General features: G+C 61.4%; 48 protein-coding genes and 1 pseudogene (1 of these 49 only partly in view). 17 read left to right on the plus strand and 32 right to left on the minus strand.

The features are described 5' to 3' along the window. Together AC0L16_RS23560 and AC0L16_RS23565 are read right to left on the minus strand one after the other, a co-directional pair. A pseudogene (locus AC0L16_RS23560) lies at positions 1–1,358 on the minus strand (OmpA family protein); the annotation flags it as partial. A gap of 7 nt (positions 1,359–1,365) precedes the next feature. Next, positions 1,366–2,031, minus strand: a complete 666-nt coding sequence (locus tag AC0L16_RS23565; RefSeq protein ID WP_473623571.1) for a hypothetical protein — start codon at positions 2,029–2,031, stop codon at positions 1,366–1,368. A 914-nt stretch (positions 2,032–2,945) separates the two neighbouring features. On the opposite strand from AC0L16_RS23565, the gene AC0L16_RS23570 reads away from it, so the two are divergent. Then, positions 2,946–5,912 (plus strand): glycosyltransferase, encoded by a 2,967-nt coding sequence (locus AC0L16_RS23570; RefSeq protein ID WP_473623573.1) that lies wholly within the window; start codon positions 2,946–2,948, stop codon positions 5,910–5,912. 50 nt (positions 5,913–5,962) lie between these two features. Here the strand turns inward: AC0L16_RS23570 and AC0L16_RS23575 are convergent, their stop codons facing one another. The 5 genes from AC0L16_RS23575 to AC0L16_RS23595 all read right to left on the minus strand — a co-directional run bounded on the left by AC0L16_RS23575 (position 5,963) and on the right by AC0L16_RS23595 (position 13,262). Continuing rightward, positions 5,963–6,643, minus strand: coding sequence for a peroxiredoxin-like family protein (locus AC0L16_RS23575; protein WP_473623637.1), 681 nt, complete (start codon positions 6,641–6,643; stop codon positions 5,963–5,965). 18 nt (positions 6,644–6,661) lie between these two features. Continuing rightward, positions 6,662–9,961: an ATP-binding protein gene (locus AC0L16_RS23580; RefSeq protein WP_473623574.1), complete on the minus strand. Its 3,300-nt coding sequence runs from the start codon at positions 9,959–9,961 to the stop codon at positions 6,662–6,664. Between the two features lie 290 nt (positions 9,962–10,251). Next, positions 10,252–11,637 carry a hypothetical protein gene (locus AC0L16_RS23585; RefSeq protein ID WP_473623575.1) on the minus strand — a complete coding sequence of 462 codons (1,386 nt, stop codon included), beginning with the start codon at positions 11,635–11,637 and terminating at the stop codon, positions 10,252–10,254. A 201-nt stretch (positions 11,638–11,838) separates the two neighbouring features. Then, positions 11,839–12,363, minus strand: coding sequence for a GNAT family N-acetyltransferase (locus AC0L16_RS23590; protein ID WP_077380438.1), 525 nt, complete (start codon positions 12,361–12,363; stop codon positions 11,839–11,841). A 74-nt stretch (positions 12,364–12,437) separates the two neighbouring features. Further along, the gene (locus tag AC0L16_RS23595; protein WP_473623577.1) at positions 12,438–13,262 is read right to left on the minus strand and encodes a hypothetical protein; all 825 of its coding nucleotides are present in this window, start codon (positions 13,260–13,262) and stop codon (positions 12,438–12,440) included. Positions 13,263–13,452: 190 nt separating this feature from the next. Here AC0L16_RS23595 and AC0L16_RS23600 point away from each other — a divergent pair, with 190 nt between their 5' ends. Continuing rightward, on the plus strand, positions 13,453–14,868 hold the full coding sequence (locus AC0L16_RS23600; RefSeq protein ID WP_473623578.1) for a DUF5939 domain-containing protein: 1,416 nt from the start codon (positions 13,453–13,455) through the stop codon (positions 14,866–14,868). Between the two features lie 37 nt (positions 14,869–14,905). Here the strand turns inward: AC0L16_RS23600 and AC0L16_RS23605 are convergent, their stop codons facing one another. From AC0L16_RS23605 to AC0L16_RS23640, 8 genes are all read right to left on the minus strand, one after another. After that, positions 14,906–15,385: a class I SAM-dependent methyltransferase gene (locus AC0L16_RS23605; protein WP_473623638.1), complete on the minus strand. Its 480-nt coding sequence runs from the start codon at positions 15,383–15,385 to the stop codon at positions 14,906–14,908. A 209-nt stretch (positions 15,386–15,594) separates the two neighbouring features. Further along, entirely contained in the window at positions 15,595–16,776 is a 1,182-nt protein-coding gene (locus AC0L16_RS23610) for an ABC transporter permease (protein WP_473623579.1), read from the minus strand. Then, positions 16,773–17,771 carry an ABC transporter permease gene (locus AC0L16_RS23615; protein ID WP_077380266.1) on the minus strand — a complete coding sequence of 333 codons (999 nt, stop codon included), beginning with the start codon at positions 17,769–17,771 and terminating at the stop codon, positions 16,773–16,775. Before AC0L16_RS23615 ends, AC0L16_RS23610 begins: the two co-directional genes overlap by 4 nt. A 2-nt stretch (positions 17,772–17,773) precedes the next feature. Next, positions 17,774–19,672, minus strand: a complete 1,899-nt coding sequence (locus tag AC0L16_RS23620) for an ABC transporter substrate-binding protein (protein ID WP_473623580.1) — start codon at positions 19,670–19,672, stop codon at positions 17,774–17,776. Continuing rightward, positions 19,669–21,564, minus strand: coding sequence for an ABC transporter ATP-binding protein (locus AC0L16_RS23625; protein ID WP_473623581.1), 1,896 nt, complete (start codon positions 21,562–21,564; stop codon positions 19,669–19,671). The genes AC0L16_RS23620 and AC0L16_RS23625 overlap by 4 nt, the downstream gene beginning before the upstream one ends. Before the next feature lie 163 nt (positions 21,565–21,727). Beyond that, positions 21,728–23,068 (minus strand): adenylate/guanylate cyclase domain-containing protein, encoded by a 1,341-nt coding sequence (locus AC0L16_RS23630; RefSeq protein WP_473623582.1) that lies wholly within the window; start codon positions 23,066–23,068, stop codon positions 21,728–21,730. 206 nt (positions 23,069–23,274) lie between these two features. Then, positions 23,275–24,618, minus strand: coding sequence for a nucleotide sugar dehydrogenase (locus tag AC0L16_RS23635; protein ID WP_473623640.1), 1,344 nt, complete (start codon positions 24,616–24,618; stop codon positions 23,275–23,277). 110 nt (positions 24,619–24,728) lie between these two features. Next, positions 24,729–25,907 (minus strand): DUF3095 domain-containing protein, encoded by a 1,179-nt coding sequence (locus AC0L16_RS23640; protein ID WP_473623584.1) that lies wholly within the window; start codon positions 25,905–25,907, stop codon positions 24,729–24,731. A gap of 74 nt (positions 25,908–25,981) precedes the next feature. On the opposite strand from AC0L16_RS23640, the gene AC0L16_RS23645 reads away from it, so the two are divergent. Together AC0L16_RS23645 and AC0L16_RS23650 are read left to right on the plus strand one after the other, a co-directional pair. Further along, entirely contained in the window at positions 25,982–27,070 is a 1,089-nt protein-coding gene (locus AC0L16_RS23645) for a glycosyltransferase family 4 protein (protein WP_473623585.1), read from the plus strand. Further along, on the plus strand, positions 27,067–27,831 hold the full coding sequence (locus tag AC0L16_RS23650; protein WP_473623586.1) for a polysaccharide deacetylase family protein: 765 nt from the start codon (positions 27,067–27,069) through the stop codon (positions 27,829–27,831). The genes AC0L16_RS23645 and AC0L16_RS23650 overlap by 4 nt, the downstream gene beginning before the upstream one ends. A 1-nt stretch (position 27,832) precedes the next feature. Here AC0L16_RS23650 and AC0L16_RS23655 read toward each other — a convergent pair whose 3' ends face one another. The 4 genes from AC0L16_RS23655 to AC0L16_RS23670 all read right to left on the minus strand — a co-directional run bounded on the left by AC0L16_RS23655 (position 27,833) and on the right by AC0L16_RS23670 (position 32,565). Further along, the gene (locus AC0L16_RS23655; RefSeq protein ID WP_473623588.1) at positions 27,833–28,687 is read right to left on the minus strand and encodes an MBL fold metallo-hydrolase; all 855 of its coding nucleotides are present in this window, start codon (positions 28,685–28,687) and stop codon (positions 27,833–27,835) included. Between the two features lie 133 nt (positions 28,688–28,820). After that, the gene (locus AC0L16_RS23660; protein ID WP_473623589.1) at positions 28,821–29,270 is read right to left on the minus strand and encodes a cyclic nucleotide-binding domain-containing protein; all 450 of its coding nucleotides are present in this window, start codon (positions 29,268–29,270) and stop codon (positions 28,821–28,823) included. Positions 29,271–29,572: 302 nt separating this feature from the next. Continuing rightward, positions 29,573–32,287 (minus strand): ABC transporter transmembrane domain-containing protein, encoded by a 2,715-nt coding sequence (locus tag AC0L16_RS23665; protein ID WP_473623591.1) that lies wholly within the window; start codon positions 32,285–32,287, stop codon positions 29,573–29,575. Positions 32,288–32,304: 17 nt separating this feature from the next. Beyond that, the gene (locus AC0L16_RS23670; RefSeq protein WP_473623592.1) at positions 32,305–32,565 is read right to left on the minus strand and encodes a hypothetical protein; all 261 of its coding nucleotides are present in this window, start codon (positions 32,563–32,565) and stop codon (positions 32,305–32,307) included. 187 nt (positions 32,566–32,752) lie between these two features. Between AC0L16_RS23670 and AC0L16_RS23675 the strand changes: the two genes are divergently transcribed. Continuing rightward, positions 32,753–33,424 (plus strand): methyltransferase domain-containing protein, encoded by a 672-nt coding sequence (locus AC0L16_RS23675; RefSeq protein ID WP_473623641.1) that lies wholly within the window; start codon positions 32,753–32,755, stop codon positions 33,422–33,424. Positions 33,425–33,509: 85 nt separating this feature from the next. On the opposite strand, the gene AC0L16_RS23680 is transcribed toward AC0L16_RS23675, so the two are convergent. The 7 genes from AC0L16_RS23680 to AC0L16_RS23710 form a co-directional block, all read right to left on the minus strand. Then, entirely contained in the window at positions 33,510–34,706 is a 1,197-nt protein-coding gene (locus tag AC0L16_RS23680) for a glycosyltransferase family protein (RefSeq protein ID WP_473623593.1), read from the minus strand. Beyond that, positions 34,703–35,947 carry a glycosyltransferase gene (locus AC0L16_RS23685; protein WP_473623594.1) on the minus strand — a complete coding sequence of 415 codons (1,245 nt, stop codon included), beginning with the start codon at positions 35,945–35,947 and terminating at the stop codon, positions 34,703–34,705. The genes AC0L16_RS23680 and AC0L16_RS23685 overlap by 4 nt, the downstream gene beginning before the upstream one ends. 1 nt (position 35,948) lies before the next feature. Then, a complete protein-coding gene (locus AC0L16_RS23690) occupies positions 35,949–37,163 on the minus strand; it encodes a glycosyltransferase family protein (protein ID WP_473623595.1) in 1,215 nt (404 codons plus the stop codon). A gap of 153 nt (positions 37,164–37,316) precedes the next feature. After that, on the minus strand, positions 37,317–37,622 hold the full coding sequence (locus AC0L16_RS23695; protein WP_473623596.1) for a hypothetical protein: 306 nt from the start codon (positions 37,620–37,622) through the stop codon (positions 37,317–37,319). Between the two features lie 270 nt (positions 37,623–37,892). After that, positions 37,893–38,564, minus strand: coding sequence for a 4-carboxy-4-hydroxy-2-oxoadipate aldolase/oxaloacetate decarboxylase (locus AC0L16_RS23700; RefSeq protein ID WP_473623597.1), 672 nt, complete (start codon positions 38,562–38,564; stop codon positions 37,893–37,895). 67 nt (positions 38,565–38,631) lie between these two features. Then, entirely contained in the window at positions 38,632–39,654 is a 1,023-nt protein-coding gene (locus AC0L16_RS23705; RefSeq protein WP_473623598.1) for an amidohydrolase family protein, read from the minus strand. A 99-nt stretch (positions 39,655–39,753) separates the two neighbouring features. Continuing rightward, positions 39,754–40,863 carry an alcohol dehydrogenase catalytic domain-containing protein gene (locus AC0L16_RS23710; RefSeq protein ID WP_473623599.1) on the minus strand — a complete coding sequence of 370 codons (1,110 nt, stop codon included), beginning with the start codon at positions 40,861–40,863 and terminating at the stop codon, positions 39,754–39,756. A 274-nt stretch (positions 40,864–41,137) separates the two neighbouring features. On the opposite strand from AC0L16_RS23710, the gene AC0L16_RS23715 reads away from it, so the two are divergent. Both AC0L16_RS23715 and AC0L16_RS23720 read left to right on the plus strand, forming a co-directional pair. Then, positions 41,138–41,494 carry a DoxX family protein gene (locus AC0L16_RS23715; RefSeq protein ID WP_240547091.1) on the plus strand — a complete coding sequence of 119 codons (357 nt, stop codon included), beginning with the start codon at positions 41,138–41,140 and terminating at the stop codon, positions 41,492–41,494. 57 nt (positions 41,495–41,551) lie between these two features. Then, positions 41,552–42,169: a TetR/AcrR family transcriptional regulator gene (locus AC0L16_RS23720; protein ID WP_167366449.1), complete on the plus strand. Its 618-nt coding sequence runs from the start codon at positions 41,552–41,554 to the stop codon at positions 42,167–42,169. Positions 42,170–42,241: 72 nt separating this feature from the next. Here AC0L16_RS23720 and AC0L16_RS23725 read toward each other — a convergent pair whose 3' ends face one another. From AC0L16_RS23725 to AC0L16_RS23745, 5 genes are all read right to left on the minus strand, one after another. After that, positions 42,242–43,813 carry a bifunctional 3-(3-hydroxy-phenyl)propionate/3-hydroxycinnamic acid hydroxylase gene (locus tag AC0L16_RS23725; protein WP_473623601.1) on the minus strand — a complete coding sequence of 524 codons (1,572 nt, stop codon included), beginning with the start codon at positions 43,811–43,813 and terminating at the stop codon, positions 42,242–42,244. 50 nt (positions 43,814–43,863) lie between these two features. Continuing rightward, entirely contained in the window at positions 43,864–44,901 is a 1,038-nt protein-coding gene (locus tag AC0L16_RS23730) for an Ldh family oxidoreductase (protein ID WP_473623603.1), read from the minus strand. A 32-nt stretch (positions 44,902–44,933) separates the two neighbouring features. Beyond that, entirely contained in the window at positions 44,934–45,815 is an 882-nt protein-coding gene (locus AC0L16_RS23735; RefSeq protein ID WP_473623604.1) for an alpha/beta hydrolase, read from the minus strand. A gap of 79 nt (positions 45,816–45,894) precedes the next feature. Next, positions 45,895–46,794 carry a VOC family protein gene (locus AC0L16_RS23740; protein WP_473623606.1) on the minus strand — a complete coding sequence of 300 codons (900 nt, stop codon included), beginning with the start codon at positions 46,792–46,794 and terminating at the stop codon, positions 45,895–45,897. Between the two features lie 45 nt (positions 46,795–46,839). Beyond that, positions 46,840–47,559 carry a fumarylacetoacetate hydrolase family protein gene (locus AC0L16_RS23745; protein WP_473623608.1) on the minus strand — a complete coding sequence of 240 codons (720 nt, stop codon included), beginning with the start codon at positions 47,557–47,559 and terminating at the stop codon, positions 46,840–46,842. 278 nt (positions 47,560–47,837) lie between these two features. Between AC0L16_RS23745 and AC0L16_RS23750 the strand changes: the two genes are divergently transcribed. Next, complete coding sequence (locus AC0L16_RS23750; RefSeq protein WP_473623609.1) at positions 47,838–48,959, plus strand: alcohol dehydrogenase catalytic domain-containing protein; 1,122 nt, start codon at positions 47,838–47,840, stop codon at positions 48,957–48,959. A gap of 61 nt (positions 48,960–49,020) precedes the next feature. Beyond that, positions 49,021–49,563 (plus strand): cupin domain-containing protein, encoded by a 543-nt coding sequence (locus AC0L16_RS23755; RefSeq protein ID WP_473623610.1) that lies wholly within the window; start codon positions 49,021–49,023, stop codon positions 49,561–49,563. A 92-nt stretch (positions 49,564–49,655) separates the two neighbouring features. Here AC0L16_RS23755 and AC0L16_RS23760 read toward each other — a convergent pair whose 3' ends face one another. Continuing rightward, the gene (locus tag AC0L16_RS23760; protein WP_473623612.1) at positions 49,656–50,612 is read right to left on the minus strand and encodes a LysR family transcriptional regulator; all 957 of its coding nucleotides are present in this window, start codon (positions 50,610–50,612) and stop codon (positions 49,656–49,658) included. Between the two features lie 101 nt (positions 50,613–50,713). On the opposite strand from AC0L16_RS23760, the gene AC0L16_RS23765 reads away from it, so the two are divergent. The 8 genes from AC0L16_RS23765 to AC0L16_RS23800 all read left to right on the plus strand — a co-directional run. Then, on the plus strand, positions 50,714–51,895 hold the full coding sequence (locus tag AC0L16_RS23765; protein WP_473623613.1) for a cytochrome P450: 1,182 nt from the start codon (positions 50,714–50,716) through the stop codon (positions 51,893–51,895). A gap of 10 nt (positions 51,896–51,905) precedes the next feature. Further along, complete coding sequence (locus tag AC0L16_RS23770; protein ID WP_473623614.1) at positions 51,906–52,223, plus strand: 2Fe-2S iron-sulfur cluster-binding protein; 318 nt, start codon at positions 51,906–51,908, stop codon at positions 52,221–52,223. A gap of 15 nt (positions 52,224–52,238) precedes the next feature. Beyond that, positions 52,239–53,498 (plus strand): NAD(P)/FAD-dependent oxidoreductase, encoded by a 1,260-nt coding sequence (locus AC0L16_RS23775; protein WP_473623615.1) that lies wholly within the window; start codon positions 52,239–52,241, stop codon positions 53,496–53,498. A 325-nt stretch (positions 53,499–53,823) separates the two neighbouring features. Next, positions 53,824–55,032 carry an amino acid ABC transporter substrate-binding protein gene (locus AC0L16_RS23780; protein WP_473623616.1) on the plus strand — a complete coding sequence of 403 codons (1,209 nt, stop codon included), beginning with the start codon at positions 53,824–53,826 and terminating at the stop codon, positions 55,030–55,032. A gap of 61 nt (positions 55,033–55,093) precedes the next feature. Then, positions 55,094–55,960 (plus strand): branched-chain amino acid ABC transporter permease, encoded by an 867-nt coding sequence (locus AC0L16_RS23785; RefSeq protein ID WP_473623618.1) that lies wholly within the window; start codon positions 55,094–55,096, stop codon positions 55,958–55,960. Beyond that, positions 55,960–56,928 carry a branched-chain amino acid ABC transporter permease gene (locus AC0L16_RS23790; RefSeq protein WP_473623619.1) on the plus strand — a complete coding sequence of 323 codons (969 nt, stop codon included), beginning with the start codon at positions 55,960–55,962 and terminating at the stop codon, positions 56,926–56,928. Before AC0L16_RS23785 ends, AC0L16_RS23790 begins: the two co-directional genes overlap by 1 nt. Beyond that, complete coding sequence (locus tag AC0L16_RS23795; RefSeq protein WP_473527229.1) at positions 56,925–57,659, plus strand: ABC transporter ATP-binding protein; 735 nt, start codon at positions 56,925–56,927, stop codon at positions 57,657–57,659. The genes AC0L16_RS23790 and AC0L16_RS23795 overlap by 4 nt, the downstream gene beginning before the upstream one ends. Beyond that, positions 57,652–57,671, plus strand: partial view of an ABC transporter ATP-binding protein gene (locus AC0L16_RS23800; RefSeq protein ID WP_473623620.1) — the 5' end (the start) only. It continues 709 nt past the right edge of the window; the window shows 20 of its 729 coding nt (coding positions 1–20); its start codon is at positions 57,652–57,654; its stop codon lies beyond the right edge, outside the window. The genes AC0L16_RS23795 and AC0L16_RS23800 overlap by 8 nt, the downstream gene beginning before the upstream one ends.

The following is a 57,671-nucleotide window of genomic DNA, read 5'->3' on the forward strand; positions in this document are numbered from 1 at the left end:
GCCTCACCCTCGGCAACGATGCGATCCTCGACGATCGAAAGCCGAACCGATTTCGGCGGAGCCAGCGACGCCGTCAGCCGCTTCAGCACGAACTCCGGATCAAGGCTCTGATAGAATTGCCACTGCGAATGAACGCGGGCAGGATCGATCAGCGTTCCGGACAGCAAAGCCTGCGGGTCGGCGGCAAGCGGGTCTCTCAGGCCGGCAATATAGAATTGGCCATCGCGCACCTTTTGTTCGGCAACGATGATGCCCGGCTGGGTCCCCAGCCGCGACACATAGGCCTGCCAGCGTTGCCCGGATTGCCAGGAAAGAAAGAACCAACCGCCCGCCGGAATCAAAACCAGCAGGACTGCAGCCACCACCAGCCACGGAAATCCCTGGTTTGAGTCCTCCTGCTTCAGTTCAACGCAGGAATGCAACTGCGTCTCTATGCCGGCCACCTGCGAACTGTCGCCGTCAAACTGCTCTAAAGCCTGTGAGTATTCATCATGGATGCGAAACAACACATCGCGAACGATTTCATGTAATTCCTCTGGCGGATTTCCCCGGATCACCGCGACCAAGGTCGCAAACGGTCCAACTTCCGACCAGAGACGAAGCTCCCCGAAACGGATAGTGTCCAGGCCGCTTTGTTCTTTCTCGTTAAATGAGTCTTTCACAAAATCTTGAATTGCACTAAGCATCGAAGAAATGAGTTGAGGGTCTTCGCTCGTTGCGTTATCGGCAGTTACATGCGCTATCAAAAGCCCGGAATTGCGGTTGATGAGAAAGACATGCTCTACACGATAGACAAGAGAATGCTTAAGAACAACTTCTGAGAAGCTTGCACCCGTTCTCCAAGCTTCAAATCTCCACTTTAGCCCATGCCAGGTAAATATATGTCTTAAAGTTTCATTCAGCGACTGAAAGGTCTGATCGATCTTTTCCCCGATCGACTTGCGAATTGCCGGCAGAAACACCGGGTATAATATATCCGTTAGCGTACGCGGGCTCTTCTGGATGGACCGTTGCACGGCCCTCTCGACAGCTGGCGCCAGGGCCTCTCCGAGTTGCGCATAAGGCGCACGTGCGGCTGCACTGGGGAGAACACCCCCAACTGCAGACGCAAGCTGCTCAGGTTCGTCGAGCAGGTGCGTAACTCGTGAAAGCTCCGAAATCTCGCGGCCCACCAGCAACTGGCGCAGCGTTGCCATGCGAGGATCGGCGGTTGGAACTCCGTCGAAACGCGCACGATAGTCCGGATCAACGTTCCGGGCAATTTCGACCAAAAGACTAGCCAGAGCCTCGCGATCAATCTCTGTATCGTTCGAAGCTGCTTTTTGAGCAAGGCTGATTGGGTCGACGGTCGACGTCAAGTTCCGATCAACTCACTTTCCAGCTACGTTCCGAGTTGCTCTTGCTGCCGACGGGATCCTGATTTAGACATTTTGCAACCTCGACAAACAGGCCAGCCAAAAGATTTCGGTCGGTCTTGACGTTGCTGAGATCGGAAAACATTTTCTCCATTACCATCTGAATGGTTTCATTCTTTTGCTTGATTTCCTCACGCAGCAATTGATCGCTTCGATTTATCCGGTCCGCAACTTCGCGCTCTAGCTCGCTCAATTGATCCGACAACGCGCGCACCTGCTTTTCAAGCGCCTGATTTTGCTCGCGAAGATTCCGGTCAATCTCCTTGTCGGCCTCGGCTCGTGCATCTTTTTCGTTCCGCAATTGCGCCGCAAGCGATTCGACCTGCTTCTTTGCATTTGACTCGTACATTTCAAGATTGCGCTTGGCCTCGGATTCGACATCCTTGAAGCGCTGCAAGAACCGTTCTTCAAGCTTGGAAAAACGGCGGTCATAGTCCTGCATCTGGTTGCCGAACAGCAGATCACGTATCTTGTCGACACCTACAGCATCGCCGGGGCCTCCGCTCTCGCGAGCCTGGGCCGCCATGAAGGCCAGCCCGTTTCCGTCTGCATTACCTATCAGATTTACGTCCGCTTTATTTGCTGGAGAAGCGCTATTCGAAGATTCCTTGGCCATCCTTGTGCCCCTTCTTTTGAACAACTGCCACAGTGCGAAACTCAGAAACGGATAAGAATGTCAGCAAAATACCCGGCTCGCAAGCCGGAATCTTCTTGACTTAAGCCAATTCGTGCGTCCCTTTTACATCTCTTGGACTAGCAGCAAATAAACGAGTTCCGACTGGTGTAGCTTTCGCATCTCTTATTATAGAGGCCATAATCGGCTAGTCTAATCAACCATTGGATGAAATCTACTATCGAAATGAGCAATACAATATCAGGCTATAGCTACTGGAGCTCAATTAAGTAGCGCGGACTCATTAGAAATATCTAAATTAGATGACATGGCGGTACACATACTGCCTCGCATCCGGCTGTATACTGCGACGATCAGCTTCGGATGCGGGTCCAACGGTAGAAGGAAGGTGTTCTTTCGCACGGAGAATGGCTGTTCGAGAGTGCACCTCGGTATCGAGGCATTTCGGTCGATAGCAGGGGAGCAGTAGTCCCGATAACTGCAGTCATTCACATCAAAGCTTCAGTGGCTTGCTTTATTGCGCCCCGATTGCAAAGGACGTCAGTTTGCCATAGCTATTTCACTCGTACGGCGCCAGGGACCGCAGCTTGTGGTCATGGCGCCGATTCCGGGGATCGACATGAGTATGCGGCGTGCTTGCTTTGACGTGCATCTGCGACAGCTGGCGCCCAAGCTCGGCGGCACGGATGCGAATGCGGCGCCAGGCTTCCAGCATCGGTACCACGACAGGAGCAAGTTCCCTTTGCAGCCCAATAGTGGCGTCGCGGCGGCTCGGAAGAATTCGCAGAACACTGTTTGGACGCAGCGTCCCTGAGGACCGTTTCCTTTGCCAGGAAATCGCCGGCTTTGTTTCGGGGCTCTTGTTCTACCTTCGAACCAGGCGCGGGTAAGACGGCGTGGCGCATAATCCCTTGGTTTCAATCGTGGTTCCTGCGCACAACGCGGAGGTAACGCTGGCGCGCGCACTCGATTGCCTTCTCGATCAGGAAATAACGGACTGGGAGGTGATCATCGTCGACGACGCCTCGACAGACGCCACCGCCGCGATTGTCGCCGGTTATGTGGAGCGCGATGCCCGGTTTCGGACGTTGAGCTCTTGCGCGTATAGCGCCGCCGGCGCGCGCAACAGCGGGATTTCGACAGCGCGCGGACGCTGGCTCATGTTCCTGGATGCGGACGATTGGGTGGACGCCGGCTTCCTTGCGAAAATGCTGGCCGCGCTGAAAACCGCGCTCGATGCAGTCGCCGCCTATTGCGGTTCCCGGCGCGTCATGCCCGATGGCGAACTCACCCCGTCGAGCATCCCGACGGAGGTTGCGATCCAGCCCTTCGAAACATTCGCCCGCCGGTGTGCCATCCGCACTCACGCGCTGCTCGTCGACCGGGAGACAATTGTCGAGTTGGGCGGTTTCGATGTGTCGCTGCGCACCTGCGAGGACTGGGATCTGTGGCAGCGCCTCGCACGTCTAGGCAAAAATTGGGTGATGGTCGACGAGCCGCTCGCTTTTTATTGTATCAGCCCCAACGCGCTCTCCCGCAATTCGACGCAGATGCTGGCAGATGCGAAAATCGTGATCGCCCGCGGCTTTTCTCCTGATCCCAGGGTCAAACAGCCGGCATCGGCTCATGCCAATGGAGCGATCGAGGCGAACGGCGGCACCGCCGCCGAGGCACTCGCGTGGTTCGCGTTGTGGAACGCCGCGTCGGATTGCGGCAGCGGCTTGCGCTCGATCGCTCCGCAGTCCCTGCGCGCGCTCCCGGCAGGACGTAAGTGGGCGCGTGACATCGCCAAAGTGGCCTTCGATGGCCTTATGGTAGGAAGCCTAACGGTGCCAGCGCAATTGGCTGCCAGGTGGGGCAGGTTCGGCGGCTCCCTCACCGAGTTGATCACCGAACTTGGCAAGGTCTGGGACGATCCCGTCGCGGGTCGCCGCGTCCAGTATCACCTTGAGCAAATGCTTCTCGCCGTCGACGATCTTGCCGCGCCGCGCAGGCTGGCGCGGACGCTTGGAATTCGCGTCGATATTCGAAATCCGACCCCGATCGAGCTTCCGGAAGGAATCGATCAAATTTATGCCTATCTGATGATGGATGGCCAGATCGAGGCTGTCGTGCAGTTCGGCGTACTCGGGAAAGTGACAAGGCGCCATTGGATTGAGTTGATCCTGAATGTCGTGCCCCCTGAGCGGCTTGTAGACAGTGCGGCAAGGTTTGCGGGACGATCACCGGTACCGCAACATGCCGCCGGCGCCGACACGTCAAACACGCTCGCAGCCGAGGCATTGTCAGCCACAGCCGAACGCGGGCCTGATCCGGACAGCCACTTTGGCAAACTCGCGCAATTGGCCGCGCAAGCGCGGGAGCTGGTTCGGTCGAGCGCCGAACCTGCGGAGCCTCCTGCGGCGCCGCGCCGCGCACGGCCCAGGCACGACAAGGATCGCACGTCGTTCTGGAATGGCTATTTCGCGACCGAGGATCCCTGGAACTACGGTTCGCGCTATGAGCAGGAAAAATATGAGCGGCAGCTCGAAATCCTGCCTGCCGGTCCCATCGGACGGGCGCTTGAGCTGGCCTGCGCGGAGGGCCACTTCACGCGGCAGCTGGCGCCGCGTGTGGGCCATTTGACCGCAACTGACATCTCCGCCATAGCCGTCGAGCGAGCAGGCGCGCGATGCAGCGATCAGCCGAATGTTGAGTTCGGCGTACTGGATTTCGCTGCGGACACGCTGCCGGGTGAGATGGATCTGATCTTCTGTTCGGAAGTGCTCTATTATCTGAATGATCTCGCCGAGTTGCGGCGCATCGCCAAAAAATTCGCTGAGGCGTTGGCGCCCGGCGGCAGATTCATCAGCGCACACGCATTTGTGCTGCGTGACAATGTCGAAAGAACGGGCTTCGACTGGAACACATTCGGTGCACAAGCGATCTCGGAGACGCTGGCAGCGACCGAAGGCCTCGTGCTTGAGCAATCGATCCAGACCGAGCTCTACCGCATAGACCGCTTCCGCCGCCTGTCGCCGGACGATGTGGCGACGGAACCGGTGATCGATCATGTGCCAATCCGCGCGCCTATCGAAATCGGGGTCGCGCGAAATATCATCTGGGGCGGGGCGCGGGCCCTGCGCCGCGACGTTGCGCGTAGCGAGCGGCGCCAGCGTCTCCCTGTCCTCATGTATCACAGCGTCTCCGATGAAGGTCCGGCCGCGCTCGCCCGTTTTCGGCTCACGCCCGCCGCATTCCACAGCCAGATGGCATGGCTGCGCGCCAATGGCTTTCACGCGGTCATGTCCGAGCAGCTGGAATGGTCCATCGCCAACCGTCAAGCTTTCGCTGGTCGCCCAGTGCTCATCACCTTCGACGACGGCTTCCAGAACTTTGCCGACCATGCCTGGCCGATCTTGCGCGCGAACGACCTGACCGCGGAAGTGTTCCTGGTGACGGACCTGGTGGGTGAAAGTGCACTGTGGGACGCCGACAGCGGTCCGCCGACGCAGCTTATGGACGCCGGGACGGTGCGACGCCTGGCCGCCGAAGGTGCGTTCTTCGGAAGCCATCTGGCGACGCATCGCGCGATCGATGGTCTGTCGAGCTCTGACTTGGCCGCCGAGCTCCTGCGCTCTCGTATGTTCATCGAACGGTGGACCGGTCGGCCAACCACGGCGTTCGCGGCACCCTTCTCTGTCACTGACCGACGGCTTGGCCGGCTGGCCAGGGAGTGCGGCTATCGGATCGGCTTCGGCGGCAGACACGGGCCGGCGGACCTCGATTGCAATCCCATCGACCTTCCGCGCATCGAGATTCGCGGGGATCGCTCACTCGATGACTTTGTTGCCAGGGTCGAGGCCGTGCTCGAAGAGCGGTGAACTTGTCAGTGTCATTTCAGGTGTCCTGCCCGTTTACCTCGTTCGCAAGTCTATTGGGCGACTTGGGACACGGCTGACATCAGCTCCTGCGGGCTTGGCGCCCCAAACATGTATTGCCCATCCTCTGGAACCTCCGTGAAGCTCCAGCGGACGATCCCCTGCCGGTCCAGCAGGAACTGACCGACCAGTTGTCCGTGTCCTGTTGCCATCATCTGCTCGTCGGCTTCGGTCAGTTCGTAATGGTCCTTCTTGTTGAGGATTTCGGTGGCCGCAATAGGATCCATAGGACCGGGCAACTCGCCTGGTATGTCGACCCGCATATCCTTTACCGCTGCCATCGAGACCTTGTACGGCCAGTTCGTCTCGTTTTGGGTGAATTCGAGATTGGGCAGTCCAAAAGCACGATGTGAAACGCGTTCAGGGTCGGAAGCCGCAAGCAGATTCGGCATAGGGTGGTAGCGGAAATAGAGACGCGCCCGTTCGATCGGCGTGTTGACCACCGTCAGACTCTCCACGCCCTTTTCGCGCAGCTCCGGATCGAGCCGCGCCTGGGCGGCGATATAGCGCCGGCAAAACGCACAATGCAGACCTCGAAACAGGCCGACCAGCACCGGTTTTTGTCCGCGAAAATCGTCAAGCGCGATCTTGCCTTCCTGGGTAATGGCGTCGAGTACCAAGTTCGGCGCACGGTCGCCCGGTTGAAGCGGTACCAAGTCACTACGCGCGGACATTTCCAACCTCCAACCCGGCTAGTCGAGAAAAGGCAGCACCACAAGCGCTTCCGGGTCGAGCCCGTGCTGGACGCATATACCCTGCGCCAGGGAAAAATAGCGTTCGGCCTCGGCAAGATTGTCGAGGTCGAGATTAAGCGTTGCGAGACCATCATAGCACGGAAACAGCAGTTGGGGTTCGCCCGTTTCGCGGGCCACGTCCAGTGCTTCGTGGAACAAGCCAACCGCCAGTTCCGGATGGCCGTGGCACTGGTGGATCTGCCCAAGCACGATCAGCGGCACCGGCAGGTGCTCGCGCTGGTCGAGCGCCCGGTCGATCTCGATGGCCTTCTCGGCAGCAGGCACGCCCTCCGTTGGACAGCGATCCGTGAAAGTACAACAAGCGACCGCCAGATTGGCGAGGAGGCGCGCCTGGAAACCCAAATCACCAATATGGCGCGCCACTTCGAGACCGCGCCGACAGACTTCCATCGCCTGTGCCGGATCGATGGTCGTGTAAAGCACGCCGAGATTGGTGTAGCCGCGGCAGGCCGCGCCCAGTAGACCGGCGGCTTCGGCCAATTCGATGCTACGCTCAACCTGACGCACGGCTTCACGGTTTCGCCCAAGGCGAGCCAGCGCAACAGCCTTGGTATTAAGTGCCTCGGCGGTCACAAGAGTGGCATCACGCCCTACCTCGGAAACATGCTCAATTGTCAGAGTGCGTACGCAATCCAGCGCCGCGTCTGCCCATTTTGCCGCGAGAGCGTGATCTCCGCTACGGAACGCCTGTCGGCCACGTTCTTGCCAGAGATGCGCCTGCTCGATCGGGGCATCCGCCCCATCGAGGAGAGCTGCCGCTTCAGCATAGCGGGATTCTGCGTTGTCCCGCTTGCCGACGTCCCAGAGCAGCCGACCGATCTTACGCAAAACGCGCGCCGACGCGACACGATTGGCTGACTCGCGGTATGCCTGCAACACCGTCTCGTAGTGGTGGTGCGCGACCTCGCGGCGGCCTGCCGGGCCGCTCAAATCGGCAATGCGCTCTGCAATTGCCAGATTGAGCGGTGTTTGTCCGATCGCGCCCAACGCAGTCAGTGCTCGCTCGTAGAAACGAAGGGCGTCGTCGTTGGCGTATATCATGCGAGCGCGATCGCCCGCCGCCTGCAGGTAATGCGCGCCCCTCTCCCGCTCGGCGCTCTGTGCGAAATGATGACCGAGCACGGTCAAATCCTCGAGCCGTTCCGGCTTGTCGGCGCACAGTTGCTCAAAGGCTGCACCGACCCGCCCGTGGATGTCGGTCCGGCGTTGCAGGAGCAGATTCTGGTAGATCACGTCCTGCAGCAATGTCTGCGTAAAGCGGTAGCTTTGCGACGAGACCGAGCCTGATCCGGCGACTTCCTCGATGATTTCCGCATCGCAAAGCAGTTCGCAGCCGGCTTCTAGCCGGCCGGGGTCAGCTGTCACGGCTTTCAGAAGTGTGGCATCGAAGCGCGGGCCGATTACCGCGGCTTCCTGGGCCAACCGGCGCACCTCTTGGGGCAACCGGTCGACGCGAGCAAGCAACATTGCCTGGATAGTAGCGGGAATGCCGGTTGCGATTTCGCCTGCCACAGTCCGCCATCGCTGGCCCTCGCGCATCAGTACACCGCGATCGATAAGGCCGCGAACGATCTCCTCGACAAAAAGGGGGTTGCCGCCCGCGCGCTCGAGGATCTGGTCGAGAAGCCCTCCTGCGGAGTTTACCCAGCTCTCACCGAAAAGCGCCGCCAGCAGGCTGCGTCCGTCATCACTGTTGAGCGGCGAAAGCCTGAGCGCTGTGTGACTGACCCGACTTGAGTCGAGCTGGTCGTTGTCCGGCGCCGGACGATGCGTGACCAGCAACATCAACCGCGTGCGTTCCAGCCTGTCCATCACGAAACGTAGTGCCTCGAGCGACACGGCGTCGGCCCAGTGCAGGTCTTCGACGACAATCAACAGCGGCGACAACGCAAGCCGCCGTTCGATGATTGTGCGGAGTGCGTAGAGAATTTGCCGCCGCAGCTGCTCGGGCTCGACATGCTGCAAGGTGGCATCGGGGTCACTAAGGCCGAGCACATGGTAGAGCAAAGGAATCAGCCGCTTCGCCTCCTCGCCCTGCAGGCCGAGATCGGTAAGCAAGCCTGCGAGCTTCCTCCGCATTTCGTCCCCATTGTCGTTTTGCATCATCCCGGCAGCGCTGCGCACCACTGCGCCCAAGGCGCCAAATGATTGTTCGCCCAGCGGTGAGCACGTGGCGAGCCGCACGGCGACGTTGCGAAAACGATCCTCGTCGCCGACGCGGGCGACGAACTCCTTCACCAGCCGCGACTTCCCGATACCGGCTTCTCCGACGAGGCGGACAAGTTGGGCCGAGCCGCTGCACGCCTGGTCAAGGCTCGCCATCATTCTATTGAGCTCCGCACCACGACCTATTATCGGCGCACTGAGGCCGAGCGCCTCGAGCCCACGCGCTGCACGCGGCGTAGCAAGCGGTGCATCCAGTCGATGGACGAGCACACTGCCAGCCTTGCCGCGAAACACGACATCACCCAGCGACTCGTAAGAGAAGGCATGCCGGGTCAGCCGGTGAGTGAGTTCGCCTACCAGCACCTCACCCGGTGCGGCCAGCGATTGCAGGCGTTGCGCCGTATTCACTGTGTCGCCGGTCACCGAATAAGACTTGGCGGTGCCGATTCCCAATCCGCCAGTAACGACCGGACCAGTGTTTATGCCGATGTGGAGTAACAGAGCCGAGCCGGAGTGGGGGGTGCTTTCGCCGAGCCGCGCCGTCCGGGCGATCATGTCGAGAGCGGCGCGAAGCGCACGTTCCGGATCGTCCTCATGCGCAACCGGCGCACCGAACAAAGCGAGCAGTGCATCGCCGATGAATTTGTCGACGAAACCACCAAAGTTTCGCACGGCCGCCGTCAATTCCTTGAACAGTTCGTTCTGCAGCGCTTGCATGACCTCGGGGTCGAGCTGCTCGCTGAGTGTCGTGAAGCCGCAAAGGTCGGCGAACAGGACCGTTACCGTCCGGCGATCGGCGTCAGAGACGGGATACAGCCCATCTTCGCTTTCGATGTTCGGAAGCAGCGACGGAGTTCGAGAAGGCTGCACAATGGTCCGGCTTGGCGTCGGAGCAGGCCGTTCGACGGCTTTTGCGGGCGCACCGACGCTTGCCCCACATTTCGGACAGAACTCGAAATCAGGTGCGCAGCGGTAGCCGCAACTGGCGCATGGCACGGGCTGGCGCCTGCCACACCTCGGACAGAAAGCGTAACCGCCCTCAACCTCGAAACCGCAGCCCGAGCAGTCCATCGAACAAGACCTCACTAGGGGCCGTGACGGCGTGATCTCGCTACGCACTTCACGGCCAAGGTATTCACAAGAATGAACCGATAGCCGTCGACCAGCAAGCGGCAGCGCAAATGGACATCAAGCGATCAGTGTGGGTCCGGTGGCAGGGCGCTGCCGATCGAGGTGGAAGCCGTCGTCGAAATCCCGAAAGGCATCAGCGTCAAGGAAGCGGCCGGATCAGACGCCAGAGGCTCACCGACAGATCGCCGTCGCTTGCGGTTGCGCACCAGAAAATCAACCTGAAGCAGGGCTTAGCTCGCCTTGATCTCAGCCTGGCCGATCTTGCGCCATCGGGCGTTTTCGCGAACCAGTTTCAGGTCGTCGGTCGTCTCGGCAAGTGTCCGCAAACGGTATTGCCGGAGCAGGTCCGGGAAGAGCGCCCCTTCCGGCAGACCGGCAAGCTGCTCGCGGACCGAGCTCTTTTCATCAATGACCCGCATGCCCCAGGCATTTTCCCGAACCTGCAACTCCGCAGCCAGATCGCGCTCTTCCGGCGCGTTTTCGTCGAGCGCAGCCAGCAGGATCGAGTGGAAAAGCGCTACATATCCAATCTGTCTCAGGCCGCCCACAACCCGTACGCGCGGCAATATGGCAAGAACGAGGAACACCAGGAACGCGTTCGGCAGCAACACGCCGTCCAGCAGCGCCTGCCTGAGATGCGGCCGCTCGAACGGGATAGAAAGGCCATGCGGCCTGTCGGGCTCGATCAGGTGCCCGTTCTCGAGGACGAGCTTGCGCACGCGCTCCTCGCGGATGCCCCAGAAATAGGCCGTGGCATTGGGCAGGAAACGGCCAAACGGGCTCGATGCGGCCTCTTGCAAGGCACGTTCGAGACGCTGGCGTCTTGCGGGCTCGATGAGCAGCCTGGAAAGAAGGCTGCCATCATATTCCAGATGCCGCGCCATGGCAGCCGCGGCGAGCCGGTCATCGATGAAAACCGGCAGGGCCATGCCGGAACGATCCCAATCGGCGACCAGATCTTCGTTGAGGGCTGTCAGCGCATCGGCGGCGGTTCCAAACACCTTGTCCTGACTGGCAAGCAGCATGCCCAGCCAGCGGCTGGCATCCGTTTCGTCGCCCACCGCTTCGAGCGCGCGCTTGTTGAGGGTGACAGGACCGGCCGCGCAGGCGCTTTTTTTGCACAGTTTGCGGCGACCTATGCCAAACAGGTTGACCTTGTCGTCACCGACATCGAGCCATCCCGGCCCCTCCCGGCCAATTGTCTCCATGGTCATCGTCGTCCCCATGAAAGCGAAGAAGGCCGACAGCCCGTTTTCGACCGCGCCGAGCCAGGCAAGCAGGAGGGCATCGAAGGTGATCCGGTCCATCAGAAGCAGGCAGTGCAGGCCGGACTGAATCACCGGTCTGTGCTCGAACTCGTCGAGGGCCTTGCCGATCTCTTCAGGCTGCATGATCGCACCAAGGCGCTGATGCAGGACTTCGCGCAGGATCGAGCGGGCAGCGATCGCCGGGCCCGATGCAGGCCTTGCCACCGGCCGCCACAGATAGCGGGCGTAATCGGAAACCGGCGCGTTCCAGTTCTGCTCGATGTCACGCACGACTTCCGGGCAGAGCAGCGACAGCACAGCCAGAATTTCGACTGGAGGCGTAGGGGTTGGGTCAAAAACGGCGGTCATTGGTCCCGTCTAGCCGCTTGCGGTGCAAACGCCAAGGGAGGCCAGACTTGCTGGATGCGGCCGGCCCAGCTCGTCAACTCGATCAAATGGTGTGAGACGCAATTGACCGTATCCTATGGAGTTCTCCATTAGCAATCACCTGTCGCCGACTCGGCACGAGTTGTCAGATTGGCTAAACAGCCAAGGGCCAAACAGCGGATCTTAGAACCGCAGCCGGGCCATGCTCAGGAGGTCGTGGTACTGCCCGTCAGTAAAACCAGCCTTCACATGCCGGCCTTCGACCTCGAAGCCGTGACTTGTGTAGAGACGGATGGCCGGCTCGTTGTCGGCATAGACGGTCAATTCGACGCGCTTCAGGGCGCGCCAGTTGTCGGCCACGTCAAGCAGCGCGCCAAGTATGGCAGAGCCGATGCCCTTGCCAACAAAGGCATCGTCAAGGCCGATATTGATCTCGCCGATATGCGAACGGCGCGGCGAACCCTGCACGACCAGGCTGCCATGGCCGACGACCCTGCCGTCCAACTCGGCAACGATCCAAGTGGTTTCCTGGCCGGACTTGGCGATGCGCCGCTCCACCTGCTCCACCATCTCGAAGGGCATCCTGAGCGTGCCCGAGCGGAAGCCCGGCATGTTGAAGATAGCGCAAAGCGCCTCCGCATCGCTTGGCCGGACGGACCGGAGCTGCGGCTGGATTTTCTCGGAGGATGGCGAGGTCGTGCTGGTCATGGCGTTCCCGGCGAAGGCTATCGGCCCGGCACGATGCACCGGACGTCACCTGAAAATCCAGCCGTCTCTGCAGCCTATGACGCCGATTGCGAGCTAAAATACCGAGAGGCGGCGTAGAGTTTGAAGACGCCGCTGATGCCGATCCAGCCTAAAAGGGCGAGCCAGCACAATGTCCCGGTCGCTGTCCAGTCGATCCGGTGCACCGCAGCGTCGGTGATAACGAGGCCAAGGATGGCAAGCAGGCCAACCAGAAACTGCGCCAAGCCGAGCACCAGCAGTTCCTCGCGCGGCGCGCTTCTCCAGACGAGATATATACCGCCCGCACCGGCCAGGAAGATGGCGCTGTAGACCTGAGCGTGGAAGGCATCGATCGGCCATGGCCAGATGCTGCCGAATGTCAGGGGAAACAGCAACAGGCCGACGCCATAGAGCCCAAGGATCGCCAATTCCACCGGCATGTAGCCGCGCCATACGGGGTTTAAGGTCACGCCTTTTGCAGAAGGACGGGCCCTGGCCCGCCACAGGAACAGCCCGGATACCGCGACCGAAGCGAGATAGACCAAAAACCAGAGCCAGGGCGCTTTGCGCTCGAAGTTGAAATAGCCGAGATTGATGAACGAAGCCGCCGACACGATGACGGTGAAGATGAAGGCCATGACGAGCACGAGCCGGCCGGGCGACCAGCGATTCCAGACCAGCAGCGCCGCCATCACGACCATTTCGGCGGTATAGAAGCCGCCGAGGAAGCGGGCATTGAACGGCGTGACGGCCCAAGGCCAGCGCGGCTTGACCAGCACAGGCGCGAAAAACAGGCCGGCGCCGACGATCAGGACGATGATGACCACCACAGAAAAAAAGCGCAGGGCCGCAGGAAATGGCGGGTTGTTGGATGTCGGCATGGGAGAAAGTCCCAAAGATGAATGCCCCATTGCCCATCATAGTGCCGCTAGCGGCCGGTGAAAATCCGCCGAATGGAAATTGAACTGTCACCAGGCCTATCTATTCGAATGGCCGTACGATGCGTTTCGAAGTAAGATGGAGCACTCGGACCAAAGACGCCTCCAGGGCGCATTTTCCGGAGCCTGCACGATGAACGAAGCTCAGGACCTGTTCTCGCTTCTGCGGCAATCGACCGATGTCGATCCGCAGGCAATCGACGCGATCAGGCGAACCATCGCGGAGGGCAAGGACCGCGAACTCTGCCGCATCAATGCGCCAGCCTTCGCCAGCAAGCATGGCCTCGACGAGGAACGCGCCATAAGCGCCTTTCTCCATGCGGCACGGGTGGGCATCTTCGACATTTCCTGGAATGTTCTATGCCCCGGCTGTGGCGGCGTGCTCGACACCAACGCCACGCTGAAAACCCTGCAGAAGGACGAATACACCTGCGCGCTGTGCTCCGAGGGCTATTCGCCGACCCTTGACGAGATGGTCGAGGTGACATTCACCGTCAGTCCCCGCGTGCGCAGGATTGCCGCCCACAATCCACACGAACTGCCGTTGGTGGAATATTTCCGCCAGATCTACTGGGCGTCCGGCGTCGATCTGCCGGAAGAGGATTTCGCGAAAAAGATAGAAGCGTTCTCGCTGGAGGATATCGAGCTTGCCCCCGGTGAAAAGGCGGTTCTGCCCATCCAGCTTCCGTCTGAATTCGTCATCGTGTTCGAGCCGGTCACCCATTCAGCGCAGTTCATCGACGGGAAGGGCGAACCAACAAAAGAGCGCCGAAGCCTCTCTTTGGTCTTCGACCGCGACCATGTCCAGAACCAGACTCTGGAGATGCAACCCGGCCCGTTGCGCATTTCGCTGGAGAACAGGACCGACACCCGCGTGCTGCCGACGGTCTTCATCGCTGGCCAGGAATTGCATGATCTCCTGGGTAAACGCCGGCCCTTCCTGACCGCCAAGCGCCTGCTCACCAACCAGACGTTCCGGGATCTCTATCGTACGGATACGCTCGACATCGACCAGCGCCTGAAAATCACCAGCCTGACCTTCCTGTTCACCGACCTGCGCGGATCGACCGAGCTTTACGAGCGGGTGGGCGACCTTTCAGCCTTCGATCTCGTGCGCGTGCATTTCCAGGTTCTGCACGAGATCGTCGCGGCGGAGGCAGGCGCGGTGGTCAAGACGATCGGTGATGCGGTGATGGCGACCTTCGCGACGCCTGATCGTGCGATCGCTGCGGCCCTCAGGATGCGCGATGCCATGCGTGAGCTCAACGACAAGAGCGGGCGCGAGGATCTGCTGCTCAAGATCGGAGTCCATGCCGGCCCCTGCATCGCCGTGTCCATGAACGAGCGGCAGGACTATTTCGGCCAGACGGTCAACATTGCTTCGCGAGTCCAGAACCTTGCCAACGCACAGGCGATCTTCGCCACTCGTGCGGTGGTCGACGACAATCTCACCGCCGATCTGTTGCACAGGAACGCGCTGACGCCCGTGCCCCACGAGGTCTCGCTGCGCGGCATAGAGCGGGAGATAGCCGTCTATACGATCCCCTGAAGATTTGGCCCCTGAAAATTGGGGTCGTCTCGGCCCCTCACACGCGCCTGCAGACAAAATAACGATCGGCGGGCACCGAAGGCGGTGGCTGGAGGTGTTGCAACAGCGGGTGATCGAGCGGCGTACCGCTGACCGCGATGCCGCCGACGCGAAGCAGGCTCGCGATCAGATCGGGAAGCCAGGTAGAGGTCACTGCATCGCGATCGTCATAGCCGGTGCCGATGTCGGCATGAACGAGAGCCGCGTCGATGCCAATGAACCTCTTCGCCGTCTCGCGTATTTCGCCAAGCACGAAGTCTTCAGCGTCGGGAATTGAGCTGGCGTGTGCGCTAAGTTCGCGGTCGAACACCACGATCCGGCGTCCGGGCAGGCGCTCGCGCAGATGGTGGAACGTCCGGCCATTGCCGAGACCGAGTTCGAGCACCAGCCCTTCCATCTTCGCCACCTCGGGGCAAACTTGATCGAGAATGTCCCGCTGTGCGGTCATCCTGCTGATGAAATTCTCAAGGCGAGTCATATGCGTTTGTGTGTCCTGAAACCAGCTCAAGAGATCGGCAATGCCCGCGACCAGAACGGTCACGGGTGAACCTGAGGGCGACGTGTTAAACCCGATCGCGTTTCGGCACATATAGAGGCGAACGATGAACGCTGCAATAACCGAACAGGCCGTCGACAAGGATCACACCGGTTGGAGTCGGCGGCCCGGCGCGCGGCGGAATAGCGAGCTCACTTGTAGGGGTCTGCTGCGTCCCGCAGGCCGTCGCCGAGGAAGTTGAACGCCAGGATGACGAGAATGACGGGAAGCATCGGCAAAAGCAGCCATGGATAGAACGCGATGACGCTGACGCTGCGCGCCTCGGTGAGCAGGATGCCCCAGCTGGTTATCGGCGCCCTCAGGCCGAGCCCGAGGAAGCTTAGAGCCGTCTCGCCCAGAATCATGCCGGGTATGGAGATCGTGGCCGTCGCGATCAGATGCGACATGAAGCCGGGAATGAGATGCCGCCCGATGATGCGGCTGCTTCTGGCGCCCATCAATTGCGCGGCCAGAACGTAGTCCTCCTCGCGCAAGGCTAGAAGCTTGGAACGCACGGCCCGCGCCAGTCCGGTCCAGTCGAGCAGCCCGAGGATGACGGTGATGCCGAAATAGATCAGGATCGGACTCCAGGTTATCGGCATGATCGCCGCCAGAGCCAGCCACAGCGGAATGCTGGGGATCGATTGCAGAACTTCGATTATCCGTTGAACGATCAGGTCGAAAATACCGCCGTGATAGCCGGCCAGTCCGCCGATCACAATGCCGAGCAGGAAGCTGAAACTGATGCCGACGAGGCCAATCGTCAGTGAAATGCGTGCGCCATAGATGATGCGCGAGAGCACGTCGCGCCCCAGCCTGTCAGTGCCGGCCAGAAAGAGCTGGCCGTTTTCGGCAGGGCAGACAAAATGCCTGTCACCTTCGATCAGACCCCAGAACAGATAACTGTCGCCCTTGCAAAAGAAATGGATCCGCTGAACATCATCCTGATTCTCGATGTAGTTCCGCTTGAGCGTTTCCATATCCAGCGTCATCTGGCGGCCATAGACGAACGGCCCGACGAACTGGCCGTTGTGGAACAGGTGCACCCGCTGCGGCGGCGAATAGATGTAGTCCATGTTGCGCGTGTGCAGATTGTAGGGCGCCAGGAACTCGCAGATCAGTATCCCGAAATAAAGCGCTGCCAGGAATATGCCGGATATAACGGCAAGCCGGTGCTCCCGGAATTTCCACCACATCAGCCGCAACTGGGACGCCTGAAAGACCTTCGACTGCTCCGGCGTCATCGCCTCGACCGACTGCAGGTCAAAGGGCGCGCTGGAAACGTAGTGTTGCAGCGGAGCACCCGGAGCGGGTAGCGGCGAATGCGTGCTCATTTGGTGCTGCCACCCTGCAAACGAATTCGTGGATCAAGCAGCGCCAGCGCCAGGTCGGAAATCAGGACACCGATGACCGTCAGGAAGGCGAGGAACATGAGGAACGACCCTGCCAGATACATGTCCTGGCTTTGCAGCGCCTTGATCAGCATCGGCCCGGTCGTTTCCAAAGACAGGACGATCGCCGTGATTTCGGCGCCGGAGATGATGGCCGGCAGGATAGAGCCGATGTCGGAAATGAAGAAATTGAGCGCCATGCGCAGCGGATATTTGACCAGCGCCTTGAACGGATGAAGGCCTTTGGCGCGCGCGGTCACGACATATTGCTTGTGTAGCTCGTCGAGAAGATTGGCGCGCAGCCTCCGGATCATGCTTGCCGTGCCCCCGGTGCCGATGATCAAGACCGGAATCCAGAGATGGGCGAGGATCGACTTCGCCTTGGCCCAGCTCATAGGCTCGCCGAGATATTGCTGGTCCATGAGATGGCCGATGGATGTGCCGAACCAGATGTTGGCGAAATACATCAGGATCAGCGCCAGCATGAAGTTTGGAATGGCAAGGCCGAGAAGGCCGAAGAGAGTCAGGCCGTAGTCGCCCCAGCTGTATTGATGCGTGGCGGAGTACATGCCGATCGGAAAGGCGATGAGCCAGGTGAAGATGATCGTGACGAAGGAAACCAGCACGGTCAGCCACATTCGGTCCCCGACGACGTCGCGAACCGGCAGCTCATATTCGAAGGAATAGCCGAAATCGCCGTGCAGCATCCCGCCGACCCAGTAGAAGTAGCGAATGATCGGTGGCTGGTCGAAACCATAGTCCTTGCGCATCATCTCGATGCGATCGGAATCCACCGCTTCGCCCTGAGCCCGAAGCTCGGCAACATAGCTGTCGAAATAGTCGCCTGGTGGAAGTTCGATGATCGTGAACACCAGTGCCGATATGACCAGCAGCGTTGGAACCATCACGGCGATGCGCCAGACAAAATATCGAAGCACGCTCAGGACTCTCCAAGCCAGAATGTATCCGGCATGTAGACACCGAAATAGGCGGTCGGGTCGTAGCCGTAGAGCGCCTTGTCAGGCAGATTGCGCAGCCGCGAGGACGCCAGAACCGGCTGATGGGTTCCGTTCACGGTGCCGATCGAAAACACCTGATCGGTGTAGATCGACAGCATTGAATTCCAGATTTCGGCGCGCTCCGTGGCTTCGGTCGATGCGTTCCAGCGCTTGAGCAAAGCCATCAGCTCGACCACAGGCGGAAGATCGGGCGCCTCACCGACCTTGCCATGAGACAAGTAGTAAGCACCCCAGAGCGGCCATTGCAGCTGGTCGTCGATGGTGGGGGCCAGCTGGTACGGGTTCATGTCGGCGGTCGGCACGCCATTGTCGATGCCCGACCACATCGACATGATGATCTGGCCGCCAAGCGCGCGGCTGCGGAAGATATCGCGCTGCGAAGTCCGGATGAACAGGGCGATCCCGATCTTGCGCCAGTGATCGGTGATGAGTTCGAGCGCGTCGGTTTCGAGCGTGCTTTCGCCGGCCGTTTCCACTATGATCTGCGCAGGGCGTCCATCGGGAAGTATCCGCAGGCCGTCATCGTCACGCGTCTGAAGCCCGACCTCGTCGAGCAGGGCATTGGCCTGGTCCGGATCATGGGCGATCCAGGCTTTCGCGAATTCCGGCCGGTAGAGCGGGCTCTCCGGCAGGACCGTATCGGCACTTTCCTGCGCCAGTCCGTAGAACACGGCCAAATTGATCTCGCGCCTATCCACAGCGAGCGAAAGGGCGCGGCGCACGCGCACGTCACGAAGAAGGCCACGCCACACCTGGTCGGCACAATTCAGATTGGGCAGCAGCGCCAGCCGCGAACCCTGCGTGCGTTTCCAGAGATGCACCTTCACCGGGTAGCGCTTCTCCGCATCCTTCAGGAAGGAGTAGTCGGTGAAGTCAATTCCCATGCTTTGCAGGTCGCTCTCGCCCGCACCGGTCTTAGCGGAAATGATCGCCGGCGAGCTGACGTTCATTACAATCCGGTCAACATAGGGCAGTTGCCGGCCATTCTCGTCTATTCGATGAAAGAACGGGTTGCGCTCGAAGACGAATTGCTCGGCCGGCGGCTTGGTCCGGTTCCGCCAGGGATCGAGCGTCGGCAGTTCCGGGTTCTCCGGGCGATACTGCCGCGACATGCGGATATGCAGGAGCGTCCATTTCTTGGCCCGGTTCTCCTTCATTAGGCCGGCGAGCCGGAATGGATCCTGGTATTTCTTGTGAAACTGCTTGAGATAGGCGGCCGGCAGAACAAGCGATAGCGGCGAAGCAGCAGCGAGCTTGGGCAGGAAGTCGGGATTGGGCGCATCCCAACTATAGCGGATCGTCGACGGATCGACGATCTCGAAGCGTGGCGGCTTGCCGTCCGCCAGCAGGGCCGGGGCAAGCCCGCCTTGCGAAAGCTCATCGTTCAGCCAGACATCTTCCCAGCAATAGCGAAAATCCTCCGGCGTCAGCAGGCTACCGTCAGACCATTTATGGCCTTCCCGAATCTTGAAAGTGAAGACGCGATCATCCGCTACGTCGAAACGTTCGAGAATGTCGGCTTGCAAGTTGAGCTTTTCGTCATAGCCGACTAAGCGAGCATACCCGTAGATCGTCATCATCCGGATATCTTTCTGGCTGCCGATGATCGTGCGCAGCGTGCCGCCATACTGGCCGGGCTGCCGGCCCATCGCGGCGAGGTTCAACGCGCGCGGGCTCTTGGGCAAGCGTTCGGCGAGTGCCGGCAGCGCCTTGGCCTTCAGCTTGGGCTGAAGAAATTCCGGCTCCAGATCGCCGGCGCGCGACGTGCCCGGCAGAAATGCCGAAGCCATAAGTCCGAGGACGGTGCGCCGGCTGATCAATGGCGTAACTCGCTGACATCGGCCGTACGCCGGGCCAGCACGAGGTGGCCGCCGCCAAGTTCGAGCGGCGACAGCATATCCTCGTCGCCCTCGTCGCGGAATTGCGGTCCCCATGTGCTGGTGTCGGAAGCGCTGTCGAGCTTCAGCGTCTTGAAATCCATTGGCCTGTCGAGATCGGGGAAAGGTACTGCGGCGACCAGTGAGCGCGTGTAGGGGTGGACCGGTTTCCTAAGCAGAATTTCGCGCGGCGCGAGCTCGACGATACGCCCGCCGCACATCACCGCGATGCGGTCTGCCATGTAGTCCACCACCGCCAGGTTGTGGGATATGAACAGGTAGGTCAGGCCCAGTTCCTTCTGCAGGTCCTTCAGAAGGTTCAGGATCTGCGCCTGGACAGAGACATCGAGTGCCGAAACCGGCTCGTCGCAGATCAGGAGTTCAGGCCCCAGCGCCAACGCGCGCGCGATGCCGATACGCTGACGCTGCCCGCCGGAGAAACTGTGCGGATAACGCTTTATGAAGCGCGGATCGAGCCCGATTGCCTGCATCAGGCTCTTGACCGTGGCGAGTCGGGACGCGGCATTGCCACGTTGATGGATTTCCAGCGGCTCGCTCAAGATGTTCTCCACCGTCATGCGAGGTGAAAGCGACGAAACCGGGTCCTGGAAGACCATCTGGATTTTCGCGCGCAGCATGCGCAGGGCGTCTCCCTCGGCTTCCAAGACGTCGATCGGCCCATCGCGGCCGTTGAAGATCACAGAGCCGCCGCTAGGGGTGACAGCCCGCATGAGGATCTTGCTGACGGTGGTTTTGCCGGAGCCGCTTTCGCCGACAAGACCCAGGCACTCACCCCGCCTGATATCGAAGCTCACGCCGTCCACGGCGCGAACAGAGGTTTGATGATCTCCGCCGAACCATCCGGACTTGCGGATGGTGAAGGTCTTTGTCAGATCCCTGACCGACAGCAGGATGTCGTCCGGGCCCTTCGATGCCGGCGCCGTCTGCTTGCCGAGCAGGTTCCCGACATTCACCGGCACCTCGCGGAGCGCCTTTAGCCTTTCGCCAGGCTTCAGGTCGAAATGCGGAACGGCTGCCATCAGGCCCTTCAGGTAAGGGTGGCCCGGCCGGCGGAATATCGCCTCGACAGGTCCCGCTTCCATGATCTCGCCATGGTACATGACCACCACCTCGTCGGCGACATTGGCGACCACGCCAAGGTCGTGCGTGATCAGCAGCATCGCCATGTTCAGCTTGGCCTGAAGCCCGCGCAGCAATTGCAGGATTTGCGCCTGGATGGTGACGTCCAACGCCGTTGTCGGCTCGTCGGCGATCAACAGGGCGGGCCGGCAGATCAGCGCCATGGCGATCATGGCGCGTTGACGCAATCCTCCCGAAAGTTCAAACGGATACATGTCATAGGCGCGCTTGGGGTTGGGAAAGCCGACAAGGTCGAGCATGTCCTCGGCCCGCGCCTTGCGCTCCGCCCGAGCCATGGGCGTATGAATCTGCAGGGATTCGCTGACCTGATTGCCGACCGTGTGCAGCGGCGACAGTGATGTCATCGGCTCCTGAAAGATCTTGCCGATGCGGCTGCCTCTCAACGCCCGGATTTCGGGTCCGTCACGCGGCATCTGCAGGATATCCTGCGTCGTGCCGGGCTTTTCAGGATCCGAAAACAGGATACGGCCGCGAACACGGGCTGTGTTCGGCAAAATGCCCATCACTGCCTGGCTGAGAACCGATTTTCCGGAACCGGACTCGCCGACAAGCGCAGTAACCTTGCCGGGCAGGACGCGAAGATTTGCACGCCTGACGGCATGCAACGGTCCCCCGACAATGGCAAAAGAGATGCCAACATCCTCGATCCGCAGCAGATCAACACCCGAATTCATTCTCACACCAGCCCCACTCTGGCAGCCTGCCGGGCGGCAGGCCCAGAAAGCGAGACTAACGCATTGGCAGCCCAGAGCAACTTGGATTCGAATCGGTCGCCAGTTCCCTGGCGGAACCGGCGACCGGACTGCATACCAAGGCGTTCGGATCAGATCGTGGCGGTTACTGGAGCTTCCTCGGGTCGCCCGCCGACAGCCGCGCTGCATCGCGATGAAGCAGCATAACCTGCTCGGCGTCGGATATTCGGTCGTAAATCGGCTCCAACGCACCGTCTTCATCGAGTGCGAGAGCACCCGACAGATCGGGTGAAAGCACCGTCAGCTTCTGCTTGATGCCCGCCAGTTCCTCGTTGCCGAGCGTCAGCCAGCTGTTGGCGCCGCAATAGCTGGCGAAGTCTTTGCTGGCGAGAACGCTGTGCGGAAATTTCTTGGTCAGGGTTTGGAGGCGCTGGACCTCGTTTACAGCCGAGCCGAAGACAGAGAATGTGAGCCGGTCGGTAAGCCCGACATTGCCGAACATCACATTGCCGACATGCAGGCCGATGCCAAAGTTTATGTCGGCCAACCCCTGCTCCCTTCTGCGCAGATTGAGATCCATCATGCGCGCGGTGGCCTTGTGCGCTGCCGCAAGAGCAGCCTGGCAGGCGATCTCGGACTGCGAGCGGTGCCTTTCGCAAGGGTAGACGGCAATGAAGCCATCCCCCAGGAAACTCATGATCTGCCCGCCTCTGCGATTGAAAGGTGCAGCAATGGCATCGAAAAACTGGTTCAGCGTATCGATGTAGATTTCGCGGCCGGAAGTTTCGGCAAGCCTTGTCGACCCGCGCATATCGGCCATGACCAGTGCGGCCCGGATTGTGTCGCCCTCGCCGCGCTTGATCTGGCCGTCCAGCACGCGCCTGCCGGCGTCGCCGCCGAGATATGTGGTCATCATATTGTCGGCCAGTTTGGTGAGCACCGCCATCTTGGTTGCGATAGCGAGATGGTTCTGGATGCGCAGCAGCGCTGAAATCATGCTGTCGCTGAAGCCTGAAGCACTGTCGGTGGACCAGGACCCCATCATGCCCTGACTGGTATTGCCGTTGAAGGGATGGACGAAAGCCATGTAATCGGTCACGCCCATAAGCCTGAAGTCATCGAAAACAGGAAATTCCGACGGCACCGAGGGGTCGAGCCGGCGCCGCAAATGGTCGAGCTTGTTGCTGAGCAGATGGTAGTATGGGCTGGTCAGGAATCTGTCAGAATGAACGCCGTCCTGTTTGCGGAAGCCTTCCACTTCCATGCCCTGGCCGCGAATCCAGGTGAAGCCAAGCGCGTCATAAAGCGGGTGAAGCATCGAAAAGCTCAAATGCACCCGCTTCAGCGGCAGGCCGGCAGCAGCCAGCCGTTCACAAAAGCCCCTTACCAATGTTTCCAGGGCGTCGCCCGCCAGCGCCGATTGGGTCAGCCAATCGGCAACCTTATCCATGAGAATGGTGGAAATTTCTGCTTGCGCTGTGCTCATGCTATCTCAAGACCCGTCGAAGACGAGCCATTCTCCTTTGATCCGCCACAACACGGTCCGCTAACGACCCAGAGAAAAGACCCTCGAAGTCAATGAAGCCGGCTTCGGCGGCAAAAGCCGGCGAAGGGGCATTATGTGGCGAGGCTGCCGGCGGAGTGCAATCACGATCCTGACATCAGGCAGAAAATTCGCGGGCTCAGACGCCGTCAGGCCTTCACCACCGTCTCTCGGGCTAGCCCGAGGCGGCCAAACACATTGCGTGTGTCGACGATCAGAAGAGCGTGATCAGCGATCGCCTGATAGTCGATCGCGTCGTGGTCGGTTGCAACGACGACAGCATCGAAATCCTTCAATGCCGCCTCGGTCAATTCGACCGAGCGCCGCCCCTTGATCGCCATATGCTCCCGTGTGGTCGGGATCTCGGTAACATGCGGATCGTGGAATTCCGCCTTGCCGCCCCATTCCTCGATGAGTTCAATGAGCCGCAATGAGGGGCTTTCGCGGATGTCGGGCACATTCTTCTTATAGGCGAGCCCGATGATGAGTATGCGCGAGCGGCTGAGCGCCTTGCCGCAGCGCCGGTCCAGCGCCTTCGCCAGTTCATCGACCACATGACGCGGCATGGCTGTGTTGATCTCTGCCGCCAACTCGATGAAGCGGGTCGGCATTTCGTATTCGCGCGCCTTCCACGTCAGGTAAAAGGGATCGATCGGAACGCAGTGCCCGCCAAGTCCGGGGCCAGGATAAAAAGGCATGTAGCCGAAGGGCTTGCTCTTTGCCGCCTCGATCACCTCCCAGATGTCGATGCCCATCGCACCGAGCACGACCTTCAACTCGTTGACCAGGGCTATGTTGACCGAGCGGAAGATGTTTTCCGTCAGCTTGACCGCCTCGGCGGTCGCCGTGGTGGAAACCGGAACGACGGTCTTGACCACGCCCTGGTAAAAAGCCTGCACGAGTGTCGCCGCTTCAATGCCGTCGCCTGCCACGACCTTGGGGATCGTCGCGACTTCAAAGCTGCGGTTGCCGGGATCCTCGCGTTCGGGCGAGAAGCCGAGGAAGAAGTCTATCCTCGACTGCAAGCCGGTTTCTTCCAGTATGGGCTTGATCACGTCGTCGGTGGTGCCGGGATAGGTGGTCGATTCCAGCACGATCAGCTGGCCGAGACGCAGATGCTTCGCGACGGTGCCTGCCGTGTTCCTGACAAAGGAGAGGTCGGGCTCACGGTTTTTCGTCAGCGGTGTCGGAACGCAGATAATGATGACATCGCAGATGGCGAGTTCGGCAAAATCCGCAGTGCCGCGGAACCGTCCGCTCGCCACCTGGCCGGCAAGGGCTGTCGACGTCACCGCCTCAATGTAGGATTGGCCGTTGTTCAGGCTCTCGACCTTCTGGGCTTCGATGTCGAAGCCGGAAACCGGGAAGCCGGCGCGTGCGATCGCAACCGCCAGCGGCAAGCCGACATAGCCCAGTCCGATCACGCCGACTTGCGCGGCGCGCGTCGAAATCCGGTTCAGAAGACGGTCATATGTCGATCGTGAGGCGTCCAAAAATCTGCTTTCCGTCAATTCGGACAGGCCGTCCGCGCCCATGGCGAGGCTCACCTGGTTCCCAAGAACCCCGAGGCATATTGCGGAAAATCGATTTCCGCAAGCTGTCGTCAGACCGGCACCTTCGCCTTCAGGCTTGCGGCGGCCATCGCATAGCCGCCGGCAGCGCCATCGATGAAATGAACGTGATCGCGCTGCAGCGGCGAGGCGACGAGGCATGTCATCAAGGCCGATTTCTGGCGGTGCAGGCCATAGTTGCAGATGCCCGCCTCTTCCGCCTGTTTCAGCCGGTTCTCGATCCGTTGCAACACATCCGCGTCAACGTCGATAGTCATCTTCAAGCCGTCGTCGAACTTCCGGAAATCCGAATTGCTGGCCACGTCGCGTTTGTAGATCTTCGGATCGAAGCTGCCGATCGTCCAGCCATATCTATCGGTGACAGCCGTAAGCATCAGCTGGAACACTATCCACAGCTTCGACAGCCACCGCCAACCTGCCGGCGCCATGGCCCGCGCCTCGATATCGATGCCGGCGGGCGAAAAACTGTAGGCCGGCCCGTTCACCGGCAACGGGTGGCCTTCGCGTTCCTGCCCCCCGGCAAGGGCGATGATGTCGGAAGCCAGAAACTGAAAACCGCGCAAGTCGCGCGACGGCCCCGGTATGGCTATGATCGAGACGATTTCGCCATGCCGGGCGTCGATCGGGTTCCAGCGGCAGGAGAGGCCGGTCAGATCCGGCCGTGTGCCGGCTGGCGCAGGATCGATGCGGTAGCGCCCCGCCTTCATCTCGGCTTCCGCCCAACTGCCGCCACCACCGGCGAACATGGCATAGAAGACCGCTTCGGAGGCCCGGAACCTCGCCACGCGAACGTCGAGGCCTTGCGCTCTTATATCCTTTATCGGCACGATTGCGGCACGCAAGGTCAGGTCCAGTTCGTCCGCCACCCATCTCTGAACAGCCGCCAGCGCGTTGCGGGTGATCTCCAGCGCCGAGCCGGGAAACGCCACGAGCGCGCCGTCGCCGCCGAAGACAAAGGGAAGATCTTGCCGACCCAGCGCATTGAGCAGCGCCGAGATGACGCTGGCGCCGGCCATATTGACGGTTTTATAGCGCCCAGCCTCGATCGCCTTGGTCGAGCCAACGATGTCGGCGGTGGCCAGCGCCCAGCCATCCGGGAGAGGCCGATAGTTATCGATATCGGCAACGCTTTCGAACTTTGCGAAGACCGGCAAAGAAGCGACAAACGGATCGGACGCGGTAGCTATTTCCATGAGCATCAGATACCACATTCCACTGCTTGAAGGTAAAGTCGATCATGCTTCGAAATTGACTTGCGCAGGCTTTCCGATGATAGGGTCCGGCGATGCGAATTGCCTTCTATGCGCCGCTGAAGTCGCCCAATCATCCCGTTGCCTCCGGCGACCGCCAGATGGCACGGACGCTGGTCAAGGCGCTGGAGCATGGAGGGCATAGCGTCGAACTGGCATCCGAATTGCGCTTCTATCTACGCGAACCGGAGTCGAAAAGTTTCGATGCGCTCAAGATCGAGGCCCGAGAGGAAGCCGCGCGGCTGACAAAGCTTTGGGATCGTAACGGCAAGCCCGATCTCTGGTTCTCCTATCATCCCTATTACAAGGCGCCCGACCTGATCGGACCCGAGCTGGCGTCGGCCTTTGCTATCCCCTGTGTGACGGCGGAGGCCTCCTATTCGAGGCGGCGCAACGCCGGCTTGTGGGCCGACACGCAAGCGTTGGTGGCACGAGCCGTCGAGCAGGCAGCGCTGAACATCTGCTTCACGCAAAGGGATCGTCAGGGACTGACAGATGCGATTCCCGACGCCGCTCTCGGTATGCTTTCACCCTTCATCGACACATCGGTATTCCGGGAAACGCCGGCACGGGGTTGTCCGACGCGCCTCGTTACCGTCGCCATGATGCGCCCGGGCGACAAAGTCGAAAGCTATCGCATGCTGGCGCAGGCGCTCGGTCCGATCGGCCACCTGCCCTGGACCATGTCGGTCGTCGGGGATGGGCCTGCCCGTGACGAGGTCAAAGCGCAATTCGCCGGCTTGCCCGCCGACCGTATCGAATGGCTTGGCGCGATTGAGCCAGCCGCCGTGCCGGATGTCCTCTACAGTGGGGGAATTTACGTCTGGCCGGGTTACGGCGAGGCCTATGGCGTTGCCTATCTTGAAGCACAGGCCGCCGGCCTTCCGGTGGTGGCTCAGGACATCGCCGGCGTGCCGGAGGTCGTGCGGGATGGCCAGACCGGGTTTCTCACCCCGCCGGGCGATGTGGCGGCGTTCGCTTCTGCCATTGAAAGGCTTCTGGCCCGTAACGACGAAAGAACCATCATGGCCGCGGAAGCCAGACGTTTCATCCTCGAAGAACGCTCCCTCGGTGTTGCATCGGGGCGTCTGGCCGAACTTCTTGCGAAGATCCCGGTTTCATGACATCCGATCCGATCTGGCAGCCCTTGGTGGAAGAACTGGCGTGCCGGCAACGGGCGGGCCGCAAGGCAGAGTTTTGGCTGCGCGACGATGACGCCGTGGATCCGACGCCTTTGCTTGATCGGCTGCTCGACCTGACCGGTGAATTCGCGGTTCCGGTCACTCTGGCCGTCATTCCGGCCCTGACGGATGAGAAGCTTGTCGCCCGGCTTGACGAGGCGCCGCATGCCACGGTCGCCATCCATGGCTGGGCGCACCGAAATCATGCGCCCGAGCACCAGAAAAAGCAGGAGCTCGGCGCGCACCGGCCACGCGAGGCGGTGCTCGATGATCTGGCTCGCGGGCTGTCGCACGTAACCGGCCTGCACGGCGCACGTGCCGTTCCGATGCTGGTGCCACCCTGGAACAGGATCGACGCCGGCTTGGTATCCGACCTTAGATCGATAGGATTTGCGGCGTTGTCAGTCTATGGGCCGCCGAAGCCTGCTCCACTGACGGTCATCAACAGCAATGTCGACATCATGGATTGGCACGGCACGCGCGGCTGCCGCGATCACGGCCTATTGGTTCAGGCTATCATCGCGCAATTGCAGCATGCATTCGACGCCTGCGAACCGGTCGGCCTGCTCACCCACCATCTCGTACATGATGAATCGGCCTGGCTCTTCCTCGAACGGCTGTTCACAGTCACCGCACAGACTGAAGCCTGCGCATGGCTTCCGATCAGGACATTGATCCGGCGCAGCGCCGGTAGAGGAAAATAGCTCAGCGCTTTTTGCGCGATGAGACTGGAAATTTGAGCGTCTGGCCATCCCGCGCGGCAAAAGCGCCGGCAAACCTGTCTTTGGCCAGTCGCTCGATCTCGTCCAGTTCCTCGTCGGTGCGTGTCGGATCGTGGTGAAACAGCGCAAGCCCCCGCGCACCGGCCGCCTCACAGAGCTTGACGCCCTGTTGCCACGTCGAGTGCCCATTACCGCGGCGGCGTTCCATTTCCTGCTCGGTGTAGGTGCAATCGTAAATGACGAGGTCGGCATCTTCGATCAGGCCGAGCACCGCCTGATCGAGTTTGTCCGGCTCGTGCTCAGTGTCTGTGATCACCGCCACGACCCGGCCGCCCCATTCGACCCGGTAGCCTATGCAGCCGCCCGGATGGATAAGACTGCCGGTTCGGACCACCACCCCTTCGCGCGGGCGAAGCACGTCGCCGGATACGAAATCGCGGCAGTCGAGGCTTGCCTTGCAGATCTCCAGTTTCACCGGAAACCACGGCGGCCGCATGAACTCATCGACCATCTGCCGGGTCGTCATGCGTCCTGCAAGATGCCCGGACCAAAGCGCAAGCTTGACGCTCCGGTCATAGATCGGCGCAAAAAACGGCAGCCCGATGATGTGATCATAATGGCAATGGGTGAAAAGCAGGTCGAAATCGGTCACGCCCGACGCCTGAAGCGCCCCGCCGGCAGGCCGTAGGCCAGAGCCCGCGTCGAATAGAAGCGTATGTTTACCGCATCGCATCTCAATGCAGATCGTGTTGCCGCCATAGCGAGAGAATTCTGGCCCCGATACCGGAATGCTGCCGCGCACGCCCCAAAACCTGACCAGGAAAACTTCGTAGTCCATGCTAGCCTTCCCAGTCCCCGTCGCCCATCGTAGCCAAACAACTGCTGCTAGGCGAGACAGGTTTTCTCCGGGTGACCTTCTCAGCAAGAGGCCAGTGCCATCGCGACGGCGAGGATCGGGCGCACGTCATCCGTTATTTGGCGCTTCGTGCGTCGATCAGATCCGCGGTCGTATGGCTTAGGCGATCGGCAAGAACCCGCAATATCTCGATGGTCATTTCCGGGAACTCCCTCATAAGCCTCAGGAAATGATCCTTGCGGATCCTCAAGGCTTCCAGCGGACTTACCGCTCTGACGGTGGCGGTGCGAGAGCTGTTGCACAATATGGCGATCTCGCCAACAATCGAATTTGGCTCCAGTTCGGCAACTTTTATCGGTCCGCTGTCGGAATCGACCAGAATATCCGCCCTGCCTGAAAGGATGACATAGGCGGCGTCTCCCTCGTCGCCCTGTCGGAAAAGGATCTGGCCGGCGCTGTAGCTCACACGATCGGATGTGAACGCAAGCAGCTTGAGCTTTGTCGGGTCGATGGCAGAGAACAAGGGAACGCGTTGCAGCATTGCAACTTCATCCTTGAGCAGCATTGTCGCAAACCTTCCCAAAATTCGCGTTTGCCAGACTAGAGCAACGGACGCCCAGATGGAATGGATCCTGTTTCCGGGATGGCGAGACGAACCGCGCGAAAGGTGGCGAGCCCGATGTCGTGCGATCGGGCGATGCCGCCTGGAAATGGCGTCCGCCAACCGGAAACCCGAAGAGCCGGGTGAATTTGCGGCAAACGCCTTCGGGTCGGCGCGGATGTGGCCTGGCTACGCCCTTCGCCGCATCCCTCGACCTTGCAGTAAATTCCCACCGGCAGAATGATCCCATCTGAATGTCCGTCGCTTTATGACAACAGTCCCTTGAAGATACCGTTCCCTGCCAAAAGTGTCTCGGGTGTTCCGTCTTCCACCAATTTTCCCGAGTTGAAGACGATAACGCGATCGAACATCATCCCCATCGCCGGATTCGTCACGACCCACACGATTGCCGGCGAATGGCCGTCGCGCCTGGCTTCCTCGAGCACGTTCCGCAGCACCTTATCCTGCATGCGCTGGTCGAGCGCCGACAGCGGCCGGTTGAGAATGAGAAAATCAGGACGCTTGAGCAGGGCCCGGGCAACATCGAGCTTCTGTCGCTGTCCACCGGTCAGCCGCCTGCCGCCGGAGCCGACGTTGAAGTCCAGGCCGACATCCAGAAGTTCGGCATAAAGCCCCAGTTCGTCAAGAATGTCATAGACGATGGAGCGTATGCGGTCCGGCGCGTCGGGATGGTTGTTGCCCACACGCCCGAACAGAACATTATCCATGACGGTGGCCGCGGCAATGTATTTGGCAGGATCATACCGTTCGATCGCATTTTGCAGCTCGGGCGGCAGGTTTTCATAGAACAGGTTGCGTGCAGCGACGATCTTGCTCATCAGCTCGTCGCTCAGCAGGCCGAAGCGGTGCCGGGGCTCGATATAGGCAAAGCTCAAGGTGACGATCATGGCGCGGTCGTTCTCCGAAACCGCCTCGTGGGGACGGTTCTTGAGCCGTTGCAGCAAGGTTTCGTAGGTCGGTATCTCCTCGGCGCTCATGAAGGCGAGCTGCTGGAAGAACTGGTGATCGGGCGGCAGGTCGGCAAACAGCTCGATCGCCTGTTCGGCGATCTCCATGCCCATTTCGTAGAGCGTGCGGTCGAGGCCGGCTTGCCTCAGCACAGAAGCAAAATAGGGATTGGCCGCCAGCGCCCTGTCGGCCAGTTCGGGGCCGGCGGCAGCGCCGAAGAGTAGGTTTTGGCCGATCGTTGCTTCCTTGTTGTAGGAGCCCGGTTCGAAAGGAACCACCAGTTCGCTTAGCCCTTCGTGTTCCAGCCGGGTTCGCAGCGCCGCACGCAGTTCGACGATCCGCTTGGCAAGCTCGGTGTGACGCGTGAGGTCGGCCGAAGAGCGCAAGCCAAGATCCAGAATGTCGCGCGACAGAACAACCGCGTCGAGTACCCGGCGCACGGCTTCAAAGAGATCGTGCGGGCCGGTAGCGCCAGCGGAAGCATAGTTGATCCAGTCGCTGTGGATATCAAGATCCGGATTGCCCGACAGGCGCGCCTCGTGGATGTTCCAGCGGTGCTGGTCTGCTGCAGCACTGTCATAAGGCACCGATGTCAGCGGCGCATGCTTCAACCCGTAGAGCAGGTTATCGCGTAGGCTTGCCTGGAACAGGAAAACATCCGACGAGGCATAGGACATGCGCCGGCCGGTCACTGCTTCGGGGAGTTCAAGCAAGTCGTCGGCGCCCGAAGCGACCTTTCCGCTGTCCGGCCAGTTCAGCCGCGCGAAGGCTTCTGCAAGCGCCTCGGCTCCACCTGTTGCGGTACTGACCAGCGCTACCGTCTCACCCGGCTTGATCTGGAGGGAGATACGGTCGAGGAGCATTGCACCGCCATCATCCGCTATCGACAGACCGATCGCCGACAGTGGTTTGGTCATCGGATCGGGATCGTCGATCGTCAATACCCCGATTCTCGGCGCAATGAGCCGATCGACGGTGAATTGTTCAACGACCTGCTGATATTTGACCTGGATATCCTGCCGCGCCTGATCCCAGTCGATCAGTTCCTTCATCGGTCCGGGCAGGTCCTTGTAGGCGCCGATCACGGCCACGAGCTGACCGACGTCCAGCCGCCCCTGGATGACCAGATACCCGCCGATCATGTAGAACAGAAAGGGCGTGACCTGCGCGAGAAAATTGTTGAGGAACTTCACCATGAATTTCCATTGGTAAAGATCGAAGCGGATCTTAAAGATGAGCCCGAGCCGGGCAGCTATGTCGGCGCGCTCGTAGTTTGATGTGTCGTGGACGTGAACCGCGCCGATGCCGTCGACGATTTCGCCAACCCGGCCCGAAAGCGCGCGCGCCGTCAACTGCCGTTCGCGCCCGAGCACGATCAGCCGCCGCCGCATTCGCGGGATGAGCACGATCTGGATCGCCACGATCCCGGCCGCTATCATTCCGAGCCAGAAATTCTGAACCACGATGAACAGCATGGCCGTCAGCGCCTGGCCGCCGAGCAGCACCGGCTGCACGAAGGCATCGCCGATGAAGCCGCCCAGCGGCTCCACCTCATCCTTCACCATGGTCGCCACTTCGGCGGATTTCACCCGCTTGAAGTAAAACGGCGGAAACCGCAGCACACGATCGACCAGATCGAAGCGGATACGCCGCAGCATGCGTTCGCCGAGGCGGCCCTTGTAGGTGTTGATGTAGAGTTTGAACAGGCCGTTGATGACGACCAGCAAGAGGAACACAAGGCTCAGGGCAAACAGCGTCGCCTTGCGGTCGAGCTGAAAACCGGAGAAGAACTGGACCTCTCCGATGAACGGCAGGTTATAGTGTAGCCTCATGAATGGCTGGGTCGCGCCCGGTTGCTCGAAGCCGCTACCTTGGATCGGGCCGTTGATGATCAGCTTCGGCAGATCGAAGGACATGAAATACGGGATCATCGAAAGCACGACGATCATCAATATCCAGAGCTGCTGCTTCTTGGTGTGCGTCCAGATATAGCGGGCTATGCTGGGTTCCATATGCGGCTGTGGACCCTTCAGTTGGAAGGATGCAGGATGTAAAAGCACCTGCTGGCGAATGGCGTATCGGCAATTTCTTCGTCGCCAACGACAAGCTCGAAGCTGCAACTCACGGAGATTGTCCTGCGCTCAACGATGGAAGGAACCTGCGAGGCGGCGCGATCCAGTTCCGGCGCATGGTCGATGACAACGACATGGGCATTGCTAATCAGCGAAGAAAGCAGCTGGCCAAACGGTTCGCGGCTTCCGTAGTGTTTTGGCGAATAGCCGAGCAGCACGAGGCCGCAGCTGCGCGGCTGGTGCTGGCGGATGGATGCCGATGGTCCGGACAGATGCAACAGGCTCTCTCCGGCACCGGGCAAAGGCGAAGCGGCTTGCAGCATAATCACGTCCGCGAATCAACAGCCTTCCGGGAGGCAAGATTGCGTTGTGTCGCCCGAAATCCCAACATACAAGACGAATATGATGGATGTCACGCAACCACGCAATGCCGGCCTGGACTGGCACGAGCAAGCCTTTGACCTCACGCGGGGAATTGCTGCCTATGTCAACTGCCCTCTGGTGGCAGGGCTGGCCCGCGTCATCACCAAGCATCCGAAGGCCGATATCGCCAACGCCTTCAACCACAAGCAGGTAGCCTGCAAGATGTGGGCGCTGGACAGGCTGTTTGAAAGCTGCGGCGGCCGGTTCGGGCGCATATGGGTTCTGGGTGGATGGTACGGCGTATTGCCGGCAATGCTTTTCAACGACGCCCGCTTCGACATCGCGGCGGTCGATAGCATCGACATCGATCCCGAAGTCGCGCCGGTCGCCCGGACCCTCAACCGGGAAGCCGGCGACCGGTTCCGGGCGCTGACGGCAGATATGTACGCACTCGACTATGCGGCCGGGCGGCCCGACCTGATGGTCAATACGAGCTGCGAACACATAGCCGATCTGCGCGCCTGGCTTGCTCTGCTTCCGCGGGGCACGACTGTACTGCTGCAATCGAACGATTATTTCAGCGAGCCGACGCACATCAACTGCGTGGCTTCACTTGCAGCCTTCGAAGCAATGGCGGCGCTACGGGAGGTGCGGTTCTCCGGCGAACTGCCGACAAAAAATTATACGCGCTTCATGCTGATTGGAACTGTTTGATGCATTTCGCCCGGTTTGGGACAACGACATGCATAAAACGAGGAGTTGAAGCGCGTCGCACGAATCTCGCCAGACGCGACGCGCGTCAGCATCTATCGTCCGTTTGATCTTGAACTTTTCCGAAACCGGGCCCCACTTTAAGGGACCATGTTCGATACCGCTGGCGCAGAATTTGCGCCGAGCGACGCGCGCCTTCCAGATCGAGACGATGCGCGGCTGGCATCGGTCCCGCAAGCGCCTGTTCGATCGCTTGCGCCAAACCTTCAGGCGTTAGGTCCTTCTCCATCAGCACCGTTGCAAGACCGAGTTTTTCGAGCATCAGGGTGCGAACCGTCTGTTCGGTTTCCCCGCCGGCTGCAAATGGAACGAGCAGAGAGCGACAACCCGCGCGCAGGACATCGCAGACCGTGTTGTAACCCGCCTGCGAGACTGACAGGCGGGCGCCGGTCAGCAGGCTGGCGAAATCCTCGCGGAACCGGAAGATGGATATGACCGGCGAGGCATCGCGTGCGATCGCGTCAAACTCGTCCTTCGGCAGGTTTGGGCCGGTGATCAAACACCATTTCCAAGCGTTGTTGGCATTCCGCGCCGCTGCGATGGTGGAACTGACAAGGCTCTTTCCGGCAGCCCCGCCGCCAACCGACACCAGGACGTCGAAGCGCTCGGAGGCCGCGGGCGATGGCGGCGCGGCAACGAGCCCTGTGTAGGTGACCTCGGCCTTGATCGCCCCAGCCAGTGGAAATGTCTTGTCGAGGGTTGCGAAAGCCGGATCGCCGTGGACCATGACAAGGTCGAAATGCCTGTTGATCAGATCGACCGTTTCCTCGTTTCGGCCCGGCTTGACGCGCTCCTGAAGGATATCACGGACGGACGTCGCCAGCAGCGGTCTGGGCGTCGTTGCGTCGATGGCCTCGATCAGCGGCAGGAGTTCGAAACGCATCTGCCGGCGTCCAAATGGAAACGCCTCGACAATGACGATATCAGGCCTGCAATCCCGGAACGCCTGCAGCAGCATCTCTGAACGCCATTTCTTGAAATCATCGTCGATGGGTTTGCCCTGCAGGTCGACAAGTCCAGAAAATCCTTCATCACCGGAGGTGACAGGTGGCAGGGTTACAGATTTTACACCCACTCCCGGAAACCCCGCGATCGGCGCTCCACCGGTCACGACTGTTACGTCAAACCCGTCATCGACCAGAGCCGCCGCAATGCGGCTGGCGCGCGCGAGATGGCCGATACCGAGCAGGTGCTGGACATAGAAGAAAGCGCGCAGCCGCTTCATTCGGCGGCCCGCCACTCCCGCTCGAACAGTTCTTTGAGCTGTCCAATGCTTGCCATATGATCGAAATTGCCGCGCACGCGCCGCTCTGCGGCGTCGCCGAGGCGGGCGCGCAGCACGGGATCACGGATCAGGCGCTCCAGCGCCTGCGCCAGGGCAATTGGGTCTTCCGTCGGAACCAGCAGCCCGGTTTCATCCGGCGATAGAAGCTCCGGCACGCCGGAAATATCGGTCGACACGCAGGCAAGCCGCTGGCTAGCCGCCTCCACCAGAACATTCGGCAGACCGTCCCGGTCGCCATTTGCGGCGATCCTGCAGGCAAGGGCGAAGATGTCGGCACAGCGGTAGTGCTCAAGCACCTCCTCCTGCGCAAGCGCGCCTTTCCAAGAGACGCGACCATCCAGGCCGAGCTTTTGCGCCAGCGCCTTGAACCGTTCCAGGTCCTCGCCGCCGCCGATATGCTCGAAACGCCACGCCAAATCACCAGGCAAGAGGGCAAGGGCCTCCAGCAAGGTGTCGTAACCTTTCTTTTCAACGGCGCGCCCGACACTCAGAATGACAACCGGTTCGTCCGGCGCCAAGCCGTCATGCTGTTTTCGCGCCTCGCCGAAACTGCCGAAGCGATCGAGGTCGAGCCCATGATAGCTCAGATGCACAGACGCATTGCCGTTAGCGAGTTTTTTCAGACGGTCGAAGCCGGTTTTCGTGCAAGTGACCGTCCAGCGGGCAGAGGAAAGCTTGCCAGCCAGATCCCAGTCCGCCGAAGTCCAGATGTCCTTGGCATGGGCCGAGCAGCTCCAGGGCAGGCCACGAAGCTGGCTGGCATAACGCGTCACCGATGCCGGTGTGTGGGCGAAATGTGCGTGCAGCCAGCCCGCGTCTTCCGGCCATTCGGCCGCCAGCACGAGCGCTTGCCCGAAGCGGCGCACGCGATTTCGCGTAAAGTCGCGGCGGATATCGGTGGCCAGCGATCCGAGCGCGCGCCAAAAGCCCGGCCGCAGCAGATAAGCAAACAGCGAGCGAGCCACGCGCAGCGGCTCTTCATGCAGATATTCCGGCAGATAATGGACGGGCGCTTTGATCTCGTCATGCACGGGGTGGCGTTTTGCCTCGGTCGGCCGCCTGAGCGCGAAGAGTATCAGGTCGAACCCCGCGCGCTCCAGACCGAGCAGTTCCTGCGCGATGAAGGTTTCCGACAGCCGCGGATAGCCCTTGAGAACCACGACGATCTTGCGATGTTGCAACTCAGATCATGCCTTCAATGACCGAAAGGTGATGGCCGCCCCGCCGGTCGAGCAGTTCCGAGACGATTTCGGAAATGTGAGGCAGCCCTTCCAGCGTCAGATGCGGATGGCTCTGCGATGGGCCGGGCCGGTCCGGCAGCACCTCCAGTGCATCGGCAAACCGCTGGGAATCCTCGGCTTCTTCCGGCAAAAGCATCTCGATGAGGCCGAGTTCGGCTGCGCGCCGTGCTCGGATCAGTTGTTCCTCGCGGGGCTCGACGCGCGGCACGATCAGCGCCGGCTTGTCGAAAGACAGTATCTCGCAATAGGTGTTGTAACCGCCCATCGCCACTACCGCCTTGGCGCCGGCAATCAGATCTTCCATACGGTTGTCGAACTCGATGATCTTGATATAGGGGATCTTGGCCCCCTTCTTGAGCAGCTTGTTGCGCTTGCGCGCCGGCATGTAAGGCCCAAGCACGATCAGCGCCCTATGCTGCAATTGCGGATCCTGCTGATAGGCATCGATGACGCTGTGGATCAGGTCGGCGCCGTCACCGCCGCCACCGGTGGTAACAAGGATATAGTCGCCCTCGGGCCGGTGGCCGGGCAACTCGTTCTTCTGCAGGCTCCGTTGCAGGAAACCGACGAACTTCATCTTTGCTCTGATAGCTGGCGGCACATCCAGGCCGGTCAACGGATCGTAGAAATCCGGCGGACCATAGACCCAGACCTTGTCGTAGAACAGGCCTATTTTGCGCATCACATCCCTGTGTGCCCACTCTGCTTCGAGCAGATGCGGGGCGTCCATCACCTCGCGCAGGCCAAGCACGAGCGTGGTGCCCCGCGTCTTGAGGTAGGACAGCGTGTCCTCGATCTCACCGCGCAGGCCAAGTGGTTCCTTGTCGACGATGAAGATATCCGGCCGGAAGGTCTCGGCTGTGTGGCGGATGATCGACTGGCGCATCCTTAGCGTCTCATGCAGATCGATATCCTTTTCCAGCGAGGTGTATTCGCCGTTGCGCAACTTGATGACGCTGGGGATCTTCACGAAGTCGACACGGGCGCGGTAGTCGAAGGCGCCAGCGATAGTCGCACCCGAAATGATAAGCACCTGAAGTCCGCGGAAATCCTCGACCAGCGAATGCGCGATCGTCCGGCAGCGCTGCAAGTGGCCGAGCCCGAACGTGTCGTGGCTGTACATGAGAATTCGAGCATTTTGTACGTGCTGGGTCATTGTTGAACGTCTTTTGGAATTCTCGCCTGAGGACCGTGGACGACCCCGCACGAAACTATCCTCGCGGGTCCACCGACCTGTTTTGGAACATGACGGCGCAATTATCAATTACCCAAGAGGGTCCATATGCAGAAGCCAGGAAGCTGCGTCTGCTCAGCTGCCACGATGGTCCAGAAGAACCTGCATCACTTCGGACGGGGCGGTGTTGGCAGAAATTGACATTTCCAAGGTTGGGGTCGAGCGTTCGAATCGCTTCACCGCTCCAAGCTCTCTCAAGGGAATCAAGCTATTAAGAGGCGCCTTTCGGGACGCCTTTTGCTTACAAGGCCTTGTGAACTGGTAATGTAAGCTCCTTGCAAAGCCGATCAAATCGAAATTGAACACGCGCTTCTGGGCGAGAATGCCTTCCCCAACGGCTTCAAAGGAGTGTGGGGAAAGGTGGTCGCGGTAGAGCGCCACCCGCCTTTCCTCACATTTAGAGAACGGCCAGGTGCTGAAGTGCCAGCGGGACTTTGATAGCAGGAAACGCGCCGAAGGGGAGAGCGCCTGGCTCCAGTTTGCGATGCCATTCTAACTGCAGTAGCGCCGTTCATTCTAAGGCAGTCGTTGGCCTTGCGCAGCAATGCGCGAGGCCGGCGGTGTCCTGAAATGGACTTGGCGCACGCGTGATCGAGCGTGCCCGCGGGATCTAGTTTTTCCTTGCGGGCGGCGAACCTGCTATGCGGTTACCTATTCGTAGACGAGGCCTTTGCGCCGCAAGCGCTCGCGCATGTCATTGACATCGAGACTGAGCTTGCCGGCGGCGTAAAGACTGCGCTTTTCCTCTTCCATCGCCTCGCGCCTGCGGGCGGTTTCAAGAACCCTTCCCGCGGTTTCGCGCGGCACCACGCATACGCCGTCATCATCGGCCACGATGACGTCGCCCGGCCGGATGTGGGCGCCGGCGCAGACGATCGGCACCTGGACGTTGCCGAGCGTCTCCTTGACCGTCCCTTGTGCGCTGATCGCCTTCGACCAGACCGGGAAGGCCATGGAGCGCAGGGTCGAGATATCGCGCACGCCAGCATCGATGATGAGGCCCCTGATGCCTTGGGCCTTGGCCGATTCGGCCAGCAGGTCGCCGAAATAGCCGTCCTCGCAAGGCGAGGTCGGGGTGACGACCAGGATGTCGCCTGGCCGCGCCTGTTCCAGCGCGACGTGGATCATCCAGTTGTCGCCTGGCGCGACTTCACAGGTCAGCGCGTTGCCGCCAATCCTGGCGCCATCATAGATGGGCCGCAGGCGCGCGGCGAGCAGGCCCGTCCGCCCCTGTGCCTCGTGAACCGTGGCCACGCCAAGTTGGCCAAGAGCATCGCAGGTCGCGAACGGCGTGCGCTCGGTCTTGGTGACGACTTTGCCCATAAGTGTTCTCCCGGAATGATGAGGTGCGGCATCCGGCGCCGCACCCGAACAGTGCTCATCGGCTGGTCTAGCGCCCTTGCGCCTTCAGCCGCGCATCTAGCCTCGGATAGACCTTTCGGACATTGCCTTCGAACACGGCGTGCCGTTCGACCTCACCGAGCGAAAGTGCGTCGATGTAGCGCCGCGTATCGTCGAAGGCGAAGCCGGTTTCTGGATCGATGGCCTTGACCGCTCCGAGCAATTCGGACCCAAACAGGATGTTGGCCGGACCAATGACGCGGAACAGCGTGTCGATGCCCGCCTGATGATAGACGCAGCTGTCGAAGAAGACGTTGCGCATCAGGTGCTCGGCCAGTCCGGGCCTGTCCAACATCATCGCCAGGCCGCGATAGCGTCCCCAATGATAGGGCGCCGCACCACCGCCATGCGGAATGATCAGCTTGAGACCGGGAAACGCGCTGAACAGGTCGCCCTGGATCAGCTGCATGAACACCGTGGTGTCCGCGTTGATGTAGTGCGCGCCGGTCGTATGCAGGCAGGAACTGCACGAGCCGGAGACGTGGATCATGGCCGGCACCTGCAGCTCGACCATCTTTTCGAAGAGCGGATACCAATATGTATCGTGTATCGGCGGCGCCGACCAGAAGCCACCGGACGGATCGGGGTTAAGGTTGCAGCCGACGAAGCCGAGTCCGACGACGCAGCGTTCGAGTTCGGCAAGCACCGGCTTCAGGTCGCCGCTCATCGATTGCGGTAGCTGGCATACGCCGGCGAAGTTGGCCGGGAACATGTCGACGATGCGGGCGATCAGATCGTTGGAGATGCGCGACCATTCGGCATTGTTCTCTGCGCTGCCGATATGGTGGCCCATGCCCGAAGCACGCGGCGACAGGATGGTCAGGTCCGTGCCTCGTTCGCGCTGCAGGCGCAATTGGTTCTGCTCGATCGTCGCCCTGAGCATTTCGTCGGCGATGCCGGGATAGGCGGGCATGGCGTCGCGCCTGCCTTCGACGAACTCGACCTGTGTCTTGCGAAAGGCGTGATGCCCGGGCGGTTCGCTCGTGTAGTGGCCGTGGCAATCTATGATCATTTCGTTCTCTTCACGCACAAGGTGACGCATCGTCGATCCGCTGCGCCGTTCCGCGGTTTCCGGCAAGCGGCGGACGGTGAGGTCCGCCGGATGTCCCGCCTACGGTTCGAGCACGTAATTGGTGAAGCCGCCGTCACCGGAGGCGACGCCATTGATGGCCTCGTTGATCTGCTCGAGCGGATACGTCCGCGCCTCCAGCACCGAAAGATCGATCGCGCCGGAGCGGACCATATCGGCGATCTCCATGCCCTCGGCCGTGGTCAGCCAGGCTGAGCCGAGAAGCTCCATCGAATTGTCCATCCACCATTTGGTGTTGAACAGCATGTCGCTGCCGGTGCCGCCGATGTTGACGATGCGGCCGCCGCGTTTGACGCCCATCATCGCGTCCTTCATGGCGTTGACGTCGGCCACCGCACCGAGGCAGTCGAGCATGAAGTCGGCGCCGAGACCGCCGGTCTGCGAGCGGACCCAGTCGGCGACCTTGCCGTCCTCGTTGGAGAAGGTCTGGATCCGGTTCGGGGCGAGCTGATTCAGCCGCTCGAGCAAGGGTTTGCCACGTGCCACCGCATAGATCGTCGAGACGCCCATGGCGAGCGCGAAGAGAGTTGCGCCGACACCCAGCGTGCCCGTCGCGCCATTGATGATCAGCGATCTGCCGGCCGGTACGCCGAACTTCTTGAGCGCGGAATACGCCGTGCCGAGGTAACCCATGCGGGCCGCCTGTGGGTAGGTCATGTTGTCGGGGATCTTGACGATCGCATTCTGGGGCGCGCGCATGAACTGGGCGAAGCCGCCTTCAGGATAGCGCTTGTAGATTTCCAGGCTGTTCCTGTTGAAGCCGAAATAGCCGTTGAAGGTGAAGTATTCGCACTTCGCCTGATGGCCGCTGACGCAGGCATGACATGCGCCGCAGGATCGCAGCGGGTTCACATACACGCGGTCACCCGGCTTGATCGCCACGACCTGTTCGCCGACCTGATGCACGATACCCGCAGGGTCGAGGCCGAAGATCGCGGGCTTCGCCGGCAGCGGCTGATGCGGGTACCAGGTCTCCCAGTTGTTGAGCACGTTCGCGAGATTGGGCACCATCCCGCAGGCCTTGACCTCGACGACCACATCCGTGCCGGATGCCATCGGCTTCGCCACTTCCTCGACACGCATTGGCTCGTTCACGGCATGAAGCCGTGCCGCCCGCATCATGATCGTCATCGTCTGTTCCTCCCAATTTACCGGATCGCGGAGATGCCTCCGTTGACATTCCTCCTAGACTGTGGATACCGTACAGTATCTGGATTGGGTGACGCAAGAGCCATTTTCCACGGGCGACAGCATTTGGGGAAATGTCCGGCGAACGCCGCGCCGGTTGGGCTGGCGACGAACACTTTCGCTCCGCTGGCTGAGAGAACGTCGCCCCAAACGTCAATCAAGAACGGGAGGACGGGCCGGGCGGTCGGTCCCATCGACGTTCTACATGGAGGAATCAGTGCCGGAGTTCATGCTAACGCCAATCGATCTCCTGCGCATTCTGTGCGGGATCTGGTTCATTCCGCATCTCATCGGAAAGATCAGGAACTTCGAAAAGGCGACAAAGACGTTCGAGGCCGCCGGGCTGAAGCCAGGAAAGCCCTTTATCGTGCTGACGGTTGCGCTGGAGTTTGTTGCCGCCGTTGGAATGGTGTTCGACATCTATCCGCGATGGGCTGCGGCGTGCGGCGTGGCCGTCTTGCTGGGCGCAGCCTATGCCGTGGTGCGCATCAATGGCCCGCGTTGGCGCTGGCAGCTGATGGGTCCCGAATACCCGATTTTCTGGGCGCTTGCCTGTATTGTTTCGGCCTTCTAACCTTCGGCCGATTCGGATACCAAAGGTATCCCGATGAATGGCTTGGAAGGATAGAGAATGGCGCGACTGACGCGCGAACAGAGCCAGGCTCTGACTCGTGAGAAGCTTTTGCTGTCGGCGAGCGATGTCGTGGCTCGCGATGGTTACTCCGGCGCGACCATTGAACGTATCGCGGAAGAAGCCGGCTATTCGAAGGGCGCCTTCTATTCGAACTTCGAGAACAAGGAAGACATCTTCCTTCAACTGCTCGAGCGCCATGCCGGTGGCGACGTGGTCGAACTCACCGGCCTGCTCGACGGCTACGACGACCCGAAAAAGATCATCGATGCGATGTGCGATTGGGCCAACCAGCGAGCGAAGGACAAGCGCTGGGGAACGCTTGCCATCGACCTGTTGCGTATCGCCCGCCGCGACAACACACTGGAAGAGCGGCATCTGCGCCTGTTCAAGGACCAGTGGGAAGGTCTGGGCAAGCTGCTGTCCGCAAAGCTTTTTCCCTATGGCGGTTCCGATATCGAACCACTCTATGTGGGCGGCGTCGTTCTGGAACTCATCTATGGCGGCCTCTCCAGCTTCATGAAGGACGATTCACCGGGCGAGATGGTGCGGGCGACGCTCACCTCAATGCATTTGGCCCACCTCTATCGCCACATGAAGCAGCCAGCCCGCAAATAAGGCGCTTCCGATACGCACCGGCCAGTCCCGGCTCGCAGTCGAGGCCGTCCAGGCGCACGACGCAAGCACACGTCATTTGTCGGGTGCCGCCACCAGCATCATCTGGAGTTGACACACGAGCTGCTCGGCCCCCCGCGCGTCCGCGGCCGTACCGAAGACCACATGGTCCGGCCGCACCAGGGCGGCGCGCGCGCCCTTCGCGGTCAGCCAGTCGACGAGAACGCGGTCCTCTTCCACCAGCAGCGAAGGGTAGGATTTCTCCTGCGCCACGCGATGCACGGCGATGCCCACCTGCCGCGCCTTGTCCAGGAGGGTGGGCGAGGGGTCCATGTGTCCGGCGATGAGAAGCTGGAATCCTGGTGGCAACGCATCGTCGAGCCGCATCCGGCCGAAAGGCCCGATAATCCAGGGTTGAGGACATGGCTCACCGGCGCCAGGGCTCGGCGAGCAATCGATGTTGCTGGCGACAAGTCCACGACGGATGGGCGGAAAGAGGTTCTGCCGGATCTGAACACCTTGGCCCGCGCGCAGGGCCGCGGCCATCTCGGCATCGCGCGCCTGTGCCTTGTCCGGATCCAGCTCGCAGATGAACTGTCCAAGCCGCTTGGTGATGTCGATGACTTCGCGCATGAACGGCCTGCGCTCGGCCTGGTAGGTGCCGAGGAGGTGCTCCGATCCGCTGCCGATCGCACGGGCCAGCTTCCAAGCAAGATTGGCTGCATCCTTGATGCCTTGCACCATTCCCTGCGCGAGAAAAGGCGGGGTCATGTGGCAGGCATCGCCGGCTAGAAAGACGCTGCCCACGCGCCACTGCTCCGCAACAAGGGCGTGGAAGTTGTAGGTCGCCGAGCGCCACAGCCTGGCCTGGTCCGGCCGAAGCCAGGGCGAAAGCAATTGCCAGATACGTTCCGGGCGGTTGATCTCCGCCGGATGTTCATCCGGCAGGATCATGAACTCCCAGCGGCGTAGCTGGTCAGGCCCACACACGTACGTATGCGGCCTCACGGGATCGCAGAACTGGACGTTGGTCTCTGGCAATGGCGCGTGCTGATCCTCCAGTATCATGTCCACCACGAGCCAGGGTTCGTCGAAGTCGAGGTCCTCCAGCGCGACGCCGAGCCCGCGCCGTGTGAAGCTGTTCGCGCCGTCGCAACCGATGACATAGCGGGGCGCGCGCCTTGTGCGCTCGCCGCTCGCCTTGTCGTGCAAGGTCAGGATCGGTCTATCGGGGTTCTCAAGGCCGACGAGTTCCGTTGCCGTGCGCAGCGTCAGGTGGGGGAACTTCTTGCCATTGGCGCGCAGAGCCCTTTCGAGATCCGGCTGAAGGAAAGTCAGATATGGCGGCCAGGCAAGCGGGTAGGGCTCGGCAGGGGACTCGAACCGGCGCAACAGGGTTCCGTCGGCGGACCTGTATTCCGATGGGCGATAATGCCCCGTCGCTGCGGCCACGGCGTCGGCCGCGCCGATGTTCTGGAATATCCGCATCACCTCGTGGTCCATGCCGATCGCGCGAGGCAGTGCATAGACGTCGTCAGCGGCGTCTATGCCTTCCACCCTGACGCCTGCTGCCGCAAGAAGATTGCACAACGTGATGCCGACCGGGCCGAGCCCGACCACCATGACGTCCGCCTCATCTTGCGTCATCACTGAGACCCTCGTTGGTTTCGGTCCTCTGTTGACCTGCCGCGCGGCCATCACTGCAGGAAAGTCGGAACCGTGAGCCCCAGCCGAACGGCTGCATCGGCGAGATTCCTGGCCGTGCCCTTCGCCAGCGGGATGCCGTTGGCGGCGCGCGCCCGCCCGGTCTGAAAGCCGCGTTCGCCGGGTAGTTTCACGCCATCGGAGCCGGCTGCCGGATCGAGGGCATGGATCGCGCCGGCGAGGCTTTCCACCGAGGCGAGAAAGGACGAGTTGTCGCCGAAGGCCGCCGGATCGATGGCAAGCATAAGGCCATTGAAGCCGCCGTTCTTTTCGCCGTGCAGGAACGGCGCGATGACCGCATTGCCCACCAGTACGCTCGACAGGATCTCGATCATCAGCGACAGGCCGGATCCCTTCGGGCCGGCCATCGGCAGGATGGCTGCCACCGCATGGGGGTCCTGCGTTTCGAGGCCGTTGGCGTCGATGGCCCAGCCTTTGGGGATCGGGTTGCCCGAATCCTTGGCCGCCATGATCTTGCCGAGCGCGACGGCGGCGGTCGACATGTCGAGCACGATCGGATCGGCGCCATCGGGCCGCGGCACGGCGATCGACAGAGGATTGGTCGACAGCGCCTCGCCCTTTGCGCCAAAATAGCTCATGAGCGGTCTTGATGCGGTCATGGCGATGCCGATGAGACCGCGTTCGGACAAGTTGGTGGTGAAATAGCCGATTGCGCCAGCATGGGATATATCGCGGGCGCCGCACCAGCCGATGCCGAACGTTTCCGCCAAATCGGCGGCTTTGCCGGCCGCGTGCATCATGGCGACGGCGCCCGGCGCCTTTGCGTAGTCGAAGACGCAGGTCGCCCCGAACTCCCGGATCAGCTTCGGCTGTTGACCGGCGCGCACGACAGCGGTCTCGACCATCTCGATGTAGCGCGGGATCCTGAGAACACCGTGCGAATCCGCGCCGCGCATATTTGCCCACACCAGCAGCCGCGCAGTTTGTGCCGCCTCGTCCGGCGTATAGCCGGCAGCATTGAGCAGCGCGGTCGCAAAATCCGTCAGTTCGTTTTCCTGGGCGACGGGCATGCCGAATGTCTCCTGGTCTGGCCGCATCGACCTCAAGCTGTCGGCGTTGCCGGGAAGAATTTGTCGAGCCAGCCCTTGAGCATCATCTTGGTGCGCGGCGCGTCCTCCGGTGCGAGCGGAAAGTGGGCGGTGCCCGAGATCAGCATCAGCTCGGCCGGCTGCCCGGCCTTCTCGAACAGGCGGATGGACTGCTCGGTCGGCGTGATGATGTCGTCGGCGGTGTGGAAGAACAGGGCTGGCCGGGGCGCGATGTTGGCAACCACGTCCTCCGCCCTGAAATTCATCATGCTCCATGCCGTCTCGGTCGGGATTTCCATAATCGCCTTGGGCGACAGGTTGTTGCGCAACTTTTCCGGGATCGGCACGGCGTCGAACCGCGAGATCCACAGGCTTTCGCCCGTTGCGCGCTTATGCTCGCGTCCCTTCTCGAGCAGGCCCATGAAGCGCTCCCAGGCCTCCGGCGTTGGGTGCTGGCCGCGGAACTTCCGCTCGCCGTGACCCCAGCCGCATGAGGAGATGACGCAGGCGAACCGCTCATCGACGCCGGCCGTATAGACCGAAACCGCGGCGCCGAAGCTGTGGCCGGTGATGCCGATTCGCTTCGGGTCGATCTCGGGGCGCTTGGCAAGAAAGGTCAGCGCGTTCTTTGCGTCGGCGACCTGATCGAAGCAGCGTACCTGAGCGCGCTCGCCCTCGCTCTCGCCGCAGCAGCGGAAGTCGAAGCGCAGCGCGGCATAGCCGAACGTCTCCATCATCTCCGCCTGGATCTGGGCGTGCGACTCGTCCTTGGAACCGACGAAGCCGTGGCAGACAATGAATGCTGGCAGCTTCTGTCCGGGACGGTGGCTGTCGGGAATGTGCAGAACCGCCGACAGTTTCAGGCCGTCGGATTCGAACGTCAGTTTTTCCTGCATGAACTATCTCCTGTCCGAAGCAGCGCCCCGAGCTGCTTCGCCTTGCTTGCCTGTGTGGTCTGCCGCCGAGCCCTCCGGATCAGTCGATCCCGGCGAATGGAAAATGGTGCTCGCGCCATTCCTGGGGGGCGGGAGAACCCCAGACATTCATCTGGCGGACGTTTCCCGGGCGCTCCAAATTGGTGATGACGTTGGGTACGAAGTGGACGTCGTCGGCGACCATGTGCATGGCGCCCGAGCACTCGACCATCGCGCCGCTGGCATCGAGGTAGTAGGCGTAGGTGTTGTCGCCCGGACGATGGCGGCCCGGCCCCCAAAGGACCTGGCGGTCGAACCCGTCGAGAATGTCGCCAAGCCGGCAATAGTCGCTGAAGTGGCTGAATTCGAAAGAGTAGTGGTGAAGCCCGACCGGACCCTTCACCAGACCCAGAATGTGGTGCTGGCGGTTGCCGCCATGCATCCAGCTCAGAGCCTCGTTGACCATGCGCTCGGTGAGCCGCATGCCGCAGATTTCGGAGAGCTGCTGCCTCGTGGCGACCGGGTCGGGCGTGATGAGATTGATGTGGTCGAGCCGCCGCGGCTTGATGCCGTTGGTCGGGTAGCGCGGATTGTACATGTCGTCGCGCGCCGGGGTGTGTACCTCGAAGCGCAGACCGTCCGGCGTCGCGAAGGTGACGCCGGCATCGCAGCACGCCAGGCTGGGTTCGCGCGAGAGGATCCGGCAGCCGGCGCCGTCGACACGCGAGGCGGCTTCCGCGACAGCCTCCTCGGTCAGCGCTTCGAGCCCGATCGTGTGGCAGGAATTCTCCTCGGAATGGAGAAGCACGAGTTCTGCTTCGCAGCCGTTCGAGCTCAGCCATGTCTCGCCCGCCGCCTGCTTGGTGACCCGCAGGCCGAGAATCTCCGTCGAGTCGTGGATCACGGCGTCTACGTCACGGACATTCAGCTTTATGTGACCGACCCCAAACACCAGGTGCATCACCAGTCTCCTTCCTATGGCCGCAGCGTGGTCCTGGCGATCTCCTTAGATCAAACTCAGCTCAACGGCAACAAATTTCGAAAAAAAGATATTATTACGAAATGTCAGGACGACTGATCCGAGATCACGGTGTTTCGCAGCGTTCCAATGCCCTGGATCTCGATCTCGACCTCGTCGCCAGGGAAAAGGAATTCCGGCGGATTGCGTACAGACCATCCAGGGACCAAACGCGCCGCTGTGGTAGAAGTTTTTTCCGGGCGTGAACTGGCTCGAGTGCTTCTGCCAGTCGCGCACACTCCCCTCGTTAAAGCATGAATAGCCGGCGACGTACGCCATCGCTTCGCCGCGCACGATCTTGTGTGCGCGGCGGCCGATGATCACCGCCAACTCACCCTCGAAATCCAGCTTGTCGGAAACCGCCGGCTTCCGGATCGCACCTCCATGGCCGGTCTGTGCTTGCGCGTGGCGCATGAACAGCAGCGGGAACTGCGGCGCCGGCTTGTCATCCTCGCGGAAGTTGGTGGCGACGCAGAAGATCTTGCCTGGGTTGGGAATCGGCGGCAGCAGGCTGATCTCAGCCAGCGGCAAGGCTTCGAGATCGCGTTCATCGGGCGCGAGGTCAGGAAACCGGCTATCGAGATAGGCTTTGAGATCTGGCGGCGCGCCGGGAACAGAATCCAGCCGCAGGATGATTTCACCGTCAACCATTCCGTAGCCGGCACCGTTGCGTTCAACGAAAGAAGCGAATTTCAAAGGCTCACCCATTACGACGTACCTTAAAAGCAGGCACTCGTCTTGGAGTAAGCCGGATTTTCGAAAATAGGCAAGCCATCGTAAGAAGGCGACAAGTGACCCGGTCTCAGGCCGATTGGTCTGACCTTTGCCTGGGCGTGGTGCCGAGTCCTTGGCCATCACCACAAAGTTACGAAAAAGGATTGATATTTCGAAAAATCTATGCGATCACCGGTCTGGCCTCGGGAGGAGGGCCATATGCGCGAGAGAAAATCGGCATGCGCTGGTTTGAGCGAACGGGAAGTATCGACGTGACAGCAATTCCGCAGGCGATGAAGGCCGCGCGCATGCATGAGATCGGCGGCCAGCTGAGGATCGAGGACGTGCCGGTCCCGAAGCTTGGGTCGATGGACGTGCTCGTTCGCGTCAGATCGTGCGGCATCGTGCCGAACCTCGCCAACATCCTGGCGATGTGGCCGACCTGGTTTCCCCACATGCCGCAGCCGCCGCTGCCAGCGATTTTCGGCCTCGACCCGACCGGCGAGATCGCGGCGGTCGGCAGCCAGGTCCACAGTCTGAAGCCCGGCGATCGGGTCTACGTCAATCCGGGGCGCTCCTGCGGCTCTTGCCGTCATTGCCGGCGCGGCGACACGATCTCCTGCCGCCATTACGCCTTCCAGGGCTATTTCGGCTTTAGCCATGAAGCGCTCCAGACATTCGAGGACTACCCGGTCGGCGGTATTTCCGAGTACATGGCCGCGCCGGCGTCGGCGATCGTGGCTCTGCCCGACAACATGACCTTCGATCAGGCGGCGCGGCTCGGCTACATGGGCACCGGCTATTCCGCTCTGAAGAAAGCGCAGGTCGGTCCCGGTGACACCATCCTTGTCAATGGCATCTCCGGCACGCTCGGCATATCGATCGCAGTGTTCGGCCCGTCGTTCGGGGTCAAGAAGATTCTCGGCACCGGTCGCGACAGGAAGCTGCTGAAGGAGATCGAAGCGCTGGCGCCCGGCATCATCGAGACACATTCGCTGGACGACGGATCGCCCGACGAATGGGCGCGTTCCAGGACGGAGCATGGCGAGGGGGTCGACGCCTTCATCGACTGCAACGGCCCCGGCACGCCGCAAGAGCCTTTCCTGGCGGGCCTCAGGGCGCTGCGCCGCGGCGGTATCGCCGTCGACATCGGCGCCGTGATGGGCGCGGTTCCCATCGACGTACACATGATGATGGACCGCAACCAGCGTCTTATCGGTTCGGCATGGCTGACGACATCCGAAGGCCAGGAAATGGCTGACCTCGTCGGGATCGGCAAGGTCAGCTTCGACCTCTTGGAAACCCAGGCGACGCCCATGAGCCAGGTCAATGAGGCCATTTCGGGTATCGCCCTGCGCCATGGCGGGTTCTCAAATTTTGTGATCCATCCGTAATTGCATACGTATGGGTATGCTGATACCCGATGGTATTCATATTATCTGGGAGGATCAAGACATGAACATTCGCCGCGTTGTCACCGGAAAGAACGCAGCAGGAAAATCGGTATTCATCAGCGACGGCTCCTCGCCGCGCGAGGTGGCGCTGCAGCACACGCCCGGTTTGATTTCGTCCCCGCAGTGGAAGATCGACGGGACGCCGGATCTGGCCAAACGGGACGGTGCCGACCCGATGGCGAGCGAGAGCACGATGCTCGCTTCGGTCGGTGGTTCGGTGTTCTGGATGATCACCTTTCCGCCGGACAGCGTGATGATGTCGCCCGACTGGAAGCCCGAACTGGCGGGTCCGGAGCACCTGAAGGCCGCGCCCGGCATCGCCGAGCGCTTCGAGATGGACAATCCCGGCATGCACCAGACGCCGACGGTCGACTATGTCACCGTCGTCAAGGGCCGGCTTGTCCTCGAGCTTGACGACGGCAAGACCGTCGAGCTGGCACAGGGCGATACGGTGGTGCAGCAGGGCGCGCGCCATGCCTGGCGCAATCCCTTCGCCGAGCCGGTGACGATCTCGGTCGTGATGCTCGGAGCGACCACGGTCTAGGCGTTGTCGCTCCCGGGCCGATCGTCCATCCAGCGTGGTCTGGCTGGCAAAGTGCGCTCCGCTTGCGCGGCACCGGATTCGTCTGCCCAGGCTTACTGTCCGCCCGTCAGGCGGTCATCTCGTCTTGCTGTGTGCGGGTCCCCGTCGCCGAGATTCTTCTCGGCGACCTCGGCCAGGATCTGGCGGGCCCAGCGGTGCAGGCCGGAGTGGTGCGTGCGCTCGGTCCAGTACATGTCGACCTGGATGAAGACGTCCATCGGGAACGGGCGCAAAGTGAGCCTGTCCGAAAGGCGACGCGCCAGTCGATACGGAATCGTCGCCACCAATTCGGAGGCCGGTATCAGGCGTTCCAGTATGTCATGGCTGGAGACGGTGACTGCCGGCTCCAACTCGATGCCCCTGGCGCGCAGCGCCGCGAAATAGAGAGCCTCCCAGCGCCCGTTATGGGTGACCGCGACATGCCGCGAGGCGCAATAGCGCTCAAGCGTCAGTGCTCCGCGCGTGAGTTCGTGCGCCGGGTCCATGACGCACGCATAGTGATCCGAAAACATCTTCCTACGGTAGTAGATGTCCCCGAGGATCGAGACCGGGCCAAGCACGATATCGCAGGTGTTCTCCTTCAACTGCTGCTTGCCGTCGACGGCGGACTCGAAAATGTGGATCGTCGCCTGCGGCGCCTCCTTCTGCGCGCGCCGCAGAAAGTCCGGAATGAGAAACATCCGCTCATGATGGTTGCAGGACACCGTCACGCTTCCCTTGGCCGTGGCTGGATCAAAACCCGACGGCGAAGAAAGCGCCGCCATCTGCTCAAGGATGCCGCGTGCCTGCTGGGCCAGCCGTTCGCCCTTGTCGGTTGCCACGATCGAATTGCCCTGGCGGACAAACAGCGGATCGTTGAAGGCCTTTCGCAGCCTCTTGATGGCGTAGCTTATGGTGGACTGGTTGACGCCGAGAAGCTGGGAGGCGTCCGAAAACGAGGCGCGGTCCTGGACAGCAACAAGCGTCTGCAAGGCCGCGAAGTCCACACTGGCAAGCTCGTCGGGCAGCATTGCTATCCTCCCACATGCAAATTTTCGATGACATCTATCTAACTCATCGCATTGCTGAATACACGTGGATTTCGTACGCCGTTCCCCGACAGGAGGAAATCATGAGCGAAGCGGTGAAAGTGGTCGACGACGTTGCGTTCGAAGACCTGCTTGCCAATCCGTATCCGGCCTTCAAGCGCGTCCGCGACCTCGGGCCGGTCGTCAAGGTCGAGGCGGCCAACATCATGATGGTCACGCGCTTCGACGACATCATGGCCATCGAACGCGACCCCGAGACGTTTTCCTCCATCAATCCGCAGTCGCTGCTGAACACTGTGATCGGGCCGAACCTGATGCGCAAGGACGGCGACGATCATGCCCGCGAAAGGGCGGCGATGGATCCGAGCCTGCGGCCTGGCGTCGTCAAGCGGTGCTGGGCCGACCCCATGCGGGCGATTTGCGACGACGTTATTTCGCAGATCGAGCACCGGGGCGAGGCCGAACTTTTCGAGGAACTCGCCGCGCCGATCGCGGCACGCGCACTGGCCGACATATTGGGTTTCGACGGCGTCGACTGGCGCACGATGGCACTGTGGTCGCAGTCGCTGATCGACGGTTCCGGCAACTACTCGCACAACCCGGAGATCGCTCGCAAGGCGAGGGAAGCAGCCAGCGGCGTCGAGAGCGCCGTCGACAGGATGCTTCCCCATCATCGGGACAATCCAAATCCTTCGATGCTGTCTTCGATGCTCCAGGCCGATCCTCCGCAGACCGTCGAGCAGATCTACGCCAACATCAAGGTCGCGATCGGGGGCGGGCTGAACGAGACCCGCGACTCGATCCTTACGCTGATCCTTGGCCTGCTGCAGAACCCGGACCAGCTCGCGCGCATTCGCGCCGAGCCTTCGCTTTGGGGGCAGGCGTTCGAAGAAGCGGTGCGCTGGATTTCGCCGATCGGCATGTATCCGCGCCGCTTGACCCGCGACACGGAGATCTCGGGGACGTTGGTCCGCAAGGGCGAGCAGGTCGGTCTGTGCGTCGGCGCCGCCAACCACGACGACCGCCGTTTCAGCGATCCGGAGAAATTCGATGTGTTCAGGGAGAAGAAATCCCACCTTGCGTTCGGCGCCGGATCGCATTTCTGCGCCGGGACATGGGTGTCGCGCGCGCTGGTAAGCCAGATCGCCGTGCCGACGGTGTTCGAGCGGCTGCGCAATCTCAGGCTCAAGGATCCGGAACTCGTCCGCATCCGCGGCTGGGTGTTTCGTGGCCCTACGCACATGCCCGTTGTCTGGGACGCTTGAGGAGACTGTGATGCCGATAATCAGGTTCCTCCTCGTGGACGGCGCGGAACTCGCCGTTGAGGCCCAGAACGGCCGCACCTTGATGGAAACCGCACTTGAAAACAGCGTGCCGGGCATCATCGCCGAATGCAACGGCTCGGCGGCCTGCGCCACATGCCATGTCGTGCTTCCCGAGGAAATCATGTTGGCGCTCGGGCCGATCAGCGAGCATGAAAACGACATGCTGGACTTCGCCGAAGCGCCGCGCGAATCCGGAAGCCGGCTGAGCTGCCAGATCAGGGTCAGCGACGCGCTGGATAACGTTTCCGTCCGCATTCCGGCCGCCTAGCGGTTGCGGCTGGCCATGCTCCACGACGTCGACCATCCCGCCACCGCCATACCCGGCAACGAAAGCAGCATCGTGATCGTCGGCGCCGGACAGGCCGGCCTGTCGACGGCCGAGAAGCTGCGGGCGAACGGTTTTGTGGGGTCGCTCACCCTGATCGGGGACGAGGCCGATGCTCCCTACCAGCGTCCTCCGCTGTCGAAGGCCTATCTTCTTGGCGAACTCGAGCGGGACCGGTTGAAGCTGAAAGCGGAGGACTGGTACGCAAAGAACCGGATCGCGTTGCGACTGGGAACGCGCGTCGCATCCATCGACCGGGGCCGGCGGCGCGTATGCCTCGCCGATGGCGGCATGCTTGCCTACGACCGTCTCGTGCTCGCAACCGGTGCGACCGCCCGAAAGCTTCCGCAGGCGATTTCGCGCGGCCTTGCGGGCATCTTCACGATCCGCACGCTCGCCGACATCGATGCATTGCGGCCTGCGCTCGAAACGCGTGGCAAGCTGCTTGTCATCGGCGGTGGGTATATCGGCCTCGAGATCGCCGCCGTCGCGCGTGGGCTCGGCATGACAGTGGATGTCGTGGAAGCCACCGATCGGCCGCTCGCACGGGTGGCTTCGGCGGAAACGGCGAGGGCTGTGGAAGACCTTCACCGGTCCAGGGGCGTGACGTTCCATCTCGGCAGGGAGGTGAGCGAGTTGCTCGGCGCTGATCGCGTTATTGGCGCCAGGCTCGGCGACGGCACGATCATCGCCGCCGACGTCGTCGTGGCGGGAATCGGCGGCATGCCGCAAACGACGCTGGCTGCAGAGGCGGGTTTCGCTATCGACAACGGTATCACTGCCGACGCGTACGGGCGCACGGGCGATCCGTTCATCTGGGCTGCCGGCGACTGCGCCAACTACTCCTTGCCGGGAGGAGCGCTGCGGATGGAGAGCGTCGGCAACGCCATCGACAGCGCCGACCTGGTCGCCCGCAACATTATGGGCGCGCGCCAGCCCTACAAGCCGAAGCCGTGGTTCTGGTCGGATCAGTTCGATCTCAAGCTGCAGATCGCCGGCCTGTCCAGAACGGGCGATACCGTGGTTGTCAGGCAGGGGGCGGGCCCAGGACGGTCGCACTGGTACTACCGCGAGGGGCAGTTCGTCGCCGTCGATGGGCTGAATGCGCCGCGCGACTATCTGATCGGAAGGCGCCTCCTTGCCGTGTCGGCCAGCCTCGACCCTGCTCAGGTAGCGGATCCGGCGCTGGCGCTCGAGGCCCTGGCGAGCTCGAAATGAGGCCGACCCGGAGGGAGTAGGGACGCACCGGCAGATTTTTAGCGTTGACATTCTTATTGGTATCTGAATACTATTTGGTATCTTATAAGGGGTGAGGCGGAAGCGGTTTTGGACGGGCGCAGCCTCGTGCTCCGGCCAAGCCACCTCGAGTCGGGCAAGGGTTATCGTCGATCGCAAAATAACGAAAATATTAGATATTACGAAATTATATGGATCATCGGAGGAAAATGGCCTAAGCAATTCGCTAGAGGATCGGGCGATCAACTCGTTCTCGCGAGCCGCGAGGCGAGGGAGCGCCCACTGCAACCAGAACTGGGAGGAATCGATGTTGCGACGCAGTTTCAATGTACTCATGCTTTCGGCGGCCTTGGCGGTCGGCACAATCGGTGCCGCCACGGCGCAGGACCCGGTCAGGATCGGCGTCAGCGCATCCAAGACCGGGCCGCTTGCGGGCGGCGCGTCAGGTGTGCTTTGGCCCAACATCAAGCTGTGGGTCGAGAAAGTGAACAAGGCCGGCGGCCTCAAGGTCGGCGATCAGATGCGGCCGATCGAGATCGTCGAGTATGACGACAAGTCGTCGCCGGAAGAGGCGGTCAAGAACATTCAGCGTCTTGCCACTCAAGACCAGGTCGACCTGATCATCCCGCCATATTCGACAGGCCTCAATCTCGCGACCGCCCCGCTGATCGCGAAATATGGCTACCCGCAGATCGTCTCCACCGCCAATGCCAACGATCTCGACCAATTCGTCAAGCGTTGGCCGAACACGTTCTGGCTGCTCGGTCCGGCACAGGGCATCGCCGACGGTATCGTCGGCACGCTCAAGGATCTGCGCGACGCCGGCAAGATCGGCAATCGGGTCGCGGTGGTCAACGTCTCCGATGCCTTCGGCCTCGAGATGATCAAGACCGGCAAGCCGGCGCTCAAGCAGGCCGGTTTCGATACCGTCTACGAAAGCTCCTACCCGCTCGGCAACCAGGACGTCGCTCCCGTGATAGCAGGCGCCAAGGCGGCGAACCCCGATGCCTTCGTCGCCTACTCCTACCCGCCGGACAGCTTCGCACTCACCGAGCAGGCGCAGTTGCAGAAGTTCGACGTCAAGGCGTTCTTCGTCAGCGTCGGCGGCAATCTCGACGCCTACGGAAAGCGCTTCGGCGCCGCTGCCAACGGGGTCTTGATCATGGGCGGTGTCAATGCCAGCGATCCCGTGTTCCAGGCCTATCGCAAGGAGCACCTCGAGGTGTCGGGCCAGGAAGCCGATTGGTGGGCGAGCCCGGTGGCCTATGCCAGCCTGGAGATCCTGCAGCAGGCCGTCGAGCACGTCGGCAGCCTGGATAAGGAAGCGCTCAACAAGGAAATCCAGTCGGGCACCTTCAAGACCGTCATCGGCGAAGTCCACTTCGACAATAACATCAACAACAACAACTGGACGGTGGGCCAGTGGAGCGATGGCGTCGTTCGTGGCGTCAGGGCGACCGGGAACCTCCAGGGCGTGCAGCAGCCAGTGATCAAGCCCGTCTGGCCCAGCAACTGATCCGATCCTCCCAGGGGCCTCGGCGTCCGCGTGCCGCCAGGCCCTCACCGCGAGAACAGCAATGCTCATCCTGCTGACAGGCCTGCTCCTTGGGGGCACCTATACGCTCATCGCCCTCGGGCTCACGCTGCAGTACGGCGTGGCGCGCATAATGAACCTCGCCAATGGCGAGACGCTCGTCGCCGCGTGCTTCGTCACCTTCTGGCTGTATACGGGCTACGCCATCAATCCGCTTCTTGGCCTGCTGGTGATCGGCCCCGGCGCTTTCGTCGTCAACTGGCTGATCTATGCCTGGCTGATGCAGCCTCTGGTGAAGCGGGCCAAGAACCGAGGCATGCTCGAGGTCGATTCGATCCTGGCGACTTTCGGACTGCTGTTCCTGTTCCAGGGGCTGATGCTGCAGGCCTTCGGCGGGTCCTATTTCAACTATGAGTTCCTCGCCCAGCCCTTCTCGATCATGGGCGACTCGTTCGGCCTCAACCGCGTCGTGGCCTTTGTCGCCGCGGTCGTCATCGCCGCCGCTCTCTACGTCTTCCTCTACCACACCGACCGCGGCACGGCCGTTCGCGCCGTCGCCGTCGATCCGCGCGCCGCAAGGCTCGTGGCGATAGATGTGCGCCGGACGGCGGCCTTCGCTTTTGCCCTGGGAGGCTCGATCACCGCCTGCGCCGGCACGCTGCTGTCGACCTTCTACACGTTCAACACGTCGATGGGCGTGCTGTTCACCATGAAGGCGCTGATCATCGTGATCATGGGCGGTGTCGGCGACATTCGTGGCGCGGTTCTCGCCGCACTCGTGCTTGGCCTGACCGAGACGCTCGTCGCCAGCCTACTGGACCCGGGGCTGACGCTGGCGGCCAACTACGCCCTTTTCATCCTCGTTCTGCTGTTCCGGCCGCAGGGCATCTTCGGAAAGCGGCCGGCGTGATGAACATTCCGCGCAATGAACTTCTGGCTGTTGGTGCCGGCCTTGGCGGCGCGGCTGTGCTGGCCTTTCTTCCCTTGGTCACCGAGGGGTTCTGGCTGTCGGTCAGCGTGAACATCATGCTCTATGCGGCGATATGCACGGCCTGGGCGCTCTTTTCCGGGCCCACGCACCTGGTCTCGTTGGCGAGCGCCGCCTTCTTCGGCGTCGGAACCTATTCGGTCGCGATCTTCATCGACGTCCTGCCTTTCCCGGCGCTCATCCTCATCGCGGTCGCCGCCGGCGCCTTGCTGGCCATATTGGTCGGATTGGCGACCCTCAGGCTCTCAGGCGTCTATTTCGTGATCTTCACGCTCGGCCTTGCCGAACTCATGGGCCAGATCGTGACCTGGGTACAAACCAATTTCGGCGGCACGATTGGGTTATACGTCTTCACCGATCTCACCGAGGCGCATCTCTACTGGATGCTGCTTGCGCTGACGGTGATCGTGTTCGGGACCGGGTGGCTCATCAACAGGTCCCGGCTGGGCCTGGCGTTGCGCATCATCGGCAATGACGAGGCCGTGGCGCGTCATGTCGGCGTCGACACCGCTCGCGCCAGGATCATCTTGTTCGCGGTCTCGGGGGCCTTCATTGCCGTGGCCGGCGCAATCATGGCGCCTCGTTATTCCTACATCACGCCGGACGCGGCCTTCAATCCGATGACGTCCTTCCTCGTGGTCATCATGGCTCTGCTCGGCGGGACACGCCGCCTGTGGGGTCCCCTGGTCGGCGTCGTCCCTTTCACCCTGGTGATGGACTTCATCTCGGGCCACTTCCCTAACCAGACCGCGGTGATCGTCGGCATCGCTTTCCTGGCGATCGTCTATGTGCTTCCCGACGGTGTCACGGGCCAGCTGGAAAGCCTATTCCGTCGTCGCCGCCCAACCGACCAGAGCTTGCTGGCAACGACCGTGGAGGAGGGGAGATGAGCGTTCCTTTGCTGGCCATCGACAGGGTGCGCAAGGCCTTCGGCGGCCTCGTCGCCGTCAACGATGTGAGTTTCGAGGTCGCCGAGGGCGAGCTGTTGGGACTGATCGGCCCGAACGGTTCAGGCAAGACCACGATGCTCAACCTCATATCGGGGGCGCTGTCGCCGACATCGGGCAATATTCTCCTGTCCGGACAGCCCATCGCCGGACTGGCAGCCCACAAGATCGCCCGGATCGGGGTTGCCCGGACCTTCCAGCTGGTACGCGTCCTGCCGTCCATGAGCGCGGTGGAGAACGTCGTCGCCGGCGCCGTCTTCGGGCACAACAGGCTCTGGGGCGGCGAGGCACTGACGCTTGCCCGCGAACTGCTGGCACGGGTCGGGCTGAAGGGCCGCGAGGAGATTCCCGTGGCGGCAATGACCTATATCGACCAGAAGAGAATAGAGCTCGCCCGTGCCCTTGCGAGCAACCCTCATGTCCTGCTGCTCGATGAGTGGCTCGCCGGCCTCAACCCCAGCGAACTCAGGATCGGCATGGCGCTCATCCGCGAGATCAGTGCGCAGGGCCGGACGATCATCATGGTCGAGCATGTGATGGACGCCATCCGCTCGCTTTGCCAACGCTGCGTCGTCATGAATTCCGGTACGAAGATCGCCGACGGCATCTCGGCCAGCGTCCTGGCCGACCCGGAGGTTGTCCGCGCCTATCTGGGGGACGACGACGATGCTTGAGGTGTCCAATCT

Source organism: Mesorhizobium sp. WSM4848 (genome assembly GCF_055811375.1).

What these genes read in the sequence shown, in the direction of transcription:
- AC0L16_RS23565 (WP_473623571.1), bottom strand. Translation starts at nt 2,031, where the DNA reads ATGGCCAAGGAATCTTCGAATAGCGCTTCTCCAGCAAATAAAGCGGAC.
- AC0L16_RS23575 (WP_473623637.1), bottom strand. Translation starts at nt 6,643, where the DNA reads ATGTCCGCGCGTAGTGACTTGGTACCGCTTCAACCGGGCGACCGTGCG.
- AC0L16_RS23580 (WP_473623574.1), bottom strand. Translation starts at nt 9,961, where the DNA reads ATGGACTGCTCGGGCTGCGGTTTCGAGGTTGAGGGCGGTTACGCTTTC.
- AC0L16_RS23585 (WP_473623575.1), bottom strand. Translation starts at nt 11,637, where the DNA reads ATGACCGCCGTTTTTGACCCAACCCCTACGCCTCCAGTCGAAATTCTG.
- AC0L16_RS23590 (WP_077380438.1), bottom strand. Translation starts at nt 12,363, where the DNA reads ATGACCAGCACGACCTCGCCATCCTCCGAGAAAATCCAGCCGCAGCTC.
- AC0L16_RS23595 (WP_473623577.1), bottom strand. Translation starts at nt 13,262, where the DNA reads ATGCCGACATCCAACAACCCGCCATTTCCTGCGGCCCTGCGCTTTTTT.
- AC0L16_RS23600 (WP_473623578.1), top strand. Translation starts at nt 13,453, where the DNA reads ATGAACGAAGCTCAGGACCTGTTCTCGCTTCTGCGGCAATCGACCGAT.
- AC0L16_RS23605 (WP_473623638.1), bottom strand. Translation starts at nt 15,385, where the DNA reads ATGACTCGCCTTGAGAATTTCATCAGCAGGATGACCGCACAGCGGGAC.
- AC0L16_RS23610 (WP_473623579.1), bottom strand. Translation starts at nt 16,776, where the DNA reads ATGAGCACGCATTCGCCGCTACCCGCTCCGGGTGCTCCGCTGCAACAC.
- AC0L16_RS23625 (WP_473623581.1), bottom strand. Translation starts at nt 21,564, where the DNA reads ATGAATTCGGGTGTTGATCTGCTGCGGATCGAGGATGTTGGCATCTCT.
- AC0L16_RS23630 (WP_473623582.1), bottom strand. Translation starts at nt 23,068, where the DNA reads ATGAGCACAGCGCAAGCAGAAATTTCCACCATTCTCATGGATAAGGTT.
- AC0L16_RS23640 (WP_473623584.1), bottom strand. Translation starts at nt 25,907, where the DNA reads ATGTGGTATCTGATGCTCATGGAAATAGCTACCGCGTCCGATCCGTTT.
- AC0L16_RS23645 (WP_473623585.1), top strand. Translation starts at nt 25,982, where the DNA reads ATGCGAATTGCCTTCTATGCGCCGCTGAAGTCGCCCAATCATCCCGTT.
- AC0L16_RS23650 (WP_473623586.1), top strand. Translation starts at nt 27,067, where the DNA reads ATGACATCCGATCCGATCTGGCAGCCCTTGGTGGAAGAACTGGCGTGC.
- AC0L16_RS23655 (WP_473623588.1), bottom strand. Translation starts at nt 28,687, where the DNA reads ATGGACTACGAAGTTTTCCTGGTCAGGTTTTGGGGCGTGCGCGGCAGC.
- AC0L16_RS23660 (WP_473623589.1), bottom strand. Translation starts at nt 29,270, where the DNA reads ATGCTGCTCAAGGATGAAGTTGCAATGCTGCAACGCGTTCCCTTGTTC.
- AC0L16_RS23665 (WP_473623591.1), bottom strand. Translation starts at nt 32,287, where the DNA reads ATGGAACCCAGCATAGCCCGCTATATCTGGACGCACACCAAGAAGCAG.
- AC0L16_RS23675 (WP_473623641.1), top strand. Translation starts at nt 32,753, where the DNA reads ATGGATGTCACGCAACCACGCAATGCCGGCCTGGACTGGCACGAGCAA.
- AC0L16_RS23680 (WP_473623593.1), bottom strand. Translation starts at nt 34,706, where the DNA reads ATGAAGCGGCTGCGCGCTTTCTTCTATGTCCAGCACCTGCTCGGTATC.
- AC0L16_RS23690 (WP_473623595.1), bottom strand. Translation starts at nt 37,163, where the DNA reads ATGACCCAGCACGTACAAAATGCTCGAATTCTCATGTACAGCCACGAC.
- AC0L16_RS23700 (WP_473623597.1), bottom strand. Translation starts at nt 38,564, where the DNA reads ATGGGCAAAGTCGTCACCAAGACCGAGCGCACGCCGTTCGCGACCTGC.
- AC0L16_RS23705 (WP_473623598.1), bottom strand. Translation starts at nt 39,654, where the DNA reads ATGATCATAGATTGCCACGGCCACTACACGAGCGAACCGCCCGGGCAT.
- AC0L16_RS23710 (WP_473623599.1), bottom strand. Translation starts at nt 40,863, where the DNA reads ATGACGATCATGATGCGGGCGGCACGGCTTCATGCCGTGAACGAGCCA.
- AC0L16_RS23720 (WP_167366449.1), top strand. Translation starts at nt 41,552, where the DNA reads ATGGCGCGACTGACGCGCGAACAGAGCCAGGCTCTGACTCGTGAGAAG.
- AC0L16_RS23725 (WP_473623601.1), bottom strand. Translation starts at nt 43,813, where the DNA reads ATGACGCAAGATGAGGCGGACGTCATGGTGGTCGGGCTCGGCCCGGTC.
- AC0L16_RS23730 (WP_473623603.1), bottom strand. Translation starts at nt 44,901, where the DNA reads ATGCCCGTCGCCCAGGAAAACGAACTGACGGATTTTGCGACCGCGCTG.
- AC0L16_RS23735 (WP_473623604.1), bottom strand. Translation starts at nt 45,815, where the DNA reads ATGCAGGAAAAACTGACGTTCGAATCCGACGGCCTGAAACTGTCGGCG.
- AC0L16_RS23740 (WP_473623606.1), bottom strand. Translation starts at nt 46,794, where the DNA reads ATGCACCTGGTGTTTGGGGTCGGTCACATAAAGCTGAATGTCCGTGAC.
- AC0L16_RS23745 (WP_473623608.1), bottom strand. Translation starts at nt 47,559, where the DNA reads ATGGGTGAGCCTTTGAAATTCGCTTCTTTCGTTGAACGCAACGGTGCC.
- AC0L16_RS23755 (WP_473623610.1), top strand. Translation starts at nt 49,021, where the DNA reads ATGAACATTCGCCGCGTTGTCACCGGAAAGAACGCAGCAGGAAAATCG.
- AC0L16_RS23760 (WP_473623612.1), bottom strand. Translation starts at nt 50,612, where the DNA reads ATGCTGCCCGACGAGCTTGCCAGTGTGGACTTCGCGGCCTTGCAGACG.
- AC0L16_RS23765 (WP_473623613.1), top strand. Translation starts at nt 50,714, where the DNA reads ATGAGCGAAGCGGTGAAAGTGGTCGACGACGTTGCGTTCGAAGACCTG.
- AC0L16_RS23770 (WP_473623614.1), top strand. Translation starts at nt 51,906, where the DNA reads ATGCCGATAATCAGGTTCCTCCTCGTGGACGGCGCGGAACTCGCCGTT.
- AC0L16_RS23775 (WP_473623615.1), top strand. Translation starts at nt 52,239, where the DNA reads ATGCTCCACGACGTCGACCATCCCGCCACCGCCATACCCGGCAACGAA.
- AC0L16_RS23780 (WP_473623616.1), top strand. Translation starts at nt 53,824, where the DNA reads ATGTTGCGACGCAGTTTCAATGTACTCATGCTTTCGGCGGCCTTGGCG.
- AC0L16_RS23785 (WP_473623618.1), top strand. Translation starts at nt 55,094, where the DNA reads ATGCTCATCCTGCTGACAGGCCTGCTCCTTGGGGGCACCTATACGCTC.
- AC0L16_RS23790 (WP_473623619.1), top strand. Translation starts at nt 55,960, where the DNA reads ATGAACATTCCGCGCAATGAACTTCTGGCTGTTGGTGCCGGCCTTGGC.
- AC0L16_RS23795 (WP_473527229.1), top strand. Translation starts at nt 56,925, where the DNA reads ATGAGCGTTCCTTTGCTGGCCATCGACAGGGTGCGCAAGGCCTTCGGC.